The following is a 56,071-nucleotide window of genomic DNA, read 5'->3' on the forward strand; positions in this document are numbered from 1 at the left end:
CCTTCACCCCCGTCCCACGGCCGCCGGGCAACGCTCCGGGAAACTTCCGGAGCCTCCCCATGGAACTTACCCAGGACATGTCCATTCTGCTGCGTGTGGCCGCCGCCATGGTCTTTGGCGGCGTGCTGGGCGTTGAACGTGAGATGGGCAAGCACGCTGCCGGCCTGCGCACGCACATGCTGATTGCCGGTGCCGCTGCGCTGATCGTCGGCCTCGGTGATTCGGTGGCCGAACACTTCCAGCAGGAACGCTACCGCGATCTGCTGCAGGTCGACCCGGTGCGATTGATCGAAGCGGTGGTGGCCTGCGTGGGCTTCGTTGCCGCCGGCACCATCCTGCGCGGCAATCGCGAAGACCAGGTCAGCGGGCTCACCACCGCCAGTTCGCTGGTGATGGCCGCGGCCATCGGTATTGCCGTGGGCATCGGCAAGTACGTGATCGCGCTCGGTGTCAGCGTACTGTGCGTGCTGGTGCTGGCGTTGATACGGCGGGTGGAAAAGAAGTTGTAATCGCTAAATGGTACGACCAATAATTCCGCATAGCCCTATGGTCTAATAGGCTTTCGGCAGGATTGGAGGTTCAATTCGCGCCTGTTGTCCGATTGTTGGTCAATGTGGTACGACCAATATATGACGGGCACGACGCCCCCACCCGGTGGGGAACCCCCTGTTCCTGTCGAGAGCCCTATGCAGCCCTGGCAACACGTGTACGACCCCGCCGGCAACCTGTGGTTGTCGAGCCTGATCGCGCTGCTGCCGATCGCCTTCTTCTTCATCGCCCTGGCCGTGCTGCGCATGAAGGGCTGGATCGCCGGCACCATCACCGTGGCCATCGCCCTTGCCGTGGCGCTGCTGTTCTATCGCATGCCGGTGGCGCAGGCGCTGGGCGCGGCCGGCTTCGGCTTCGTCTATGGCCTGTGGCCGATCGCCTGGATCATCATCGGCGCGGTGTTCCTGTACAAGGTTTCGGTCAAGACCGGCCAGTTCGACATCATCCGTGCCTCGATCCTGTCGGTCACCGAGGACCAGCGATTGCAGATGCTGATGGTCGGCTTTGCCTTCGGTGCCTTCCTGGAAGGTGCAGCCGGGTTCGGTGCGCCGGTGGCGATCACCGCCGCGCTGCTGGTCGGGCTGGGCTTCAAGCCGCTGTATGCGGCCGGCCTGTGCCTGATCGTCAACACCGCGCCGGTGGCGTTCGGCGCGATGGGCATCCCGATCATCGTGGCGGGGCAGGTGACCGGCCTGGATGCCTTCGAGATCGGCCAGATGGCCGGCCGCCAGCTGCCGTTCCTGACTGTCATCGTGCTGTTCTGGATCATGGCGATCATGGACGGCTGGCGCGGCATCAAGGAAACCTGGCCGGCGGTGCTGGTGGCCGGCGGTTCGTTCGCCATCGCCCAGTACCTGACCTCCAACTTCATCGGCCCGGAACTGCCGGACATCACCGCCTCGCTGGCGTCGCTGGTCTGCCTGACCCTGTTCCTGCGCCGCTGGAAGCCGGTACGGATCTTCCGCTTCGATACCGAAACCAGTGCTGAGGCGGCCGCACAGGCAATGGAGGCGCCGCGCCACAGCGTCGGCCAGATTGCCAAGGCGTGGTCGCCGTTCCTGATCCTCACTGCGATGGTCACCGTGTGGAGCATCAAACCGTTCAAGTCGCTGTTCGCAGCCGGTGGCCCGCTTGAAGGCTGGGTACTGAAGATTCCGGTGCCGGGCCTGGACCAGATGGTGCAGAAGATGCCGCCGATCGTCGATGCGCCGCTGAGCTATGAGGCGGTGTACAAGTTCGACTGGTTCTCGGCCACGGGTACCTCGATCATCCTTGCCGCAATCATTGCGATCATCGCCCTGCGCATGCCGGCGCGCTCGGCGCTGCAGACCTTCGCTGAAACCGTGCGCGAACTGCGCATGCCGATCTTTTCGATCGGCATGGTGCTGGCGTTCGCCTTCATCGCCAACTATTCGGGGCTGTCGGCAACGCTGGCGCTGGCACTGGCGCACACCGGCAAGGCGTTCCCGTTCTTCTCGCCGTTCCTGGGCTGGCTGGGCGTGTTCCTGACCGGTTCGGATACCTCGTCCAATGCACTGTTCTCGGCGCTGCAGGCGACCACCGCCCAGCAGATCGGCGTGTCCGACGTGCTGCTGGTAGCGGCCAACACCACCGGCGGCGTCACCGGCAAGATGATCTCGCCGCAGTCCATTGCCATTGCCTGCGCGGCGGTGGGCCTGGCCGGCAAGGAGTCGGACCTGTTCCGCTTCACCGTCAAGCACAGCCTGATCTTCACCACGATGGTCGGCCTGATCACCTTGGCCCAGGCCTACTGGTTGACCTGGATGATTCCCTGAGCCATGCAGTACAGGCCGACCAACAGCGGCGTGCTTCGGGCCACAATGGCGCCATGAGCACACAACGGGTTTCGGACAAGGTGGCCGCGCAGCTGCGTGCGCTGGTGCAGGAACAGCAGTTGCAGCCGGGCGACAGGCTGCCGGCCGAGCGCACGCTGGCCGTTCAGCTGGGGGTCTCGCGCACCGCGCTGCGCGAGGCCATCGCGCAGTTGTCCAGCCATGGTCTGCTGACCGCGCGGGTAGGCGGTGGCACTTACGTGAGCGAGCCCGCCGCACGTGCGCGGCAGGCGCTGGATGAACCGCTGGTGCCGTACCTGCCGCTGTTCCAGGGGGACCCGGAATACCGCTTCGATGTGCTGGAAATCCGCCACGCGCTGGAAGGCGCCACGGCCTGGCACGCCGCGCTGCGCGCCACCGACGAGGACCGCGCGCGCATCGCCCAGGCGTTCCAGACCATGATGGATGCACATGGCAAGGACGACCCCGCCGGTGAGGCGCAGGCCGATGCGGCCTTCCACCTGTCCATCGCCGAGGCCTCGCACAACCTGGTATTGCTGCAGGTGATGCGCGGCCTGTTCGAACTGCTGCAGACCAATATCTCGCAGAGTCGCGAAAAGCTCTACACCTCGGCCAGGACCTTCTCGCCGCTGTCCGACCAGCATCGCGAAATGATGGATGCGGTGCTGGCCGGCGACCCCGAACGTGCGCGCGCCGCTGCGCATGCCCACCTCGAGTTCGTGCACACCACGCTGCGCACCCTCGATGACAACGAAGCCCGGCGTGCGCGGGCTTCGCGTCTACCTTCCCCACACGGTTGACCCCATGATCATCTCCGCCTCCACCGATTACCGTGCCGCAGCCGAACGCCGGCTGCCGCCGTTCCTGTTCCACTACATCGATGGTGGCGCGTATGCCGAGCACACGCTGAAGCGCAACGTATCCGATCTGTCCGACATCGCGCTGCGCCAGCGCGTCCTGCGCAACATGTCCGGCCTGAGCCTGGAAACCGAGCTGTTCGGCGAGAAGCTGGCGATGCCGGTGGCACTGGCACCGGTCGGCCTGACCGGCATGTATGCCCGTCGCGGCGAAGTGCAGGCCGCGCGTGCAGCCGACAGCCGCGGCATTCCGTTCACGCTTTCCACGGTGTCGGTGTGCCCGATCGAAGAAGTCGCCCCGGCGATCCAGCGCCCGATGTGGTTCCAGCTGTACGTGCTGCGCGATCGCGGTTTCATGCGCAATGCGCTGGAGCGCGCGCAGGCGGCCGGTGTAACCACCCTGGTATTCACTGTCGACATGCCGGTGCCGGGCGCGCGCTATCGCGACGCACACTCGGGCATGAGTGGTCCGAACGCTGCAATGCGCCGCATCGGCCAGGCCATCACCCATCCGCGCTGGGCGTGGGACGTGGGCTTGCGCGGACGCCCGCATGACCTCGGCAACATCTCCACCTACCGTGGCAACCCAACGGGCCTGGAGGACTACATCGGCTGGCTGGGCAGCAACTTCGATCCGTCCATTTCGTGGAAGGACCTGGAGTGGATCCGTGAGTTCTGGAAAGGCCCGATGGTGATCAAGGGCATCCTCGACCCGGACGATGCGCGTGATGCGGTCGCGTTCGGCGCCGATGGCATCGTGGTCTCCAACCATGGCGGCCGCCAGCTCGACGGCGTGCTGTCCACCGCACGGGCGTTGCCGGCCATCGCCGACGCCGTGCAGGGTGACCTGAAGATCCTCGCCGATTCCGGCATCCGCACCGGCCTGGACGTGGTGCGCATGCTGGCGCTGGGCGCCGACGCCGTGCTGCTGGGCCGCGCGTTCGTCTACGCTCTTGCCGCGCAGGGCGAGGCCGGCGTGGCCAACCTGCTGGACCTGATCGCCAAGGAAATGCGCGTGGCAATGACCCTGACCGGCGCGCATCGCATTGCCGATATCGGCCGTGATTCGCTGGTGCGCCTGCCATGAGTGATCGCGATACGGTGCTGGAACAGTTGCGTGCCGCGGTGGGGGACCGCCACGTACTGACCGGCGACAAGGCCACCCGTCGCTTCCGTCGCGGCTATCGCTTCGGTGACGGCCCGGTACTGGCGGTGGTGCGCCCGGGCACGCTGCTGCAACTGTGGAACGTGCTGCAGGCCGCGGTGCAGGGCGGGGCCGCGATCATCCTGCAGGCGGCCAATACCGGCCTGACCGGCGGTTCCACCCCGGACGGCGACGACTACGGCCGGCCGATCGTGCTGGTCAGCACCCTGCGCCTGACCGGCATCCAGCTGTTGAATGAAGGCCGCCAGGTGCTGTGCCTGCCCGGCGCGACGCTGGACCGGCTGGAGCAGACGCTGGCGCCACTGGGCCGCGAGCCGCACTCGGTGATCGGCTCGTCGTGCATCGGCGCCTCGGTGCTGGGCGGCATCTGCAACAACTCCGGTGGCGCGCTGGTGCGCCGCGGCCCGGCCTATACCGAACTGGCGCTGTATGCGCAGGTCGACGCGCGGGGTGAACTGCAACTGGTCAACCATCTGGGCATCGCGCTGGGCGACACGCCCGAGCAGATCCTGCAACGCCTGCAGAGCGGTGACTACAGCGCCGCCGATGTCAGCGACGGTGATGGCCGTGCCGCCTCCGATCCGCGTTATGCCGAGGAAGTGCGCAAGGTCGATGCCGATACCCCGGCACGCTTCAACGCCGACCCCAGCCGCCATTTCGAGGCGGCCGGATCTGCCGGCAAGCTGGCGGTGTTCGCCGTGCGCCTGGATACCTTCGAGAAGGAGGCCGCCGAGGTCTTCTATATCGGCAGCAACCGCACCGACAGCCTGACCGCGATCCGCCGCCAGCTGCTGACCGGCTTCGAGCGCCTGCCCATCGCCGGCGAGTACATCCACCGTGATGCGTATGACATCGGCGAGCGCTACGGCAAGGACAGTTTCCTGCTGATCGACAAGCTCGGTACCGCGCGCGTTCCGGCCGCATTCGCACTGAAGAGCCGGGTTGATGGCTGGTTCGAACGGCTGGGCCTGCGCGGTGTCACCGACCGCATGATGCAACTGCTGACCGGACTGCTGCCTTCGCACCTGCCCAAGCGCATGGGCGAGTTCCGCCAGCGTTACGAGCATCACCTGCTGCTGAAGGTGTCCGCACAGGATGCGGCTGCCACCGAGGCCTGGCTGCGCGGCTTCTTCAACGACCACGAAGGCGGCTACTTCCATTGCACGGCGGACGAAGGACGCAAGGCCTTCCTGCATCGTTTCGCGGTGGCCGGTGCGGCGGTGCGCTACCGCGAAGTGCATCGCGATCAGGTGCAGGACATCGTCGCGCTGGACATTGCGCTGCGCCGCGATGACGCCGACTGGTTCGAGCAGCTGCCGGCCGATATCGATGGGCGCCTGCTGCACAAGCTGTACTACGGCCATTTCCTGTGCCATGTGTTCCACCAGGACTACATCGCGCGCAAGGGTGAAGATCCGATGGCCATCGAGCATGCGATGTGGGCGTTGCTGGACCAGCGCGGCGCGGAATACCCGGCCGAGCACAACGTCGGCCACCTGTATCCGGCCAAGCCGGCGCTGGCCGGCTTCTACCGCACGCTGGACCCGAGCAATACCTTCAACCCGGGCATCGGCCAGACGTCGAAGGCGAGGGGCTGGGGCAGCTGCGACTGCGACGGGCATTGAGCCGCAACGTGGCGCCTGCGCTACCATCGGTCTCTCGCAAGGACGTGCCGGTGCGCACAGGATGATCATGGTTTCCACGCGCATGGCTTACGCGCTGCTGTCTGTACTGCTGCTGGCATCGTCGTTGCCTGCAGCGGCGGACGTTGCGCCCGTTCAACGGGACGCGGCAGGCAACCGGCTGGAGACGCTGCTGCTGCAGGGCGGGCAGGGACCGGACGGCCCGGAGCGCTACTGCACTGCTGATGGCCAGTGGTGCGTGCAGGCGCTGCCTTCAGCGGGCGAAGACCAGCCGGCCTCGCTGGAAGTTGCCGAGCGCGCGGATGCTGAAGGCGAGCCGCAGATGCGCTACGTGCCCATCGACGTGGTTGACGATGGCGACCTGCGGGTCTGGCCCTTCATCGTGCGCCTGGCGCCCGGCGCCGGGGCAGTCCAGGCCGTGGCCGATCCACAACAGGCCGCATTGCAGAACGTGCTCGTCGGCGGTCTGGTGGAGGCCCGTGCGATGTATTCCGGCGGCGGTGCCAGCGCATCGACCCTGCACCTGGCGCGCATCCGTCATCTTGACGATGGCATCCAGGTGGACGCCGACGTGCTGTCCGTTGCGTGGTCGGCCAACAAGATGATCCGGGCCTGTTTCAGCGAGCGCGATTTTGATCAGCGCGCCGGCGCCTGCCATGACGAGTACAGCTTCGATGCGGAACTTGCGCTGGCAGCCGAAGCGCAGGACATGCCCGTACTGCGCTACCAGACCGGGGCCACCAACTATCCGGCCGGGGTATCACCGCAGCGGGATTCGCTGGCCAAAGGGCGGTTGACGAAGAAGGACCTGCGCACCGAACAGGATGCGCAATGCAGCTACACGCGCACCTTCCGCTTCACGTCAGGGGCGTACCAGCCGGACCAGCCGCTGCCGGAGTGCTCGGCCTACACCGAGCCCTGAGCCATGGAGCCGGACGCATACCCGGCTCTGCGCAACGGCCGTGACGCGCTTACTCGCAGCGGGTGGCGGTGATGATGTTGTCCTTGTCCACGAACACGCGCAGGCGGTCCTGGCGGATGTCCTTGGTGGTGATGGTGGCCGGGCCGATGGGGTTGACCATGCCGGCGCCGCTTTCGCTGGACAGGCGGCGGATGTTCGGCTCGTTGGCCGGCTGGCCGATGGCCCAGCCCAGCTGGCTGGCATCGCAGCGGCCACTGCCCTTGACCTCCGGGCCGGGACTGCTGACACAGGCCGACAGCAACAAGGCCGAGGCGGGCAGCAACAGAGTCAGGCGGATGGTCATGCGGGCGCTCCTGCGCAGGGGATTGGCGGCACGATAGCACTGACCGCGCGAAACCCGGCAGCGTTCGGGTCATTGCCCGCGCGGCCGCCGCACTGCATAGTGGCCGGCGTTGCCGGCAACGTGCCGGCGGGCAGGCCGGGCCACTCCGGTGCAGGTGTTGGGTCCGGTATGAGGTCAGGCAGTTTCCGTGGCAGGCAGAACGCAGTGAAGGCGACGGCAGTGCTGTCGTTGCTCTGCATGGCAGTGGCAGCCATGGCTGCCGAACCGACGCCAGCGCCGGCGGCCGAAGCGCCGGTATTTGGTGGCTGGCGCAACCTGCAGACCGAAGCCGGTTACCAGCCGGCGCAGCGCAACCTGGCGTTCGCGATGCTGCCGCAGGCCGCAACCCGTGGTGATCGCTTCGCCATCCTCGACCGTGAAGGCAAGCGCACGGTGTGCTGCCTGCAGGTGGCCAGCGAGTCGCTGGGTGTTGCCGCGCTGCGCGAGCAGTACCACCTGCCGCAGGCCGGGGTGACCGATCTGAGCAACGGCCGCAGCCCGGCGCGCCCGTATCTGCCGCATGTCTATGCGATGCAGCGGGTGGATGAACTGGCCGATTATGGTTTCGCCGATGTTGCCGGTGCCTACAGCGACCTGGGCGGGCTGCTGCTGCCCGACGCTGCCGCGCTGGCTGCCGACGGCACCGAGGTGCGCGTGGGCGAGGGCCATTATCGCCTGCAGTTCCACCGCCAGCCGCTGGCCGATGATGACGGCGCACTGGACCGGTACACCCTGCAGGTGCTGCCTGCCGGCGACCCGGTCGTGGTTGAAGTGCCGTTCGGCACCTACTGATTGCCACATCCCACTGGCTAGAATGGCGCGCGGCGCTGCCTGCGCGCCTGATCCTGCGAGTTGTTGCCGTGCGATTTCTGTTGCTGCCCCTGCTGTTGCTGGCCGGTTGTGCCAGCGTGCCCCCTGCGCCGCCACCGGCCCACTCGGATGCGCTGTGGCGCCTGATCGAACGTGATTGCCAGGGCGCACAGTCGCCACGGGGCGATTGCCTGCAGGTGCGCCCGGCCGTTGATCACCGCGATGTGCTGGTCAAAGACGCGCACGGCCGCTATCAGTTCCTGCTGATGCCACTGGACAAGGTCAGTGGCATCGAAAGTCCCGCGTTGTACCGGCGCGGGGCACCCAATTACTTTGCTGCCGCCTGGCAGGCCCGCGCTCGTACCGAGCAGGCACTTGGCCAGCGGTTGCCGCGCAGCGTCGCCAGCCTGGCATTGAACTCGCCGCATGGACGTTCGCAGCACCAGCTGCACATCCACGTCGATTGCCTGCGCGCCGACGTGCTGCGGGCGCTGGAAGACAATCGCGCGGCCCTCGGCACGCAGTGGGCACCGCTGCCAGTACGGCTGCGCGGCCATCAATACCAGGCGCGGTTGCTGCCGGGCGAGGCGTTGACTGCCAATCCCCTCAACCTGCTGGCCTATGGCCTGAGCGGTGTGGACAGGGTTGGCCAATGGAGCCTGCTGGTGGCGGGACACGAGGACGTGCACGGCGCGCCGGGTTTCATCCTGCTGGCCACGCAGCTGGATCCCGGCAGCGACAACGATGCCAGCGCCGAGGAGCTGCAGGACCATGCCTGCAGCGTGTTGACCGGCGCGGATGCTTCGCTGGAGCGGGTGCGCTAGTTCTCTGCTGACTGCCGTTGCAGCCAGGCAGGGGCTGTCAGGGCGTAGAGCTGGCGGTCCTGCCAGCCTTCGACATCCAGGTGGTGGTCGCGCAGCAGGCCTTCGCGCTCGAAGCCGATCGCCTGCAGGGTAGCGACCAGCGCGCTGCCTGCATCGGGCGGCAGCAGCACGAACAGGCGACGGATCCCCACCTGTTCGAACAGGAACGTGCACAGCGCCTGCAACGAAGCGTGCAGCTGCCGCCGCTGGGGACAGCCTGCGGCATGCAGCCAACGCAGTTCAACGCTGCGTGCATGCGCGCAATGCAGGCGCAGGTTCAACTGGTCCAGCAACTCACCCGCTGCGTCGAAGCTGCCCAGCAGCAGCTGATCGTTGTCGTGTTGCAGCTGCGAACGCTGCACACCGCAGAGGAAATGGGCTTCGGCATCGAAATGGTCAGGCAGGTTGCTGCTGCGTTCGACCTGTCGATAGTGGTGACGCCAGGCGGAAAGGTCTGAACGCTGCAACGGCCGCAGCACCACAGGCCCGTGCTGGAGCAGCAGGAGGTGGCGGCGCAGCACCGGTCGCAGCGGTGGCAAGGAAGTAGGGAAATACCGGTTCATGGGGTGGGACGATGCCGCAGGCCGGCGAGGGGGAACAATGAAAGAAGTTGCAAATGCGGCGCGGTCGCTGGCTGCGGTCTGATTCGGTTCAGGCATAACGCCATCAAGCCTGGTCATTTCCGTTGCAACCATCCGTTCAGGACACTTTCGTTACGGGATCGTTATGCGCACACCGTCGCCAGCGCCCCGGACCACCCGCCCAACTCCCCCAGGAAGCCCATGTCCGCCTCTTCCCTGGCGCTGCGCCCGCGTCCGCTGGTGCTTGCCTTGTCGTCCCTGATGCTGGCCTCGTTGCCCGCCTTCGCGCAGGAAAGCGCACCCACCTCATTGCAGGAAGTGAAGGTCACCGGCTCGCGCATCCCGCGTGCCAGTGTCGAGGGACCGTCGCCGGTCACGGTGATCAGCCGCGAGCAGATCGATGCGCAGGGCTATCGCAATGCATTCGATGCGTTGAGCGCGCTCACCGAGAACACCGGCAACGTGCAGGGCGAGGACTTCGGCAATACCTTCACCCCGGCGGCGAACACCATCAACCTGCGTGGCCTGGGCCCGAACCGCACGCTGGTGCTGGTCAACGGCCGCCGCCAGGCCGACTATCCGCTGGCCTACGAAGGCTCGGTGAACGTGGTCAACCTGGCCAACATCCCCAGTGCGCTGATCGAGCGCATCGAGGTGCTGGCTGCAGGGGCGTCTGCGGTGTATGGCTCCGATGCCATCGCCGGCGTGGTCAACATCATCCTCAAGGACCGCTTCGACGGCGTGGACGTCAACGTGCGTGCCGGCGGCACCCAGCAGGGCGGTGGTGACAACCAGCGCGTGCAGGTGGTGGGAGGCAGCTCGGGCGACCGCTGGGAAGGCCTGTTCGGCTTCGAACTGGACGTGCGCAAGGCGATCCACGCGCGCCAGCGCGATTTCATGGATTCGCTGGACGATGACCCCACCGGCAAGGCGCCGCAGCCGACGGCCGTCGCCTATCGTCGCAATGCAGCCACCGGTCGCAACATCGATCCGGGCACCGCCGGCTGCGATGCGGCTTCGTCCATCTACGGTGGCAGCGTGCTGCGCGCCAACAACCCGCGCCAGGGCTGGTACTGCGGCAGCAACGAAGCCGCTGCCAGTTACTGGACCGTGCAGACCGAGAAGCGCAACCTCAACGGTTACGGCCTGCTGACCTTCCACGTCAACGACACCACCGACCTGTTTGCGGATGTCGCGCTGGGCAGCGCACGGATCAACAACAATACCCGTGCGCCCACCTGGACCTCGTCACGCAACTACTTCTACAACCAGAACACGGGCAACCTGGAGAGCTGGTACCGCCGCTTCGCGCCGGAGGAAATCGGCGGCCTGCCGCGCAATGCCAACCGCTTCCTGGAAAGCTCGTGGTCGTTCAACGTCGGTGCGCGGGGCCAGATCGGCGACAGCGGCTGGGACTACGAGGCCGTCTACAGCCGCTCACGCTACGAGAACCGCACGCGCCGCCCGGTGCTGCTGGCCGGCATCAACGAGTACCTGCTGGGCCCGCAGCTGGGCGTGCGCAACGGCGTGGAGGTCTATGCACCAGACCCTGCGCGCCTGTTCCAGCCATTGACGCCCGACGAGTACGGCCGCCTGTCCGACTACCAGGAAAGCCGCAATGCCGCGTGGCTGCAGACCTTCAGCGCGACGGTCAACGGCCGCCTGTTCGCGTTGCCCGGTGGCGATGCCGCATTGGCCGCGGTGGTCGAAGCGGGCAGCCAGGGCTACCGTAATCGCCCGGACCCGCGCCTGGGCACCGGCGAATTCTGGAACACCAGCGCCGGCATCGGTGCCGGTGGCGAACGTGACCGCTACGCGGCCGGTGTTGAACTGCAGCTGCCGTTGCTGCAGTCGCTGACCACCACCCTGGCAGGTCGCTACGACCAGTACCGCGCCGGCGGCGAGCATATCGGCAAGGCGACCTGGAGCTTCGGTGTCGAATTCCGTCCGATCGAAAGCCTGCTGATCCGCGGCACCGCGGCCACCAGCTTCCGTGCGCCGGACATGAACTATGTGTTCGCCACCGAGACCCGTGGCTACAACCCCGGCATGACCGACTACTGGCGCTGCCGCACCGCCGGCCAGTCCTATGACAACTGCGACTACAACGGCCTGTCGATCGACTACAGCAACCGCGCCAACCCGCAGCTGCAGCCCGAGTCGGCCAAGTCGTATGGCTTCGGCGTGGTCTGGTCGCCACTGTCCGGGCTGGATTTCAGCGCCGACTACTACGACATCCGCATCGACAACGAAGTGACCAGCCTCGACACCAGCCGCATCCTGCGTGATGAGGCCGATTGCCGGCTGGGCCGCACCCTCGGCGGCGAAACGCGCGACATCAGCTCGTCGCTGTGCCAGGACGCGCTGTCGCGGGTGATCCGCAACCCCTCCACTGCCACCGTGCAGCCGGACCAGGTGACCCGCGTACTGATCAACCCGATCAATGCGGCATCAGAGTCGGTGCGCGGCATCGACCTGAAGGGCAACTGGCGCTTCGATGCGGGCCGCTATGGCCGCTTCACCACGCGCTTGGCCTACACCCTGGTGCTGGAGCATGAGTACAAGCAGTTCGCCGATGACGAAGTGCGCGACATCCGCAATTCGCTGGATGACTACCAGTGGCGCAGCAAGGCCAATGGCAGCATCACCTGGAACCAGGGCGACTGGACCACGACGCTGTATGGCAACCGTTTCGGCTCGCTGCCCAAGACCGATGGCAGTGGCCGCATCGCACCGTACATGACCTACAACGCCAGCGTGTTCCGCCAGTTCGGCGAAAACCTGTCGGTGGGCGTGATCGTCAACAACCTGCGCGACAGCCGCCCGCCGGCAGACAAGAACGGTGGCGGTTGGCCGTTCTATCCGGTCGGCAACTACGACCCGTATGGCCGTCAGTTCTGGGTGCAGCTGGATTACCGGTTCCGTTAAGCGATGCAAAACGAAAGGCCCGGCATTGCCGGGCCTTTCTTTGTGTGGCACTTCGCTTCCAGCGCCATGCAATGGCATGCTCACCCGATCAGCAGGGAGGAAACAACGCATGGACGTTCGTCATCTGATGGTTGTGGTGCTCGCAGTCGCGGGCTGCAGCAGCAAAGAAGAAGCACCGGCAGCCGCTGCCCAGGATGCCACGATGGCGCCTGCCGACCGGGTTGAGGCAGCAACACGGATACGCGCTGCTGCAACATCCCTGCACACCGCTCCCGCTTCGCCCGGGTCTGCAGTCATTGCTGCGGCGGCCAAGCCAGCGGAAGGAACGTTCCTCACCGGCGAGCGCAGCCTGTTGAGTGAGGGGGCGATGTCCGTTGAACGATTCCATGCGGTGGTCGGTTCCAACAGAGCATTCGCACAGGCGGTCAGCCAATTCGAGCAGGATGCCGCACGCCAACCGGAAGCACAGGATCTGACCGGGCTGTACAGGTCAGCGGTGACTGCGGCGCTGGACGGGAATACGGACGTGGTCTCGTTCGCATGCGGCTATAGCTTGTGCCTCGGCGAGATCCGCAGCCGGACCGAAGACGGTTTCAGCGCCTGGGCGCGCTCCTTCGGGAAGGGCAACACGCCTCCCGTCTATGCATTCGCAACGGCCGAGTACACCCTGGGCCGGAACCTGCATTCGGGACGCTTCGTGTTCTCCACCGATCCGGCTGCCAACGGCATCACCACCCAGTAGGTCGAGACATGCCGGGCGGATGAAACGTTACGGCAGCGCCTGCACCAGGTACGACTCGATGACGTAGCTGAAAGGCTGCTGCTGGCGGTCGCGCAGCAGTGCGCGCACTTCCAGGATCACACCATGGTCGCCATCGCCGCGCGGCGGCCAGAACGTCTGGTCGGTCACGGTCTGGCGCTGGAAGCCGAGCGGACCGACCACGCGGCCGAACGGCTCGTCGGTCGTGTCCAGGACCTGGTTCATGGCCGGGCTGAGATGGTCGGGCAGGTACCAGTTGTCGGCCTCGGACAGCACGCGGCTGCCGCAGGCCAGCTGCACGCGCCGGTAACGCAGGGGCGTGGAGGCAGTGGCGCCCAGGGCCTGCAGCACGTCGGCCGGCGCGGTCTTGTCCTGGCCGTGCACACGCACGGCACGAACCCGGGCCTGCTCGGCCAAGCCGTGCTCGGCGCACCAGCTTTCCAGGGTGGCGGTGGCGCTCTGGCCGGTCAGCACGCGCTGGTGCAGTACCTCCACCAGCGCGGCGGAGGCAATCCGCTGCTGGCCCGGCGGCGCCTGCAGGGGCGCGCTGGCGTTGGCATCGGTGGCGGACAGGCTGGCGATCGGGGCAGCGGCCAGCAGGGACGCGGCCTGCCAGCGGCGAAGACGATCGTGGCGGTCGGACGGGCCCATGCGGCATCACAGCGGAAACAGGCGCCCATGTTACCCGTTCAGGCGTGTATCCGGCGTCCCTGCGGCGCACGGTCGCGGACGGGATTCATCGTGCCGGTGAATGCATGGCATGCAGATATTTCGTTGGCCGATGGACGCGGCGGCGGGCAGGATGGCGCCAGTGTTGGCTTTCCGGGAGAACCTGATGACCCTGCAGTTCGTCCATGGTGGCGTCGATCGCGACGGTGCCCCGCTGCATTTCCACATCCGTGATGGCCGGTTTGTCGGCATCAATGGCGACGATGCAGCAGCACAGGGAGCCGAAAGCGTCGATCTGACCGGTTTTACCGTGCTGACTGGACTGGTCGACGGCCATATCCACCTGGACAAGAGTTTCGTCGGCGACCGCTGGCATCCGCATCAGCCGGTGAACAGCCTGCGCGAGCGTCTGGCGGTGGAAAAAGCCGCGATTGCTACCGCCGCACCCATGGCCGATCGTGCCGAGGCCCTGATCCGCCAGTGCAGCGGATTCGGTACGGTGGCGATGCGGTGCCACGTTGACATCGATGGCAGCACCGGCCTGCGTCACTTGGAGGCGGTGCGTGAAGCGGCGCTGCGTTGTGCCGACATCATGCGCATCCAGTTGGTGGCGTTCCCACAGGCGGGCGTGATGTCGTGCCCGGGTACGGCGGCCATTCTGGAACAGGCGATTGCTGCCGGGGTGGAGGTGCTTGGAGGCATCGACCCGAGCACGCTGGACGGGGATGCCGAAGGCCAGCTTGCGTTGTTGTTCGGGCTGGCCGAGCGCTATGGCGTGCGTCTGGACATCCATCTGCACGAGCCGGGCGAGACCGGGCTGGCGCAGCTGCTGCGGATCGCCGCGCGCACACGCGCGGCGGGCCTGCAGGGCAGGGTGGCGGTCAGTCACGCCTATGCGCTGGGCGAGGTGCCGTTGGCGCGGGCGCTGCAGGTGGGTGAGGCCTTGGCTGCCGCAGGCGTAGCGATCATGAGCAATGCGCCGGGCGACCATCCGTTCCCGCCGCTGCGTGCTCTGCACGACGCCGGTGTGCGCGTGTTTGCCGGCAACGACAACATCCGCGACTGCTGGTGGCCCTATGGCAATGGCGACCTGCTGCAGCGGGCGATGCTGCTGGGCTATCGGTCGGGCTTCTACACCGATGCGGACCTGATGCTGGCGCTGGACATGGTCACCACCCATGCGGCGGAGGTGATCGGGTTGCCGCAGTACGGCATTGCAGAAGGTCGTCCGGCTACCTTCGTGGCGGTGCGTGCCGACCATGGCCCGGCGGCGGTGGCCGCAGTGCCGGCCGAGCGACGCGTGGTGGTCGACGGTCGTTGGCTGTAGCGGCCGGGCCGTGCCCGGTAGCACCTGGTAGTGCCGGCCGCTGGCCGGCAACTTCAACAGCAACAGCCGAAGCAACAGCCGAAGCAACAGCGGCATTCCGAGGTAGGGCGGTGCGGTGTCGGATTGTGGGGACGCCGCAAGTACGTCCCTGTAGGCTCAGCCGCGCCATCCATGGCGCGGATGCCCCGCAATCCGACACCGCCCCGCCTTCGACAGGTTCCCGCTGACCAGTAGATCCACGCCATGCGTGGATGAATCTCCATTGGAAATCGAATATCTCGAAAAGCATCCACGCGTGGCGTGGATCTACTGGTCGACCAAGGTCGACACCTGCCAAGAGCAGGCCATGCCACCCCGCCATCCCAAAGGAAACCAGCTGTTGCTGTTGCCGTTGCCGTTGAGGTTGCCGGCCAGCGGCCGGCACTACCAATGCGGTGCAGGGCGCAGCCCTGCCGACTATTCCGGCTCGCGCTGCACCTGTCGCCACAACTCGCTGGCCAGCGCACGCACCGCATCATCGGCATCGGCGCGATGCAGCAGGCCGATCTCGTAGTTGTCGACAAGGGGCAGGTCGCGCTGCCCATCGATGATGCGGTGTTCGCGGTTGACCGCGCGCCGTGGCAGCAGGCTGATGCCGATGCCGTCGGCCACCGCGCCCTGGATGCCGCTCAGCGAGGAACTGGTGAACGCGATGCGCCAGCGCAGGCCCAGCGCCTCGACGGCCTGGATCATCTCGTCGCGGTACAGCCCGCGCGGCGGGAAGGTGACCAGTGGCAGCGGGTCCTGCTGCAGGCTGCTGCTGCGCAGGCTGTCGATCCAATGCATCGGTTCGCGCCGGCAGTGCACGGCCTGGCGGGTGTTGCGACGCTGCTTGACCAGCACCAGGTCCAGCTCGCCATGGTCGAAGCCATGGGCCAGATCACGGCTGAGGCCGCTGCTGATTTCCAGCTTGACCTGCGGGTGGCGGCGACTGAAGGCGGCCAGCATACGCGTGGTCTGCGGGTTCACGAAGTCCTCCGGCACGCCGATGCGCACCGCAGTCTCCACGGTGGCGCCGGCCAAGGCCTGGGCCAGTTCCTCGTTCAGATCCAGCATGCGCCGGGCATAGCCCAGCAGGGTGTGCCCGGCGTCGGTGGGATGCACGTCGCGGTGGCCGCGTTCAAGCAGGCGGTGGCCGGCAAGCTCCTCCAGGCGGCGGATCTTCTGGCTGACCGTGGACTGGGTTGAATGCAGGCGGGTAGCCGCGGTGGTGAAGCTGCCACAGTCGGCGACCATCACCAGGGCCCGCAGCAGGTCCAGTTCGAACACTGTTCTATTCGATTTGGCACTGTCTTGCATTTGAACATTTCACTTCTGGATACCCGTGCCGACTTCTACCATGCAGGGCAGGGGCCGGCAATGGCCGGCGCCATTGCGCATAAGGAGAGTCACGATGCACCACCCTCGCTCCCGGCAGCGCCGTTCGCCATTGGCCCGCATGCTGCTGCTGTGCCTGCTGGCCATGGTCATCCCGGCGTGTACGGCGACTTCCCGAAGCGACGCCGATGCGCAGCTGCGCGATGCCGCCAGCCGCGGTGATGCCCGCGCCGTGCGCGAGGCACTGGATGCGGGTGCTGATCTGGAGGCGCGTGACGGCCAGGGCCGCACGGCCCTGCTGCTGGCCACCCACGGCAACAGCGTGGACGCGGCGCGGGAACTGATCGAGGCCGGTGCCGACGTCAATGCCAAGGACGCGATGCAGGACAGCGCGTACCTGTATGCCGGCGCGCGCGGCCTGGATGAGATCCTGGCGCTGACGCTCGCCCACGGTGCAGACCTGCGCAGCACCAACCGCTATGGCGGTACCGCGCTGATTCCTGCGGCCGAACGCGGCCACGTCGCCACCGTGCGTACGCTGCTGCGCGCCGGCGTGGCCGTGGATCATGTCAACCGCCTGCACTGGACTGCACTGCTGGAGGCGATCCTGCTTGGCGATGGCGGCCCGCGCCACGTGCAGATCGTACAGCTGCTGCTGGACGCTGGCGCCAACCCCGAGCTTGCCGATGGCGACGGCGTAACGCCGCTGGCGCATGCCAAGCAACGCGGCTACACCAACATCGAAACCCTGCTGCGCCAGCATGGCGCGACGCGCTGACACCCGCCCCTTCCACCCGCACGCTGCCGTGCCCACCAGGATGCCGTCCATGTTCCGTTCCCATCCGTTGTCCCTTGCCGTCCTTCTTGCCGTTGCACCGCTGTCGGCGTCTGCCGCCGAGCGCGCCGATCTGCTGATCCGCAACGCCACGGTGGTCGATGTCGAGCACGCACGCAGCGTGCCCGGGCAGAGCGTGGTCATCCGTGGCGAGGACATCGTCGCGGTCGGTCCCGATGCGCAGCTACGCAGCCAGTGGAGCGCCAGCCGGCAGATCGACGCCAAGGGCAAGTACCTGATTCCAGGCCTGTGGGACATGCACGTGCACTTCGGTGGTGGTCCGGCGCTGGTGGAAGAGAACAAGGCGCTGCTGCCGCTGTACATCGCTCATGGCATCACCACGATCCGCGATTGCTCCGGTGATCTTCCGCAGCAGGTACTGCAGTGGCGCGGCGACATCGCCAACGGCACGCTGTTCGGTCCGCGCCTGCTGACCTCCGGTGCGAAAATCGAAGGCATCAAGCCGGTCTGGAAGGGCACCATCGAAGTGGGCAGCAAGGCCGACGCGGACAAGGCGATCGAGCGCCTGCAGCACGACAAGGTCGACTTCGTGAAGATCACCGACAGCACGCTGACGCCGGAGCTGTTCCTGTACTCGGCCAGCGCGGCGCGCAAGGCGGGTCTCAAGGCCTCGGGCCACATTCCGATGGCGTTGACGGTGGAGCAGGCCGTGGATGCGGGCCTGGCCTCGATCGAGCATCTGGACTATGCCTTCAAGGCTGGCAGCAAGGACGAGGCGCAGATCGCGGCCGATTTCGGCGCCGGGCGCATCGATCGCGCCGAAGCCAACCGCCGGCTCGACGCCAGCTTCGATCGCGAAACCGCGCTGCATGCCTACCGTGATTTCGCCAAGCGTGGCGTATTCGTGACGCCGACCCTCAACGGTGGCCGCATCCTCGACTTCCTCGACCAGGACGACCACGCCAACGACCCGTATCTGGCCTATATCGGCCCGGGCCTGCGCGCGACCTACACCTGGCGCATCGAGCGCGCGGCCAAGGCCACCCCGGCGCAGATCGAGGCGCGCCATGCGCAGTACCACCAGGTGGCTGCGGTGCTGCCGCTGCTGCAGGAAGCGGGAGTGACGATCATTGCCGGTACCGATGCCGGCTTCCTCAATTCGTTCAACTACCCCGGCATCGGCCTGCACCAGGAACTGCAGCTGTTCGTGAAGGAAGGCCTGAGCGCACCGCAGGCGCTGTCGGCCGCCACCCGTTCGGGCCCCGCCTGGTTCGGCCAGATGCAGCGCTATGGCGGCGTCGCTACGGGCAAGGCGGCCGATCTGGTGTTGCTGACCGCCAACCCGTTGCAGGACATCGCTGCCACCGAAAAGATCGACAGCGTGATCCTGCGCGGTGATGTGTACGATCGCGCGGCGCTGGACAAGATGCTGGCCGACACCAAGGCAAAGGTCGCTGCATGGGATGCCGTGGCGAAGCAGGACCACGCTTCGCAGTGATGCGGCCGGTAGCGCCTAGCGCGGTGCCGGCCGCATGCCATGCAGCTGCGGCAGCGTGGTTTTCATCGCATCGATGAAGGCGCGCAGGCGCAGCGGTTGCTGTCGCGCGGCGGGGAACACCAGATGCACCGGCAGCGGTGGTGCCTGCCAGTCCGCTAAAAGCTGCACCAACCGACCTTCGGCCAGATCCTCGGCCACCAGCCAGGCCGACACCACTGCGGCTCCCAATCCCGCACGTGCGGCCTGCTGCACCACGAACAGGTTGTCACTCAGCAGGCGCGGCGTGATCGACAGCGTGTGCGCACGGCCCTGCGCATCGTGCAGCAGCAGACGTTCGCGGTAGTAGGTGACCAACGAGATCCACGGCAACGCCTGCGCCTGTTCGGGGGTGGTGATCGACTCCGCATCGGCCAGCGACGGTGCGGCCACGACAATGCGAGGTACTTCGGCCAGCGGCAGGGCAACCACGCGCGGTTCATCGACCGCGCCGACCCGCACCGCGCAGTCGATGCCTTCGGCGATGAAGTCCGGGCGGCGGTCCTCGAGGATCCACTCCAGGCTCAGTTGTGGATGCTGGGCCAGGAAGTCGAGCATGGTGGGCAGCAGCTGTGCCTGGCCGAACGCATGCGGCACCATCACCCGCAGGCGGCCGCTGAGCCTCTGTGTCTGCCCGTGCAGCTCGGCCTGCAGCGCTTCCCATTCGTCCACCACCCGCTGCGCATGGCGTTGGCAGCGCTGGCCGTCCTCGGTCAGCAGCAGGCCGTGGGTAGAGCGCTGCAGCAGGCGCAGGCCCAGTTGCCGTTCCAGGGCTTGAAGCCGACGGCTGACGGTGGGCTGGGTGGTGCCCAGCTGCACGGCGGCGGCCGAAAGGCTGCCGCTGTCGACGATGCGCAGGAAGGTACGCAGCAGGTCCAGGCGGTCGCCGCCCGATGCGGGATCGTTCATGCGTATGGCGTATGTAAAGTATGTTGTTTAGCCTACTACAGACGCCTCGCGAATGTAGGCACGCTAGGCTCCAATTCTCTCCCTGGTGCCTTCCATGCCCGCTCCCTCGCTCTCAACTGTCGTCTCTGCGCCACGCGCTGCGCCCGCCCCATCACTGGTGCTGGCCATGGCCGCCGGCGCGGGCTTTTCGGTGGCCTCGCTCTATTACAGCCAGCCGATGCTGGGCCTGATCGCGCAGGATCTGGCTGCGGGCGAGCGTGCCGTAGGCCTGGTGCCGACCCTGACCCAGCTGGGCTATGCGCTGGGCATCCTGCTGCTGGCTCCGTTGGGCGACCGCTTCGACCGGCGCAACCTGATCCTGCTGAAGTCGGTGCTGCTGGCGTTGGCCCTGGGGGCGGCCGCCTTGGCCGGCCAGTTGCCGGGGCTTCTTGTTGCCAGCCTGCTGGTGGGGCTGATGGCCACGCTGGCACAGGACATCGTGCCGGCCGCCGCGGTGCTGGCACCGGATGCGCAGCGCGGGCAGGTGGTGGGCAGGGTGATGACCGGCCTGCTGCTGGGCATCCTGCTGTCGCGCGTGGTCAGCGGCGTGGTGGCCGAAGCCTGGGGCTGGCGCGTGCAGTTCGGCCTCGCTGCGCTTTCGGTGCTGGCGATGGGGGCGGTGATGGCACGCGCACTGCCGCACTTCGCTGCGACCAGTACGCTGCGTTATCCGGCGCTGCTGGGTTCGTTGCTGGCGCTCTGGCGTGAGCAGCCGCAGCTGCGCCGCGCCGTGGCCAGCCAGTCGCTGCTGGCGGTGGGCTTCAGTGCGTTCTGGTCGACGCTGGCGCTGATGCTGCACGCACGGCTGGGCCTGGGCAGTGCCGCCGCGGGTGCGTTCGGCATTGCCGGTGCTGCGGGTGCATTGGCGGCACCGGTTGCCGGTCGTTTTGCAGATCGGTTGGGCAGCCCTGCAGTCGCGCGGTTGGCGATTGCCGTCGCCTTGGTTGGCTTTGCGCTGTTGCTGGTCGATGCGTGGCTGCCGGCCGTGGCGCTGCTGCCGTTGCTGGTGGTCAGCGCGCTGCTGTTCGACTTCGGTTTCCAGTCGGCGCTGGTCGCGCACCAGACCCTGGTCTACGGCCTGGTGCCGCCGGCGCGCAGTCGCCTCAATGCACTGCTGTTCACCGGCATGTTCATCGGCATGGCTGGCGGCGGTGCGTTGGGCAGCCTGGCGCTGGCGCAGTGGGGTTGGCACGGCGTGGCGTGGCTGGCGACGATCTGCGCCGGTGGCAGCCTGCTGATCCGTCTGCGTTGAGGGTGGTTCGGCAGGGCTGCGCCCTGCACCTGCTGTAGTGCCGGCCGCTGGCCGGCAACCTCAGCAACGGCAACGGCAACGGCAACGGCAACGGCAGAAGCTGGATTCCGTCGGGGGGCGGGGCGGTGTCGGATGGCGGGGACGCCGCAAGTACGTCCTTGTAGGCTTGGCAGCCGCATCCATGCGGCTGACACCCCGCAATCCGACACCGCCCCACCTTCGACAGTTTTCCGGTGTCTGATGGATCCATCCCATGCTGGATGAATCTCCATCAAAATCCAATATTTCGACAATTGAACGTAGAGCATCCACGCATGGCGTGGATCTACGTGTCGACCAAGGTCGACACCCACCAAGAGCAGACCATGACATTCCGACAGATCGCGGGAAATTGTCGGAGGCGGGGAGGGGACAGATGGCGGGGGCGTGAGCGCCATGGATGGCGCGACCGAGCTTACATGGACGTACTTGCAGCGTCCCCCGCCATCTGTCCCCTCCCCGCCATCCCAAGGAATGCAGGCTTTTGCTGTTGTTGTTGCTGTTGCTGTTGCTTCGGCTGTTGCTGTTGCTTCGGCCTCTGCGGGTGCAGGGCGCAGCCCTGCCGAAGACCCTTCACTCCTGACCGGTGTCATCCAGGCTGATGATTCCGCGACGCAGTGCCTGGGTTACTGCGTGCGTCCGGTCGCCAACGCCCAGTTTTTCCATCAGGCTCTTCATGTGTGCCTTCACCGTCTGCTCGGAAATCTGCATGCGTTCGCCGATGCGCTTGTTCGACAGGCCGCCGGCCACGTGGCGCAGTACTTCGGTTTCGCGTGGCGACAGCCGGTCTTCCACCACGTGCGCGGCGATGCTGGCCGCCACTTCCGCCGGTATCGGTGCGCGGCGGCCACTGGCCACGGTGCGGATGGTGGCCACCAGTTCGTGGCGCAGCATGTCCTTCAGCAGGTAGGCGCTGGCACCGGCCTGCAGCGCGCGCACGGCGCGCACGTCGCCGCGGTAGGTTGTCAGCACGATGATGCGTGCGCGGGGATCGATCGCACGGATCCGCACGATTGCTTCCACGCCGTCCATGCGTGGCATCTGCAGGTCCATCAGCACCACATCCGGGCGCAGCTGCTGGTAGCGGGCAAGGGCTTCCTCGCCGTCGGCTGCTTCGCCGAGCAGGCGCAGGTCGGCATGTGCGCCGAGCAGTGCGGCCAGGCCATCGCGCAACAGCGGATGGTCATCAACCACCAGCACGCCGATGGGAGGAAGGGATTCAGTCATGGGAGGTTCTGCTCCAGGGCCAACGCCAGCGCGATGGATGTCGGTGATACAAGCGACGCGCCGGCACGGACAGTGCGACTTCGGTACCCAGGCCGGGGCGTGTCCACAACTGCAGCTCCGCACCCAGCCGTTGTGCGCGCTCGCGCATGCCCTGCATGCCCCAGTGTCCGCCGCCGGCATTGTCATTGGCGATGCCGACGCCATCGTCGCGCACATGCAGCAGGAAGCAGCGCGTGCCGTAGGACAGTTCCACTTCGATGGCACTGGCCTGCGCATGCCGCAGCGCGTTGCGGATGGCCTCGCGCCCGATCAGGAACACTTCCTCGGCGGCTTCGGCCTGCAGCGGCGGCGGGGTGCCTTCCATGGTCAAGCGCAGTGGATTGGTGCCTTGGCCTGCATATTCGGCATGCACGTCGGCCAGTGCAGAGGCGAGATCGCGGCCGGCAAACGGTGCGTCGCGCAGCGCGTTGACCCGTTCCCGGCCTTCGGCCAGATTGCGCTCGGCCAGCAGCATCGCCGATTCCAGCTGGGTGCGTACCGGCTCTGGTGTCTGTGCCGACTGGCTGATGGCGTGCAGGCGCAGGATGAGTCCCTGGCTGCCCTGCAGCAGGGTGTCGTGCAGATCGCGCGCAATGCGCTCGCGCTCGCCGTTGCGTTCCTGCAGGCGGGCGCGGAACAATGCCGCCAGCTGCCGGCTGCGGACCCGCACGGCCAGCGCCAGCGCAGCCATCACCACGCAGACGCACAACAGTTTGAACCAGGCGGTCTGCAGGAACGTCGGTGCGATGTGGAAGCTGCGGCTGGCTGGCGTGCTGCTCCAGATGCCATCTTCGTTGGCTGCTTCCACCTCGAAGCGGTAATGGCCCGGTGCGAGGTTGGTGTAATAGGCGCGCGTGCTCGCGCCGGCCTCCTGCCAAGCGTCGTCCACGCCGGACAGTCGGTAGCGGTAGCGGTTGCGCTCCGGCCGCGCCAGCGACAGCGCGACATAGTCGATCTGCAGCTGGGTAGTGCCGGCCGGCAGGCGCAGTCCCTCCTGCAACGGGGCCTGGGTACTGCCATACAGCACGTCACCGATGCGCACGCCAGGCGCCATGGTGTTGATGTGCGACTGCCGCGTGTCCAGCCACGCCAGGCCTTGATTGGTGGCAAGCCACAGCAGGCCATCAGCCGCCAGTACCGCAGTGGGGATGGGGCCGCTCTGCAGGGCGATGCCCGGCATGCCGTCAACCGCGTCGAACAGGCGGGGAGCTATCGCCTGGTCGTTGCGCAGCGCGCTGCGCAGGGTGGCAACCTGCAGCCGCACCAGGCCGCGGCTGCCGTTGAGCCAGAGCAGCCCGTTCGCATCGGCGACCATGCCGGTGATGCCTTCCAGCACGCCGGCCATGTCGGTGCGCACCGGCAGGAAGCGGCCGTTGCCGGAACGCGCGGCCAGGCCGGCCTCGCCGGCGACCAGCAGCAGATCCTTGTGCTGCAGCAACGCGGTTACCGGGCCTACCGACAGTCCTTCGGCGGCGCCGAAGGTGTTGACCGTGCCGCCGTGCAGGCGGCGCAGGGTGCCATCGGCGTAGCCCAGCAGCAGCGCACCGTCATCGGTACGCGCCAGCGACGAACAGGCCTGCTCGGGAAGCCGGGTTTCGCGACGCCAGCGGTTGTCCGTGTAGTGCAGCACCGCGCGCTCGCCGGCGCAGGCCCAGGCCTGGTCCGCATCGGCAAACAGCAGGGCGTGCAGTGGCTGCCCGGTGAATGGTGCCGGCAGCGGTATGAGGGTGGTGTGGCCGCTGACGGTGCGCGCCAGATTGATCCAGTCGAACTGCCATACCGGAGTGGGTGCCTGCCGTGCCGCGGCCTGCAGCTGCGCAGCGCTGCCGCCCAGCAGCGGACGACGCAGGTCGAACAGCTTCAGGTCTTCGCCATAGCCATACACCCGGCCATCACTGGCGCGTACCAATGACCGGTACGGATCGGTAGGGCCCACGGACAAGGTCTGCACGCTGTGCGCACGGAAGCGGTTGAGGCCGAGGTTGGTGCCTACCCAGATGTTGCCTTCGCGATCGGCAAGGACCGGCACTGCCGACGTCGCGGTAAGGCCCTGCGCGGCATCGAAGCGCTCCATGCGCACAGCCTGTTGGCCGTCGAAGGTGACCCGGGCCACGCCACCGTGCGGGCTGAGCGTGGCCCACAGGGCCCCGTCGGCCGTGAACTGCAGGCGCGAGGCGACCAGCCCGGGCAGCCGCCGTGCTTCACGTTCCTCTGCGGGCAACAGGCCATGCGCGTTGGCCAGCGGCGACGTGCCGCGCACGCGGTCGGCCAGCCAGATTTCGCCGCGCGGGCTCTCAACCAGCGAGGCCATCTGCGAGACCGCGATGCCGGTGGCTTCGAAGCGGGCCGCGCCAGGAGGGCGACGCCATATCTGCAGGTCCGCCAGCACCCAGAACGTGCCGTGGCGGTCCTGCAGCACCCATTGCACGCGTCTCTGCGGCAGGCCGAAGGAAGCCGGCGGCTGCTGCCAGCGACGTCCATCGAACCAGCGCAGGCCGCCATTGACGGCAGCCCACAGGCGGCCGTTGCGGTCATGCGCGAAGCGGGGGACCACACCCACCGGCACGCCCTGCGGGCGGCCGAAGCTGCGCAGGCGTTCCTGCGTGAACTGGCTGATGCCTGCCTGGAAGTAGCCGATCCACAGGCCACCATCGCCGCCATCGAGGCCGAGGGTGACCATGTTGGTGGAGGGAAAACGGGTGCCCGCCGGTGCGGCCTGCCGCTCGAAACGCCGGCCGTCGAAGCGGTACAGGCCCGAACCCGTCGCCAGCCACAACATGCCCTGGCGGTCCTGGACGATATCCCAGATATCCCCCGGGGCGCCCTGGCCGACGCGCCAGGCGGTGTGCTGATAGCCGGGCATGCCATCGCTCACTGCGGGTTGCTGCACGGCGAAGACGGGCAGGGCAGTCAACAACAGCAGGCACGACAGCAGCGCCGGCAGGCGACGCAGGAAGGGGAAGGGGCGGCCACGCATGCGGTCATTCTGGCAGGTGCGGGGCAGGCCGGGGTGACCCGTTCGGGGTAGGCGTACCGCTTCGGTGTCCGCTATCACGCCGTGATGGATGACGGAGCCCGGCGATGCAGCGCTTGTATGTGATGTTCCCTGATCGCGGCCCCGGACTGGGATTGCTGTGGCTGCGCCTGTGCGTGGCAGGAGGGCTGTTGGCGGGTGGAAGTCCGGCCGGTGTGCCGGGACTGATGTGCCTGGCGGCGATCGGCCTGCTGCTGCCTGGGCTGCTGACCCCGCTGGCGGTGCTGCTGGCGGTGCCGGGGTTGTACGGGCAGGGCGCGGCGCTGCCCTGGCTGCTGCTGCCGTTGGCCCTGCTCATGCTGGGGCCGGGCGCGTATTCGCTGGATGCGCGGTTGTTCGGCCGCCGCCTGCTGCAGCGCCGGCCTCCCCCGAATGGGTGAGCGCCGGCCTCGACCGACGGGGGTAGGGCGATTGCAGCCGGCGGCACACCATGGGTGCTCCCGTCGCGGCGCTCCTTCATGGCTACCGTCCAGCCTCCTGCCCTGTCCGCAACCACGTTGGCACCGCACCAGTCGGCTGCCCTGCAGCGTGCGCTGCGCTACATCGACGAGCACCTGTCGCAGCCGCTGCGGGTGACCGAGCTGGCTGCCGTTGCCTGCGTAAGCCGGTTCCATCTGGTGCGGTTGTTCCGCATGGGTACCGGCGCCAGTCCGCTGCGCTACGTGCGCCGTCGGCGCATCGAACGCGCCACGCAGCTGCTGCCGACGGCCGCGCAGTCGATGACCTGCCTGGCCCAGCATCTTGGCTTCTTCGACCAGAGCCACTTCGTCCGCAGCTTCCGCGCCGAGACCGGCTGCAGTCCCGGCCAGTACCTGGCCGATGGCGCGGCACGTTCCCAGCCCCCTGTTGTTTCCTCCACCGGAGTCCACCCATGAGCCTCGCCACCGCCACCCCCGCCAAAGCACTGCTGTCACCGGCCGACCACGCCCTGATACTGATCGACTACCAGTCGCAGATGGCATTTGCCACCCACACCATCGACATCTCCGCGCTGCGCAACAACGTGTCGTTGATCAGCAAGGGCGCCAAGGGTTTCAAGGTGCCGGTGGTGCTGACCACGGTGGCCGAGAAGTCGTTCTCCGGCCCGATGTTCCCGGAGCTGCCGGCGATCTTCCCCGGCCAGGCGGTGTTCGATCGCACGTCGATGAACACCTGGGAAGACCAGCCGGTGATCGATGAGGTGAACCGCATCGGCAAGCGTCGGCTGGTGCTCGCCGGCTTGTGGACCAGTGTGTGCATCGTCGGCCCGGCGCTGTCGGCGCTGGAGCAGGGATTTGAGGTCTACGTGATCACCGATGCCTGCGGCGATGTGAGCGAAGAGGCGCACGAACGTGCGATCGCCCGCATGGTGCAGGCCGGTGCCGTGCCGATCACCAGCGTGCAGTACCTGCTGGAACTGCAGCGCGACTGGGCGCGTGCTGAAACCTACGACCTGACCACCGGCATCGCCCGTGACCATGCGGGTGGCTATGGCGTCGGCATCCAGTACGCCAAGACCATGTTCGGCGCGCAGGAAGGCGGGCACTGAGCGTGCGCGATGGCCATGGCCTCGACCTGGCCTTGTTGATCCTGCGGGTGGCGGCGGGAGGATTCCTGCTGCCGCATGCGCTGGGCAAGTTGTTCGGCTGGTTCAACGGACCGGGTCTGGCAGGTTTTGCCGGCGAACTGCGTGGCTTCGGTCTGCCGTCGTCGGCGCCGCTGCCACTGCTGCTGGCGCTGCTGCAGGTGGTGGCCGGTAGCGCTGTGATGCTGGGCTGGCAGGCCCGGATCGCCGCGCTTGTCGCCGCCGCCTTCATCGCCTTCACCGCCCTGCTGGCGCTGCGCAACGGGTGGTTCTGGATGCGCGGCGGTGCCGAGTATCCGTTGTTGTGGACGCTGGCACTGCTGGCCATCGCCCTGGCCGGGCCCGGTGCATGGGCGGTGGATGGCCTGCTTCTTTCTGGAGACATCGCGTGAACAACGAACCTCTCGATCCTGGCCGCCGCAATGTGGTGCTGGCCACCGGTGCCGCGCTGGCGCTGGGCCTGGCTGGCGGTACCGCCGCGGCCATCCAATCCCCTTCCAAGGAGCGTCGCATGAGCACACTGGTCATCCGCAACGCACGCATCACCACGCTTGATCCGCAACAGCCGCATGCGCAGGCACTGGCCGTGCAGAACGGCCGCATCGTTGCCGTGGGAAGCGACGAGGACATCATGCGCGGTTGGGGCGGCGAAGCCACGATCGTCGACGCGCAGGGGCGGCGCATCGTGCCCGGCCTCAATGACAGCCACACCCACCTGATCCGCGGTGGCCTGAACTACAACCTGGAACTGCGCTGGGATGGCCTGCGTTCACTGGCCGATGCGATGGCCATGCTGAAGGCGCAGGTTGACCGCACGCCCGCGCCGCAGTGGGTGCGCGTGGTCGGTGGATTCACCGCGACCCAGTTCACCGAAAAGCGCCTGCCGAGCCTGCAGGAGCTGAACGACATCGCTCCGGATACGCCGGTGTTCCTGCTGCACCTGTACGACCGCGCGCTGCTCAATCGCGCCGCGCTGCGTGCCTGTGGCTATACCAAGGAAACGCCGGACCCGCCCGGCGGGCAGATCGTGCGCGATTCGCTGGGCAACCCGACCGGCCTGCTGCTGGCCAAGCCGAATGCATTGATCCTGTATGCGACCCTGGCCAAGGGGCCGAAGCTGCCGGTCGAATACCAGGCCAATTCAACCCGCCATTTCATGCGCGAGCTGAACCGCCTGGGCATCACCTCGGTGATCGACGCCGGAGGCGGTTTCCAGAACTACCCCGAGGACTACCAGGTCATCGAGCAGCTGCATCGCGATGATCAGCTGACCGTGCGCATCGCCTACAACCTGTTCACCCAGAACAAGGGCAGCGAGGTCAGCGATTTCCGCGGCTGGAGCGAGATGCTGCAACCGCGCCAGGGCGATGACCTGCTGCGCCACAATGGTGCCGGCGAGATGCTGGTGTTCTCCGCAGCCGACTTTGAACTGTTCAACGAGCCGCGCCCGGAACTGCCACCGGAACTTGAGCCGGAGCTGCACGATGTGGTGAAGCTGCTGGTGGAGAAGCGCTGGCCGTTCCGCATCCATGCGACCTACGACGAAAGCATCAGCCGCATCCTCGACGTCTACGAGCAGGTCAACCGTCAGGTGCCGTTCGATGGCCTGCACTGGTTCATCGACCACGCCGAGACCATCACCCCGCGCAACATCGAGCGTATCCGCGCACTGAACGGCGGCATCGCCGTGCAGCACCGCATGGCCTACCAGGGCGAGGCATTCGTGCAGCGCTATGGCGTGCAGGCGGCGCGGCACACGCCACCGGTGAAGCGGATGCTGGCCGAGGGCGTGCCGGTCGGCGCCGGCACCGATGCTACCCGCGTGGCCAGCTACAACCCGTGGGTGGCGCTGTCGTGGCTGGTGACGGGACGCACCGTCGGCGGCCTGGCCCTGTACGGTGATGAGAACCTGCTGGAGCGCGAGCAGGCCCTGCGCCTGTGGACACAGGGCAGCGCCTGGTTCTCCGGCGACGAAGCGGTGAAGGGCACGCTGAAGGTGGGCCAGCTGGCCGACTTCATCCTGCTGTCGTCCGACTTCTTCCGCGTCGATGAGCAGCAGATCGCCGACATCACCAGCCTGCTGACCGTGGTGGGTGGCCGCATCGTGCATGGCGACGGCGACTACGCCGGGTTGGCGCCGCAGCTGCCTCCGGCGATGCCGGACTGGTCGCCGGTGAACCGCTTCGGTGGTTACCACGTCGGTGGCGGGGCGACCGGGTTGGCTGCGGCGCACCGTCATCACCATGGTGTGGCCTGCAGCACCCACGGTGCGCATGGCCACGCGGTTCGTCATCCAACGCCAACCGACGACCTGACCGCGTTCTGGGGCGCGATGGGGTGTTCGTGCTTCGCGTTCTGACCCTGGCATCGCTGGTGTTGCCGTCGTTGGCGCTGGCCTGCGACGGTGGTGCCTGTACCACGGTTGGCGACGGCCAGTTGCAGTGGGATGCATCGCTGCGCCTGCGTGGCATGTACTACGCCCCGACCCGGTTTGGCGTCGGTGCTGGCGACGATGGCTACGGCCTGCTGCGTGCGCTGGCTTCTGCCTCCTTCGCGCAGGGTGGTTGGCAGGCGAAGCTGCAGCTGGGTACGCATGCCGAGCGCGGCAAGGCCGGTGGCCCAGGTCGTACCGATCGCGGCGCGCTGGACGTGCAGCAGGCGTACTGGCGCTGGTCCGGCGCTGGCATGCAGGTGCAGCTGGGCCGGCAGGAAGCGGGCTATGGCAGCTCGCGCCTGTTGTCGGTGCGCGACGGGCCGAACATCCGCCTGGCCTTCGATGGTGCGCGGGTGGGGTGGCAGGGCAGGCTGGGCGCACTGGACCTGATGGCGCTGCGCCCGGTCGAGAACCGCCCGGGTGCTTTCGATGACCGCGGTGAGGGCGGTGCACACCTGCTCGGTGCGTATGCGACCACGGCCAAGGGCGCTGGCATCAGCCAGTGGGACCTTTACCTGCTCGACTATCGTCGCGAGGGCGCGCGCTTCGCCGCGGGCAGCGGCACCGAGCGGCGGCAGACCCTGGGCGCGCGCTGGTTCGGCCAGTCGGGTGCGCTGGACTGGAATACCGAACTGGTGGCGCAGGGCGGTGAACTGCGGGCGGTGACCGGCGATCTGGACATCCGCGCCTGGACCCTCGCCACCGATACCGGTTGGCGCTGGAGTGCGCTGCCGCTGCAACCGCGGCTTGGCCTGAAGGCCGACATTGCCAGCGGCGACGCAGACCCGGGTGATGGTCGGCTGGGTACGTTCAATGCGTTGTTTCCCAAGTCCGCCTATTTCAGCGAAGCCAGCCTGTTGGCACCGGCCAACCTGATGGATCTGCAACCGACACTGGCACTGCGCCTGCATGAGGCGGTGACCACCGAGCTGGGTGTGCAGCTGGCGTGGAAGCATCGGCGCGCCGATGCGGTCTATACCACGCCGGCACCGTTGGCAGCGTTGCCCGGCAGTGCCGGAGGCGCACGCCGCATCGGTACCCAGTACAAATCCGAAACCCGCTGGCAGGTCAATGACCACTGGCAATGGCAGCTGCAGCTGGCCTGGGTCGACGCAGGTCCTGCACTGACGCAGGCCGGCGGCCGGGACACGCTGTTCGCCTCAATCGTTGGAGCTTGGCAATGGTGAACGCATCGGCGTCACAACACTCCCCGCAGGTCGATGGCGCATGGTCGCCGTTGAAGATCCGCATGTTCCGCTCGATCTGGCTGGCGATCCTGGCCAGCAACATCGGTACCTGGGTCAACGACGTGGCTGCGGCCTGGGTGATGGCCGAACGCACCGGTTCGGCGCTGATGGTCGCGCTGGTGCAGTCGGCCACCACCGTGCCGATCGTGCTGTTGGCGCTGGCGGCCGGGACCCTGGCCGACATCGTCGACCGCCGCAAGTACCTGCTGTTCACCCAGGGCTGGATGCTGCTGGTGGCGGCAGCGACCGCCGTGCTCACGGCATTGGACCTGCTGACGCCGCAGCTGCTGGTGCTGCTGACCTTCTGCATGGGCTGCGGTGCGGCGATGGCGATGCCGGCACAGGCCGCGATCGTCTCCGAGCTGGTTCCGCAGCCGATGCTGGCCTCGGCCGTGGCACTCAACTCCATCGGCATCAACATCGCCCGTTCCATCGGGCCGGCCATCGGCGGGGTGATCGTGGCCCAGCTGGGTGCGGTGTGGGCCTTCGGGTTCAACGCCATCACCTTTGCCGCCATGCTGTTCGTGGTGTGGGGCTGGAAGCGTGATCCGAAGGCGTCCAGCCTGCCGCCCGAAGGGTTCGGCGCTGGCCTGAAGGCGGGCCTGCGCTATGCCAGCCGTGCCGGCCGCCTGCAGGCGGTACTGATCAAATCGGCCGGCTTCTTCTTCTTTGCCGCGGCGATGAACGCGATGCTGCCGGTGGTGGTGCGCGGGCAGATGCAGGGCGGAGCGGGGCAGTACGGCGTGCTGCTGGGTTGCATCGGTATCGGTGCGGTGGGCGGTGCGCTGCTGCTGCCGAAGCTGCGGGCCAGGCTTGACCGCGACCTGCTGGTGCTGCTGGCCACCTTGTCGCTGGCAGCAAGCCTGGCCGGCCTGGCGCTGACCCGCAGCTGGTACGTGTTGCCGCTGGTGATGCTGGTCAATGGCTTTGCCTGGATCACCGTACTGTCCTCGTTGCAGATCGCAGCGCAGACGGCGGTGCCGGCCTGGGTGAGGGCGCGTGCGCTTGCCCTGTACATCATGGTGTTCTCGGCCGGCATGGCGGCCGGTGGCCTGAGTTGGGGCGCACTGGCGCAGCGCACATCGCCCGAGCTGGCACTGCTGGTGGCTGCTGCAGGTGCGGTCATCGGCGGCCTGCTGGTGTGGCGGGTACGCATTGCAGGCGCCGAAGATCTGAACCTGAGCCCGGCCGGGCACTGGCCAGCTCCGGAACTGTCGGTGCCGGTGTCGAATGATCGCGGACCGGTGCTGGTGACCATCGAATATCGCATCGATGCCGCCGACCGCGCCGCGTTCCAGGCGCAGATGCGCACGCTGGGAACGATCCGTCGGCGCGATGGTGCCGTGGTCTGGGGCGTGGTCGAAGATGTGGCAACCCCGGGCATCCATCTGGAGTATTTCGTCGCAGCGTCGTGGTTGGAGCACCTGCGCCAGCATGAACGCATCACCGCCGACGACAAGGCGATCCAGGAGGCGCTGCGCGCGCTGCATCGCGGCGAGCGCGCGCCGGTGGTGCGTCACTTCGTTGGCGGCCATGATCCATTGCCGGCGGCGGCGCCGCATCACCACAGCGATATCTGATGGTCCCGTGATGGAGCAGGCCGCTGGCCGGCTCCAGGGCAGGAGCGGCGGCGCACGGGCGCCGCCGCGATACGTCATCTGCGTGCGAATGCCAGCAGGTCGGCGTTGAACTGATCGGCATGGGTCAGGGTGAGGCCGTGCGGTGCACCGGCGTACACCTTCAGTTCTGCGTTGCGGATGATCTGCGAGGACAGCTTGGCCGAAGCATCGAAGGGCACGATCTGGTCGTCATCGCCATGCACCACCAGAGCCGGTACGTCGATCTTCTTCAGGTCGTCGGTGTAGTCCACCTCCGAGAATTCGTGGATGCAGTCGTACTGGCCTTTCACGCCGCCCAGCATGCCCTGCAGCCAGAACGAATCACGCATGCCTTCGGTGACGCTGTTGCCATCACGATTGGCGCCGAAGAACGGCGTGGCCAGATCCTTGAAGAACTGCGAACGATCGCCACCGGTGCCCTTGCGGATGCCGTCGAACACTTCCAGCGGGGTGCCGGCCGGATTGCCTTCGGTCTTCAGCATCAGCGGCGGCACCGCGCCGACCAGCACCACCTTGGCCACGCGCTTGCTGCCATGGCGGCCGATGTAGTGCGCCACTTCGCCACCGCCGGTGGAATGGCCGACCAGGATCGCGTCCTTCACGTCCAGCGCATCCAGAACGGCAGCCAGGTCATCGGCGTAGGTGTCCATGTTGTTGCCGTCCCAGGTCTGGCTGGAGCGGCCGTGGCTGCGGCGATCATGCGCGATCACGCGGTAGCCGTTCTGGCCCATGAACAGCATCTGCGGGTCCCAGGCATCGGACGACAGTGGCCAGCCATGGGCGAATACGACAGGTTGGCCGGTGCCCCAGTCCTTGTAGAAGATGCGGGCGCCATCATTGACGGTCACGAAATTGCTCATTGCAGGTTCCTTGGCGAAAGGGAGGGAAGACGCCTGCGGGTTGGCCGGCGCCTGCGGCAGTACAGCGCACGATGGGCGATGTGCATTGCACGGCTGTGCCGGATTGGCGTGGTCGTCGCGCTGACGCGACTCGCTCTGGCGGCAGGCCGGTGCTGATGGCAACCATGGCCATCGGACGCGTGAGGGCCAGTCATGAAGATGCCGGGATGGGGAGTGCTGCCTGCACTGCTGTTGGCTGCTGTAGCGATGGCACAGACCAACGTGTACAAGTGCACCGGAGGTGAGCATCCGGTTTACCAGCAGACGCCCTGCCAGGGGCGCGCTGAGTGGCGCTGGGAAGTGCCCGGTGCCGAGTCGAAGGCACGCGGGCCCACACCTGCAGTCGTGCAGCCTGCCCGCAGCGGTAGCAGGCGGACGTCACGGCGCGGGCGCGCACAGGGCGCGCTGATATCGATCACGGCTGACCCACGTGGCTGCGAGCGGGCGCGCCAGCGGCAGGTGGCAACGCTGGCCAAGCCGCGCAGGCTCGACTACCTGCAGCGCAGGCAGCTGGATGACGCGGTACGCGAGGCCTGTCGTTGAGCACAACGAAAAACGGCACCCGAAGGTGCCGTTCTCGTCTACAGGCCCGGAAGACCTCAGCGGCCGTCGCTGGCGGCGGCCGGTGCCGTCGCCGCATCCGGCTTGGGCAGGCTCAGCTCCGGGTTGCCCTGTTCGGCCTGCAGGATCTGGATCCGTCGCTGCAGCGCATCGAGCTGGCTGTTGGTGCTCTGCACGTCGGTGCTCAGGCTGACCGCCTGCTGCTGTGCCTGCTGCAGCGCTGCGCTGACCTGCGCCGACTGCGCCTGCTGCTGTTCCATTTCCTGCTGCAGGGTGCGCAGGCGCTCTTCGTTGTAGGCCACCAGGCGCTCGGTGTAGCGCTTGCCGGCTTCCAGCCGGGTGGTGTCGATGTAGACCTGCGCCAGCTGTTCGGACTGCTGCGCGAAGGTGCGGTAGACACGCTCGGCGTTGTCGACGGCATCGGTCTTGATCACCCGCCAGAAGTTCTTCTCCTGGAACAGGGCCACGTAGTACGTCAGGGTATTGGCGTTGAACAGCAGGCTGGCGCCGTAGTTGCCGTTGTAGGTGGTACGCAGCTCGGTGAGCTGCTGCGCATCCATCAACTGCTTGAGTTCGTCGACGGTGTTGCGTACCACCGGTGCGGCCTTGGCCGGCTCCACCGTGGCAGTGCGATCGCCACGTGCGGCCAGCGCCGACGGCGCCACCACCATCATGGCCACGGCCAGCAGTGCTGCGCCGCGCCGATACCGGGCGAAGACGGTGCCCCCTGAAGTTTCTCGCATGTCTAGACCATCCACGGATGTAGTGTGGGTTGAGTTGAATGTGGTTCCCCGCCGCGAGTCTAGCATGGGCGCGGACGCCGCCAACCGGTGCCCGCGCGGGTCAGAAGACCAGCTGCGCCGAGCTGCACTGGATCGACTGCATGCTGACATCGGTGCGGCCCAGTTCCAGCCCGAGCAGGCTGGCCAGGGTGTTGGTCAGCAGGGTGCCGACGCTGTTGAGTACGGGCTTGAGCGCCGCCAGCACCGGGTTCAGCAGCGCACACAGCAGGCCACTGCAGGTGACGTTGTTGCCGGGGGTGGTCACGCCGCCGCCGTTCTGCCCATCCAGGAATCCGGCCGGGGCGGTCTGGATGTAGGACGCCAGGTTGGTGCGCACGCAGCCGTTGTAGTCGATCAGGTTGCCCAGCAGGCTGTCGCAGCGGTTGATCAGCAGGCCGCCGACCAGCGAGCCCAGCAGGCCGTCGAGCAGGCCCAGGCCCTGGCCGGTCACGGTGGCGCGGTAACCGGCCCAGACCGATCCATCTTCCCAGCAGGTGCTCAGGCCAATCAGGCAGGGCTTGGGTACACCCTTGGTAACGGTCCAGTTGCCCAGCGGTGCGAGGTTGCGTGACGGATCGCCATCGCGCAGCAATGGAATCACCTGGTCCACGTTGTAACGCCCGCCGCTGGGGAAGGCCGCCTGCAGGTAACGGTCGGCCAATGCCTTGGCCGTGTCATTGGCGCTCATGCCCTGCTTGGGTGAACTGAGCATGCCTGACAGCACCCGCAGCAGTTCGTTGACCAGGTCTGACACGGCGGTGCCGACGGCCAACGGGTTGATCCGGGTCGAGCCGGTCTGGCCTGCGGCCAGGGTCAGGCTCTGCGTGCTGGTCAGTGCCGGCAGGGTGACCTTGTCGTTGATCAGGGGCTGCCCCAGAAGCTTCAACAGCTGCTCGTTCTGCAGGGTCGCGTCACAGACGTTGCTCTTGGAGAAGCGATCGGCCGCGTTGACCTTGCCGACGCAGGCGCGCAGCACCGAGGAATCGACCTGGATGGTGGCCGTGGGGGGGGACGCACCGCACTGGATGCTGGTCAGCGTCCCCATCGCATTGGCCACATCCACGTGCAGTGGCAGATGCAGGCGGGTGCCGAGCAGGTTCAGCAGCGGGCCGATCGCGAACAGGCGATCACTGTCGACGTCCACCATCAGCCGCACCTGCGCGTTGTACGCGCGTGCGCCCACACCGCCGATGGCGATCGACGGCGGCTCCACCACGCCGGCCTTGACGTCGATGCCCAGCAGGTTCAAGCCCTGCACCTGCACACCATTGCCATCGTTGGCGATCGAGATCGCGGCGGTGACAAGATCCAGCACGTTGACCCTCGATTCCAGTGCGCTGCCGATGGTGCCGTCCGGTGAGATCACCTGCGCGAACAGGCCGCCGCCGCCGTTCTGGCTGCCCAGCAGAATGTTCAGCTGGTTGATGTCCAGCCGCGTGCCGACCAGGTTGGACAGCGCCTGCAGCTGTACGCCGACGGCGGTCTCGCGGCCCACCACCGTGGCAGTGGCATTGACCAGCTGTGCCAGTGATATGCGGTTGACCGACAGCAGCCGGTTGAAGTCGGCCACGCTGAGGTCGGCGGTGACCGGGATGCCCAGTGCCGCCAGCAGCCCCGACGGGGTGACGGTGGCCTGTGCCAGGCCGTCGTAGGACAGAATTGTTGCGTTGGTGACGTCCAGGCCGACCAGCCGAAGGGTCGCCATCAAGGGGGAGTTGCCATTGGTGCGCAGCAGCTGCGAACCCACTGCAAACACGGCGGTGGGTTCCGAACGCTTGGCCACCGCCTGCACGCGCAACGTGGGCAGCCCGCTGTTCTGGCCGAAGAACGGCAGCACGCCGCGTTCGGCAATGACCCGCACCGCGTTGCGTGGATTGCCTGCGTCCACGCTTGGGCTGAAGTGGTCAGCCGTTCCGCGGGTGGCATTCCAGTTGCCACATTGGATCTGCACCTGCCCAGGGAAGGTGTTCTGTGCGAGCGCGTTCTGCCGGGCCGCGCTGTTGTCGGCGTTGTCGGGCCGGCACAGGTCCAGCCGTTGTGCGCCTGCCAGCGCAGCCAGATCGACCACCTTCTGCGCATCGCGCTTGGCCCAGAACAGGAAGCCGATCTCGATCAGGCCGAGCATGGCCAGCAGCGCGATCATCACCAGCATCATGGTGACCGACATACCGCCGCGCGGGCGACTGAAGCTGATGTGGCGTGCTCGGTTCATGGCGGGCCTCAGCGTCCGGATCGGGAGGATCCTGCGGACTTGGCGACGTCGGTTTCGAAGAATTGCGGAATGTCGTACTGGAAGCTCTTCAGGTAACGCGCGTAGCTGGATGTGGCCTGGTCGCCGAGGATCGGCAGGCGGGCACCGGCCACCTCGCCGGACGCTTGCAGGCGGAACAGGCTGCGAGTGGTGTCACCGATCTGCGAGGTGTTGGGCTGTAACTGCGTGCCGCCGAAATCAGGCCTGGTTTCAGGGGCTGCGGGGGCTGCGATGGGCGCTGCGGCTGGTGGCGGCGATACGTCCACGGTAGCCAACGGCTCGCTGTGCAGGGGAGCGGCTGCCGGCGCGGGCGCGGCACCACCCAGCATCTGCCCGGTCAACGGTTGCTGCGGCGTCTGCGCCTGCACAACCGCAGCGAAAGACAAGCCGGCAAGCACCGGCAGCATGCAGCGGATCAGCGGCGTCGAGGTCATGGCGTGTTCCCGGTGGGATGGTCGGTGGAGCCGAAGCGTTCCAGCATCGAGGGCGGCAGTCGTGGTGGGTCGCGTTCGTCGCGACCATCGCGGCGCGGTTCGGCGGCCAAGCGTGGGCCTGCGTTGGCGGAGTTGGCAGCTACCGAAGCAACTGGTTGTGCCGCTGCCGCCGCTGCAGCCGTGGCAGCGGCCTGGCGTTGCTGCAGCCGCGCGCGGATCTGCTGCGCCTGCTGTTCCACGCTGCGGCGGGTCTCCTCGCTGAAGCTGGCCTGCTGGGCCAGCCGTTCGACGGTGGCAGTGTCGCCACGCAATAGCGCCCACAGGGCAAGATTGGCGGTGGCCTTGGCATTGCCTGGCGACAGTTCCAGCGCCTTGGCCAGTGGCTCGCGTGCCTGTTCGAAGCGGCCGGCACGAAGCCGTGCATAGCCCAGGTCGCCGAGGTAATCGGTGTTCAGCGGGCTCAACTGGGTGGCACGTGCCAGCGCCTGTTCGCCGCCCTGGTCGTCGTCGCGGAGGGCAGCGATCAGGCCCATGCCGTGTGCAGCGGCGGCGGCCTGCGGGCCATTGCCGAGTTCGCGGTACAGCGCCAGCGCCGCATCGATCTGGCCGGTCTGGCGCAGTGCGTCGGCCTGCAGCAGGCGCAGTGCCGGGGTATCGCCGTAGCGCTGGCGGAACGCATCCACGTGCGCCAGCGAAGCGTACCAGGCGCCCTGCTGCTGCATCCGCTGGATCAGTTCCAGGTAGGCGTTGCGGCTGTCCTGCGGGGCCGGCGTCGGCTCGGCCAGGCTCGGCGCACGCAGGTACTTCGGCGTGGTGGAGCTGCAGCCGGCAACGGCGGCAACCAGGGCAAGCAACAGGCAGGCAGGGCGCAGGACAGGCATGAAGGTCATCCCATTTTCGACAAGGTAGTGGCCAGCGCGACCAGCGCCGGTCCGGCCAGCACCAGCATCAGTGCCGGCAGCAGGGTCAGCATCATCACCACGGTCATCTTCACCGAGAGCTTGCCGACCTTTTCCTTCAGCGCGTTGCGGCGCTGCTCGCGCAGGCGGACGCTGAACTGGCGCAGCGGTTCCTGCACGGCACCGCCGTGGGCGTGCACCTGCAGGATCAACTGCACAAGGCTGGACAGATCGTCATCGCCGTACACATCGCTCAGCCGGCGCAGCGACTGCGCGCGCGTGCGCCCATGGGTGTAGGACACATTCGCTTCCTGGATTTCCCCACCCAGCACCGGCAGTGCGTCGCGCAGCTTGTCGCCCAGTGTCTGCAGGCTCTGATCCATGCTGTAGCCCACGCCCTGCAGCAGGCGCAGCAGGTCGATCAACAGCGGCAGCTCATTGTTCACCGCGCGTCGCCGCCGCTTGACCCACGCACTGAGCGCGAACTTCGGCAGCAGCAGGCCAGCAGCCAGCGCGCCGATCACCACCATGATCCTCGACAACCCCGTGGCGTCACTCAGCGTCAGCGCAATACCCAGTACCAGGACCGCCAGCAGCAGCCGCAGGCCGAGGTAGATGGCGGTGCCGCGGCGGGTGTTCCAGCCGGCCAGGTCCAGCAGCAGGCGATCCTCACCGGCCAGCAGCGCCGCTTCCAGGCGTCCGCCGCTCAGTCCGCGGCCGAACTGCTCCAGCCAGCCGAGTGAGTCCTTGCGTGCGTCAGCCGCTGTGTCGTCGCTTTCGCGCGGACGCAGCGCTGTCTTCAACGTGGCCTCGCTGCGGTCCTCGCGATGGCTGCGCACCCAGCTGCCAAGCCCCAGCAGGGCGACGCCGGCGGCCAACACCAGCAGGGCAGCCACGAACCAGATGCTGGCGCTCATTGGATGCCTCCTGCGTGGACGGGGATGTTCATAGTGATTTGGCCAGGCGGTACAGCAGGAAGGCGCCGGTCAACTCCAGCGCCAGCGCGATCAGCAGGATCTTGTGGCCCAGTGGGTCGTGCAGCACCGGCTGGAAGAATTCGGGACTGGAGATCGCCATCAGCACCGCGCTGGCCGGCGGCAGAAGGCCCAGTACCCATGCCGACATGCGGGTTTCAGAAGTGGTTGCGGCCAGTTCCTGCTGCGCCTGTTCCAGGTCACGCATGAAGTCGCCCATGCGCTGCAGGATCTGGTCGGCACGGCCACCGATGCGCACGCTCACGCCCATCACCACCGCCAGCACCTTCAGCACGTCCATGCGGTAGGGCTGTGCGGCCAGGTTGAGCGCACGGTCAAGGTCCATGCCGCCACGTGCATAGCGCACCGTGGCGTCGAGCAGGCCGCGCAGCGGCGCGTTGGTCTGCATCGACGCGACCTGGAAGGCAGCCTGCAGGCTGTTGCCGAGCGCGGTAAGGCGCACCAGGTTGTCGAGGAAGTCCGGCAGCTGGTGCAGCAGCTGCGCCTGCAGCTTGCCGATACGGCGCATCAGCCACAGCCAGCAGCCCAGCAGGTACAGCAGCAGGGTCAGCGGGAACATCCAGAAGGTGCCCAGGCGCAACACCGCGAACGCGGACAGGGCGATGCCCGGCAGCAGCATCAGCAGCGGCAGCTTCCAGCCCGGTGCCAGGCCGGCACGCTGCAGCAGCCCGTTCCAGGGCAGGGCGCGGCGACCCGGCGCAGGCAGCGCCGCCTGCCGTGCTGCATCGGCCGGCGCGGCGGCAGCGCCGGTGCCGCGCGCCAGCTGCTGCTCGGCATGCTGCAGCGAGGCCTGGCGCTGTTCGCGGCTGCTGGCCGTCCCCCACAGCCACACCGCCAGCGCCAGCAGCACCGACACGATGCTCAGCACACCCAGCAGCAGGCCGGTACCCATGCTCAGAAGTCTCCGTACAGGGATTCGCGCAGCAACTGCCGGAACGGCTCCAGCTTGTGCGAATGTGGCTGGAAGCCGAGGCCGATCCAACGGTCGATTTCCTTGCCGCTGCCATCGATCTGCACTTCGTGGCGGAACATCTCCTGGGTGGTGATCAGGTTGTCGCTGACGCCAGTGATTTCAGTGATGGATACCAGCACCCGGCGGCCGCTGCCCAGGCGCGAGATCTGCACGATGAAGTCGATGGCACTGGCGATCTGCCGGCGCAGGCTGTCTTCGCTGCCCTGGAAACCGGCGAAGCCGGCCAGCATCTCGATGCGGTACAGGCAGTCGCGCGGTGAATTGGCGTGGATGGTGGCCATCGATCCGTCATGGCCGGTGTTCATCGCCTGCAGCATCTCCAGCACCTCGGCGCCACGCACCTCGCCGACCACGATGCGGTCCGGGCGCATGCGCAGGCTGTTGCGCACCAGGTCGCGGATGCTGACCGCGCCCTGGCCTTCGGCGCCACCGATGCGGCTCTCCAGGCGCACCACATGCGGGTGGTTGAGCGAGAGCTCGGCGGTGTCTTCCACGGTGATGACGCGTTCGTTGGCCGGCACATAGCTGGCCAGCGCATTGAGCAGCGAGGTCTTGCCCGAGCTGGTGCCACCTGACACCAGGATGTTGCAGCGGCCCAGCACCATCGCCTTCAGCAGTGCCTGCATCGGCGCATCGAAGGTGCCCTTGGCCAGCAGTTCGTCGGGCGTGAACGGATCCTTGCGGAACTTGCGGATGGACACCATCGGCCCGTCCACCGCCAGTGGCGAGATGATCGCGTTGAGGCGGCCACCATTGGGCAGGCGTGCATCGACCATCGGATTGGAATCATCCAGGCGGCGGCCGAGCGGGGCGATGATGCGGCGCAGGATGCGCAGCAGGTGGGTGTCATCGGTGAAGCGCTGAGGTGCGCGTTTGAGCTGCCCGCCCTGGGAGACATGCACATCCTTGAAGCCATTGATCAGGATGTCTTCGATGGTGGGGTCATGCAGCAGGTCATCGAGCGGGCCGAAACCGGTCAGCTCCTTGACCAGACCTTCGGCCACCACCTGCATTTCTTCTTCGTTGATGGGGATGCGCCATTCCTGGATGAAACTGACCGTCTGCACTTCCACCCAGCGGGCGATGGTGTCGGGGGCCCAGGAATCGATGTCGATGCGCTCGTCTTCGATGCTGTTGAGCAGATGCTCGTGCGCGGCCGACAGCACCTTCTGGTACTGCTCGGTCTGTGCGAACGGCAGGCTGCCCGGTGCATGCTCCGGCACCGTGCTGCGGGCGACAACGTGCGGGAACGGGGTCACTTTGTCTTCCATTGCGATCCACCCAGGGCAAGGGCAAGTCTTTCCCGCAGGCCGTGCGCCTGGACCGGGCAGGCAGCCGGATCCAGACGTTGCACCAGCGGGGCGAGGGCACGCAGGTACGGGTCGCGCGGCGCATCCTGCAGCAGCAGATGGCCATGGCTGGCGGAGGCGCGTACCCGCGACCGCTCGGGCAGGGTGGCCAGCAGCGGCAGCTCGAAGCGGCGCGCGATCTGTTCGGGGCTCATGCCACTGTTGTCGTCGTGGCGGTTGATCACCAGCTGCAGTCGCTTCTCGCGGTCGCGCTGGCCGGAAAGGTGCTTCAGGGCGTGGTCCAGCGACACCAGGGTGGCGATCGATGCGTCGGCCACCAGCCAGATTTCATCGGCCTGGTCCAGCAGCAGCGGCGGCAGCTGCCGCAGCGGGCAGCCGCCGGCATCGCACAGTACGCTGGAAAACACGCCGCGCAGTCGTTGCAGCAGCGCACCAGGATCGGACGGGGGCAGCGCGTCGCTGCCGCTGGCACGGTCGAGCAGGACCAGTCCGCTGGTGTGCCGGGCCATCGCCGTGCGGGCCAGGGTGGCATCGATGCGGCTGGCATTGCGCAGCGCATCTTCGTAGTGGAAGCGGCTGTCCAGGTTGAGGTACAGGGCGAGGTCGCCGGCCGGCTGCGCCAGCTCCATCAGCAGCCCGTCCTGCACGGCGGCATCGCCCTGGGCCAGGGTGCGGGTCTGCTGTGCGAGCACCGACAGGTGTGCGGCCAACGTGCTGGTGCCGACGCCGGCGCGCACGCCCAGCAGCACGATCAGGCGCGCCTTGTGCGCCTGCTGTGCGCTTGCGGCGGGGCGCGGTGACAAAGCGCGACGCAGGGCGGCTTCGATGCCGGTGTTGTCACTGTCCAGGTCCAGTACATCGCGCAGGCCGGCGCGCAGCGCCATCACCACGCCTTCCACCTGGCCGGCGCTGGTGGCGCCCACGGCCACCAGGGTCAATTCGGGTTGGGTCTGCTGCAGCTGCTGCGCCAGTACCGTCGATGCCGAGGCATGCTCCGGGCGGAAGTCCAGCAGCACCAGGTTCTGCGGGCCACGCTGCAGGTCCTGGGCCGAGGTCGGCTCGCTGCTGTCCTGCCAGTGCAGTGCCGTGGCCGGCGGCAGCTTGGCAGCCAGGCGCGGCAGCAGTTCACGGTCGATCCCGTACAGGACCAGGTTCATCGGTGGTCCTTGCGGGTGCAGCGGCAGGGCAGTGGCGTAGGGCATGGGCGTAGTACCGGAGACGTCATGCAGGTCAGCGCGAGAAACCGGGAACCGGATCGCGGCTGATCGGGCCAAGCAGCCACGCGCCCCATTCGGGCATGTTCGGCTTGGCTTCGCGATCGCCGGGCAGCGGCAGTTCGGTATTGCGGGCAATCGGCTGTACCAACCGCGGGGTGACGATGATCACCAGTTCCTTGTCCTGGCGCTTGTAGTCGAAGTTGCGGAAGAACGTACCGATGATCGGCAGGTCGCCGAGCAGCGGAATCTTGTTGACCGTCGAGGCCACGGTGGAGCTGACCAGGCCGCCGATGACGAAACTCTCACCATCGCCTAGCTCGACGGTGGTGTCGGCGCGGCGGGTGGTGATCGAAGGGATCTGCACGCCGTTGAGCGCGATCGCATTGGTGTAGTCCAGGTCGCTGGCTTCCGGGGCAACCTTCAACGCAATGCGGTTCGGTGAGAGCACCGTGGGAGTAACGGTGAGGCCGATGCCGAAGGGCTTGTAGGTGACCGTGGTCGTGCCGAGCCCCTGCGGCTCCAGGATCGGCAGTTCGCCACCGGCCAGGAAGCTGGCGCTCTGCCCGGACAGCGCGACGAGAGTGGGCTCGGCCAGCACGCGCGCCATGCCGTTGGCCTGCAGCAGGTCGACATCGGCGTTCCACAGGCCCTTGGTCGAACCGAACACCAGCCTGAACGCCGAGGAGATCGGTGACTCGCTTTCGTTGCTCGACTCACCTTCCTTCATGCCAGGCAGGATGCCGGTGTTGCCTGGCAGCTGCCCGCCCGGCCGCGCGAATCCATAGGCGAAACCACCGTTGCGGTTCTGGAAGTTGATGCCGATCTGCTTCAGCGCGGTCTTGTTGAACTCGACCACCTTCACCTCGACCTGCACCACGCCGCCGCTGCTGATGGTGGAGGCATCGGCCAGGCTGCCGTCCTTGCCGAGCGCCATCACCGCGGTCTTCTGCTCCTGCATGTGCGCCAGCACGCTGTCGCTGCTTCCCTGCAGCAGCCCCTGCTGGTCCTGCTGGGTGAACACCAGTCCGCTGGAGCCGGCATCGGCGGCGCCCTGCACGGCACTCTGCACCCGCACCTGCACGCGCTGCGGTTCGCTCTGCTTGCGATGCCAGAGCAGCAGGGTGGTGGTGCCGGGGGCCTTGCCTACCAGCAGCGCCTGGCGTGCGCCGCGCAGCATCACGATGTCAGCTACGCCGGGGTCGGCGATGGCAACCCGTTCCAGGTCGGCCGGCAGCGTCCATGGCCGCTGTTCGCGGGTCTGCAGCAGCAGATCGTCGGCAGCCACGCTCGCACCCGGTGCCAGCAGCACCAGCAGCAGGGCCAGCCAGCGCTGGCGGACAGTGGGGCGTAGGCGGTGGCGACGTTCAGTCATGTGCGCTCTCGGCAAGGGTCAAAGGGAGCCGCGGGGGGCAGCAGTGTCGCCGCGGATGATTTCGATGCCCGCCGGTCGCGGCGTCGAGCGACGCTGCACCGGTGCACGCGCCGGCGTTTCGTGGACGCTGCGCTGCACGCTGCTGCCGCGGCCAGCCAGCGCATCGCCATCCAGGCCGGCGTAGGCGTTGTTCTCCGGTCGCTGCAGGGCCTGCTGCTGCTCGTTGTCCAGGCCGCGCACCGGGTCCAGCACGCCGCGCGCCTGTGGGAACAGCGCCACATCCGGCAGGCCGGTATCGGCGGGATTGCGCAGGGCGAGGAACAGCTTGCCCTGCTGTGCGCCGAGCAGCAGGCGGTTGGCGTCGGCCACCGGCACCGCCAGCACCGCGGTGCGCGCCGGCTGCGTGGCATCGCTACCGTTTGCGTTGCTGGGGGCGCTGCTGGAACCGCTGGTGATATCGGCTGCACGTGAGTCGTTGCCTGCCGTGGCCGGGGCCTGGCCCTGGCTGCTCGTCGGGGCTGCCGCGATGTCCTGCTGTCCGTAGCTGAGCACGCGCAGGCGTGACAGCAGCAACCGCGTCTGTGCGATGTCCTGCTGGCCGTTGTAGCTGGTAGCGGCGCTGCGCAGGTTGAGGAAGACATCGACGAAATCACCGGGCAGGATGCGGTTGCCTGCCGCGACCAGCTCATCGACCGGCACCGCCAATGCCCGTTCACCCGGCCGCAGCTGCAGCGAGAAGCCCTGTGCCAGCAGGCTGGCACCAATCGCGCTGCCTTCGCTGATGTCCTGCACCGGCACCTTGCCGACCACCGCTGCCAGGTCGGCAACGGCCCCCGGCACTTCTGCGGTGCGTTGTGTCAGCCGCACGCCATTGGCGCTGATCGGCTCGCCGGCGGGTAGCCGCGCGGTGGCTTCAACGACACTGAAGGTCTGCGCATCGGCCTTCACGATCGTGCTCGGGTTGTCCGCCGAGGCCGCAGGCTTGCGCCCGATCACGAAGGCGACCACGGCCAGCAGCACGGCGAGCGCGATCAGCGCGATGGCGGCGATGCGGGTCAACTTGAGCATGAAAATCGTCTCCTGTACCGATCGTCAGTTACTGCCGAGGTCCAGCTGGGCGACCGCGACGCTGCGGATGGGGGCCTGCATCACCCAGCCATAGAGCGTTGCGGTGCCGGGCAGGAAGGGATGGGACGCATAGTCGTAGCTCACCGTCACGGTCATGCATTGCACCGTCGCCAGGCCGGCGCAGGGCGCCTGCGGCGAGACCACGATGGCGCCGGTGCCGCCGCCGCTGCAGTCCGGGTTCTGCCCGGAAAACTGCAACAGCCATTGCATGGAGCGGCGGGCCGCCAGGCAGGCGGCGGTGCGCCGCTCGCCGGCGTTGCCAAAGCGCAGCGAAGCACGCGCGCCCTCGGCCGAGGCCGTCGCCAGCGTCTGCTGCGCGGCCATGATCAGCACGCCGGAAAAGGTGAGCAGCAGCAGCGGCACCAGGCCGAGCAGCAGCATCAACGCGAATTCGATGCTGGCCACGCCGCGTTGGCGTTGGCGCGCGAACGCTTTCATGCGACGCCTCCATAGGTGGTTGCCAACACCCAGCCAATCGCCGCGAAGGCCAGGTAGGCTGCGTAGGGAATGCCCTGTCGCCCCTCGCGCGCGGCATGCAGTTCGCGCAGGGCAGCGTGGCCATTCAAGTGCGTGCTGGCGCGGTTTACCTGCATCTGCAGGCGCAGCGGCAGGTGACCGGCCAACTGCCGACCGGCCAGCACCAGCACGGCGTGGGCGCCTGCGGCCAGGCTGGCCAGCACCCAGACCGGCAGCAATGCCTTCCAGCCCAGCAGCAGGCCGAGCACGGCGAAGAACTTCACATCGCCGGCGCCCATCCAGCGCACCGCATAGAACGGCAGCAATGCCAGCAGGCCAACGACTGCGCCCAGCAGGTGTGGCGCCCAGGCCGTGCGCGTTGCATTGAACTGGCCGGCGATGATCAGGGGCACGGCGATCGCGCACGCGGCCAGCAGCCAGGTGTTGGGCACGCGGCGGGCGTACAGATCGCTGATCGCAATCCGCAGGCACACTCCCATGGCCAGCAATCCCAGCAGTGTCATCGCACACCCTCGTTGTCCGTCACTGGACAGTTGCAGAACCCTTCATCGGCCACCGCGGCCGCCATCGAAGCGACCGCAGGTGCTGCACCCTGCGCGCTGGCTAGGTGGTGGTGGCGTCGGTGGCAATGGCCTGCAGGCGGGTGAACAACGTGGTGAAGAACGCGGTGATCTGGGTTCTGCCCACCACGATCAGGATGCCGGCGATCACGGCGGCCAGCAGCCCGTATTCGAGCGCGGTCACGCCATCTTCTTCTTTCAGGAACTTGCGGATCGATGCGTTCATGACGGTTGTCTCCCTCTACCTGTCAGTTGCTGCAGGACACCTGCATGGCCGGTGGCCCGGCTCCGCCGGGACCGTCCGTAGGCCCCCGCCATCCTGGCGGAGGAGGCACGGCGGGCAATCCCGCTGTGCTCAAGCAGGGTGATCATTCCCGGGCAGGGCAGCGGCCGCGCAACCACGACCACCCAGCTCCAGGCCGGTGGTCGAAACGGTATCTCGTACGTGCATGGTCATGCTGTCCCCCTGGGTGTGGCCGCTGTCTGCGTGCCCGATCACCGTGTATTCGACTTTGCCTGAATGGCGGTTCCCTGCAACCGGAACCTATATGCAAATTCGGCAGATTCGCTGGATGCCTGAATATTGCGGCGCGGATCTGTGACGTAAATCCGTTCCTGCGCAAAACGATTCATGGTCGTGCAGATAATGTGATGCCCATCCGCGCGCCTGCGAAAACCATGCCATCGGCGCGCACATTTTCTTCACGCAGCTGATAATTCCGCAGCGTCGAAACACCCTGTTTACGACTGCCGATTATCGGGCATACTCGCATTCAAGGTTTTGCATTTTCAGGGAGGGACGCGCGTGCGTCGCAGCGTCCCTCTCGGCAACGGACGATGCTCTTGGAAACGGCGTGCGCCCTGTCAGGCAGTGGGGGCGGGGTCGTGCGGCAGGCCAAACGGGGGACGACACTGTCATGGTCGATGGTGGGGTGGAAGACAACGACGACGGCGATCTCAGGTCAATCGACCTGGCCACGCTGAGCGGCGTGCTCCGCGTGTGCGATGTGGAACTGTTGCTGCTGGATGGCAATGGTCCGCGCGCGGCATTTGCTTCGCGCGTTCACGAGGAAGCCCTGTTCTGCAGCATCACCTGTGGCTTCCACTGCCGCGGCCGTTTCATGCTGCCGCCGGACTGGGCAATGCTCGGCTACCTGCACACCACCGATGATGCATTGAGCTGGTGCCATGGCGTGCCGCTGACGCCGGGCATGGCCTTGACCGTGATGCCCGAAGGCATCAGTGAATTCACTCTCAGCCCTGGTACCCAGATGACGCTGATGCTGGTGCCGGTCGCGCGCGTGCAGCGCAAGTTGACCGAGCTGAGCCTGCGCAGCACGCCACCGGCGGGGCAGGCGCTTTCACTGTTCAACCTTGGCGATGATGCGATGCCGCTGGTACGCCATTACCGGCAACTGCACGCGCAGCTGGGGCAGGGTGGTGGGCTGCAGCCGGAAGAAACCGAGCGCCTGCTGCACGAGCATGTCCAGGCGCTGCTCGGTGCCGGCCCAGCCGATCGGCCCAGTTGCAGCCGCGCCCGCCGCACGCATTACCTGATCGCGCAGCGGGCGGAGAACTTCATGCGCCTCAATCTTCGCCGCAATATCTACATGAATGAAATCTGTGACGCCGCCGGCGTCAGCGAGCGTGGCCTGCGCTATGCGTTCGAGGATCTGTTCGGCACCTCGCCCAATCGCTACCTGTCGATGCTGCGGCTGTGCGCGGCCTGCCGCAGCCTGTCGATGGCCGATTCCAACCGGCGCTCGGTCAAGGCCATCGCCCTCAGTTGCGGGCTGTGGGATCTTTCCCGCTTTGCCGACAACTACCGGAAAGTGTTCGGCGAACTGCCGCGTGACACGTTGATGCGCGCGCCGGCACAGCTCGGCCAGCCAGCCTGAGGGGTATCGGCCGGGCTGCCGCCCGGCACCCGCAGAGGCCAAAGCCAAAGCCAAAGCCAAAGCCAAAGCCAAAGCCAAAGCCAAAGCAACAGCCGGCTCTGGGTTTTCCGCGGGTTGGCGGGGCGGTGTGGGCTTGCAGGACACGCCGTAAACCCGTCCATGGGGGCTCGATGGCGCCATCCATGGCGCCAACGGTCCTGCAAGCCCACACCGCCCCACCCCTGACAGTTTCCCGAGGGCGGTGGGATTGGGCGTCATGCATTCACCCTGAGCGTAGTGAAACTTCGATTTTCAGTGATTATTTCGATCTAAATCGAAATTGATGATCCGACTTTCCCTCGCCCGGGCCTGGCCCGGCGCTACATCTAAAGCGCGCGGGAAACTGTCGAAGGCGGGGTGGGTCCAGTTGCGGGGGTGTCCGCGGCATGGATGCCGCGGCCAAGCCCCCAAGGATGGGTTTACGGCGTCCCCCGCAACCGGACCCACCCCGCCATCCCGCAGGAAACCCGCTTTTGCTTTCGGCTGTTGCCGTTGCCGTTGCCTCTGCGGGTGCCGGGCGGCAGCCCGGCCAGCCCTCCCTGCCGGATTTGCATATGTGGCTGCCGAATCCGGCCGTGGATTTGCCGGAATGCGCGATTGCCCTGCCGGAATGAAGTGCTCAGCCCTCGCTGAAAGGCGCGAAATGTCAGTCACCTGCCTAACGGCAAGTCCACTGACATTCAAGTTGTCCGCCTACGGGGGAAATGCTCATGAACCGCATCTACCGGCGTGTATGGAACCGCCAGCTCAATGCTCTGGTTGTGGCCTCGGAACTGGCCACCGGCGATAGCGGTGGTACCGCACCGCGCGACCGTCGTGCCAGCCTTCTGGTGCCCAGCACCCTGGCCATGGCACTGCTGTGCGTGCTGGCCAGCGGACCTGCGGCGGCGACAGAGGCCAATCAATCGCTGCGCGACCTGCAGGCGCTGGCGGCCAAGTACACCCAGCCGATGCCGGTGAAGGTGGACGCCGAAGTGGCGCTGGCCGCGGCTGCACGACAGGCACAGGCGAACCCGGCGATCAGTGCCAACGCACGCGTCGGCCTGCAGCTGAGCACAACGTCATTGCCGGTCGTGCGCGACGTGCTGCCGGCCACCGTGCAGGTCAAGCTGGCGGCCGGCGCCGCGCCGCGCCAGGTGCCTGCACCGGTGCTGGGCGCCGACGTGCGCGCCAACATCGGTGTTGGCGCTGCAGCCGCTACCCGTGTCGATGCCGCGCTTGCGGCGAACGTCGCACCGGCCGCACAGGCGCCGTTGGGTCTGGCCGCCAACGCGGCAGCAAAGGCCGATGTCGGCATCGCCGGCAAGCCGGTTGCCAGCATTGACGCCGGCACCCGGGTTGCCGCGGCAGCGGGTGCAACGCCGTCCGGCTTGAAGGCGGCCGTGGATGGCAAGGTCGATTCGCAGCTGGTCGTGGCCGGCAATCACATCGAAGGCCAAGGCCAGATCGGTGCCACCGCAGCGGTCACACTGCCGGCCAAGGAAGAGCTGCCGGGTGACACCGATGACCGCGCGATCACCGCAGCGTTCGATACCGGCGTGGCAGGCAAGGTACGGGTGCAGGGCAAGGACGGCGAGGAAATCGTCGCCGATCGCAATCTCAAGCTGGCCGGCACCGCAACCGTCGCCGCGCAGAACAGCGCGCTTGGCCTGGGCGGCCTGCTCAACGGCGTCGGCACTGCGCTCAACGGCGTTGGCAGCGCGGTCGGCAGCCTGCTCAATGGTGACCTCAACGGCACCGTCGGCAACCTGACCGGCGCCGTCGGTGGCCTGGTCGGCAATACCCTGGGCAGCCTCGGCCTGACCTCGCCGTCGGCCATTCCGCCGACCAGCCCGAAGGCGCCCGCCGCTGCCGACCCGAACGCGGGCCTGGTGATCGGTACCGGTGGCCTGGTGGGCGGTGTCACCGAACTGCTCGGCCCGACCACCGCCAGCCTGTTCGGCGGCACCGGTTACCTGTCCAACGGCAACCTCAAGCTCAGCACCGCCAACGTCATGCAGACCTATTCCACGGTCAACGTGCTCGGCCTGCCGGTGGTCAATGCAACGCCGGTCGGCACCACGCTCAACGGACTGGGTGGCGCGGTCACCGGTGGCAGCTCGCACCTGACCCTGATCGGTGGCGTCACCTCCGACAGCTACATCTACAACATCAACAACGGCAATCCCGGTGGCCTGCTCGGCCTGCTGCTGCCGACGGACTCGCCGGCCTGGGCGGCCAAGTGCCTGGACATCGCGCTGGCGGACATCTCCTGCTGGGCGGTCAACGCAGCGCAGGACTACCAGGTGCTGATGGGCGATGGCGCCTATGCCAACGGCTCCAAGGAAGTGGTGATCGGTGCCAACGCCCGCCATGAGCTGCCGAAGGTCGATGCCAACGTTGCCTTCCCCGGCGCGGGCGCCAATGATCCGAGCGATCCGACCGGTGTTCCCACCGCCGACTATGCAGCACGCATGGGGCACTCGGTGGTGGTCGGCGACAGTGCCAGCGGCACTGCCAACGGGCAGACCCTGCTCGGCGCAGAGAGCACCTCCAACCAGGCCAACTCGGTGGCGCTGGGCTATCGCTCGGCCGCACTGCGCGGCGCGCAGGCCAGCTACAGCGCTTACGGCCTGACCACCGCACAGGTGTCGGCGGGCGAAGTGTCGGTGGGCACCGCAGGCGGTGGCGAGCGGCAGATCACCAACCTGGCGGCCGGCAGCGCCAACACCGATGCCGTCAACGTGGCCCAGCTGAAGGGTGCGATCAGCCAGATCGATGCGGTCGGCGCGGCGGCGGTCACCTATGACCTGGATGGTGCAGGCGACCCCGACTATCGCCGTGTCACCCTCGGCAATGGCACCGGCACCACCACCATCGGCAACCTGGCCGCCGGCGCGGTCAACGCCACCAGCAGCGAGGCGGTCAATGGTGCGCAGCTGTTCGCCAGCAACGACACGATGGCAAAGTTCTTCGGCGGACGCGCAGCGTTCGATCCGCTCACCAGCACGTTCACCGCACCGCTGTTCGAGATCAGCACCATCTCCACCGGTGGCGCCGTGGCCCCGGGGCTGTATGACAACGTCACCGACGCCTTCGATGCGGTGGATGGTTCGCTGGTCAACCTCAACACCCAGATCAACGACATCCGCAACACCGGCACCCGGTACCTGCGGGTGAATTCGACCGGTGCCGACGCCGTGGCCAGCGGCGCCGAAGCGATCGCCGTCGGTGCCGGTGCCAGCGCAACCGCCGCCAACAGCATCGCGGTCGGTGCCGGCAGCCTGGCCGACCGTGCCAACAGCGTGTCGATCGGTGCCGCGGGCGCCGAACGCCAGGTCACCAACGTCGCCGCCGGCACCGCCAGCACCGATGCGGTCAACCTGGGTCAGTTGCAGGCCTCCGAAGAGGGCGCACTGCGCTACGACCTCAACGGCGACGGCAGCGTCAACTACGCAAGTGCGACGCTCGGCCAGTCCGGCACCGCCACCACGCTGCGCAACCTCGGCCCGGGCCAGATCAGCGCGGCCAGCAGCGAAGCAATCAATGGTGCGCAGTTGTTCGCGGCCAACCAGACGGTGGCCACCCACCTCGGCGGCGGCGCTGCAGTGGATGCCAATGGCGTGGTCACCGCGCCGACCTACACGCTCAACAACGTCGCCGCCAATGGCACGGTCAGCCAGGGCAGCTACAACGACGTCGGCACGGCCTTCGATGCGGTCAGCAATTCGCTGGCAAATGTGGCCGAGCAGACCGATGACCTGGATGCGCGCGCCGTGAAGTACGACGTGGACGGGAGTGGCAATGTGGTCGATACCGTGACCCTCAGCGGTACCGGCGGTGCACCGGTGAAAGTCACCAACGTGGCCGCCGGCAGCATCCTGGCGGGGAGCAGCGATGCCATCACCGGCGACCAGCTGTTCAGCACGCACCAGACGGTGGCCAGCTACTTCGGTGGCAGCACCGTGTACAACGGCAGCACCGGGCTGTGGACCGCGCCGACCTTCAACATCTCCACCATCGCCACCGATGGCACCATCACCGGCAACGACTACAGCAACGTCACCGCTGCGTTCTCTGCAGTGGATGGCTCGCTGCGGGTGCTCAACCAGCGCATCAGCAGCGGCGGCGGCAGCCCGTACCTGGCGGTCAACTCCACGGCTGCCGCAGCCACGGCCACCGGTGCCGAAGCACTGGCGGTCGGCCCGCAGGCCAGCGCAGCCGGTGCGGGCAGCGTAGCGGTCGGCAACGGTGCCAATGCCAGCGCGGGCAACAGTGTTGCGCTGGGTGCCGGTTCGGTGGCCAGCGTCGGTGCGCAGACCGGCTATACCGGTGCCTATGGTCAGGCCGGCGCCAGCAACTCGTCCGGTGAGGTGGCGGTGGGCAGCAGTGGCAGCGAGCGCAAGATCACCCACGTGGCCGATGGCTCCGACGACCACGATGCGACCAACGTCGGCCAGCTGAAGAACGGCGTGAACTACGCCATCGACCAGTCCAAGGCCTACACCGACCAGAAGATCCAGAACATCACCAACGTTGCCGGCAGCTTCCGCGCCAACAACAGCAACAACCTGGCCGATCCGGCCGCCACCGGCGCCAACTCCGCCGCGGGCGGTGCCGGCTCCACTGCGGCCGGGGCCAACTCGACCGCATTGGGCAACGGCTCGCAGGCGCAGGCAGACAACTCGGTGGCGCTGGGTGCGGGCTCGGTCGCCAACCGCGCCAATACGGTGTCGGTGGGTGCAGCCGGTGCCGAACGCCAGGTGGTCAACGTGGCCGATGGTTCGCAGGCGACCGATGCGGTCAACGTGCGCCAGCTGCAGGCTTCGCAGCAGGGCACGATCCGCTATGACACCACCACCAACGGCACCACCAACTACAACAGCGTGACCCTGGGCAGCACCAGCAGCGGCCCGACCACGGTGCGCAACGTCGCTGCCGGCACCGCCGGTACCGACGCGGTCAACGTCGACCAGCTGAAGTCGGGCATGGCGCAGACCCTGGACTGGTCCAAGGCCTACACCGATGAGCGCATGGGCGGCTTCGAACGCGACCTGCGCAAGACCGACAACCGCGCCTCGGCCGGCATCGCCTCGGCGATGGCAACCGCATCGCTGCCGCAGCCCAGCGAGGCTGGCCGCAACATGGCCTCGATCGCCGCCGGCAGCTACAACGGCGAATCCGGCGTGGCCCTGGGCATCTCCGGTGTCTCCGAGGGCGGTCGCTGGATCTACAAGTTCAGTGGTTCCACCAACAGCCGCGGCGAGGCCGGTGTGGCCGTCGGTGCCGGCATCCAGTGGTGATCGCCTGCGCCGGGTCGCATTCGCGGCCCGGCGCAGCGGGCAACGTCTACAGGGGGAATGACATGAAACCGCATCGCATCGCTCGCAGTGGCCGCGTCGCCGCCACGCTGGGCCTGATCCTGGCCGCGGGGCTGCTGGTTGCCTGCCGCAGCCACGCACCGGCCGCCGACGGCCCCGCCGACAGCACCGCCGTCACCTTCCCGGAGGCCAGCAAGGCATCGCTGAAGGAAGGCATCTATCCGGATATCGCCGACCTGCGCCGGTTCGCACCGGGCATGAGCAAGCGCCAGCTGTACACGTTGCTCGGCACCCCGCACTTCAACGAAGGCATGTGGGGCGTGCGCGAGTGGAACTACCTGTTCAACTTCCGCACCGCACAGGGCGCGGAGTACTTCACCTGCCAGTTCCAGGTGCGCTTCGACAACAAGGGCATCGCCCAGGGCGGCTACTGGAAGCCTGAATCGTGCGCAGCGGTCCTCGACCCGCCGCGTCCGCCGCCACCGCCGGCGCCGGCGCCCTTGCCGGAGCAGCCGCTGCGGCTGGCTGCCGATGCACTGTTCGGCTTCGACAGTGCCGTACTCAGTGCCAGCGGCCAGCAGGCCGTGCAGGGTGTACTGGCGCAGGTGCGTGAGGCCAGCCAGGTGCAGTCGATCCAGGTGGTCGGCTACACCGACCGCATCGGCAGCGCTGCCTACAACCAGACGCTGTCGCAGCGACGTGCCGAGGCGGTGCGCATGGCGCTGGTACAGGGCGGCGTATCCGCGGCGAGCATCAGCGCTGAAGGGCGGGGTGCGGCCGAACCGCTGGTGCAGTGCGACCAGCGCAACCGGCGCGAACTGATCGCCTGCCTGGCGCCCAATCGCCGGGTGCAGATCGCGGGCGTGGCCCGATCGCACTGAATCCCCGCGCCGGGGCGTGCCCCGGCATCCCGAGTCCCCCCTGTTCTGCCGGCAGGACGTGGAAACGTCTCCCCCGTTTTCCACGCCTGCCGGTGGGCAGGTTTCTTCCCTGGTGCACCTGATGAATGCCCAATTCCTGCCCTTGTCCATGAAGACGGAAGCCACTCTCAGCGTGTACGGCCAGCTCGGCAACCATGCGGTCGTGCGCATTCCCGGGCGCCGGCTGCCGGGCCTCATCCTGCAGGCCGACACCGTTGCCGGCTTCCTCACCCAGCTGCAGGAAGCACAGGCGTGCCTGCGCAGCGGCCGCGCGCAGCGTGCCGACGCCGAGCTGGACATGCTGGTCGACATGCTCGAGCAGTGGTATGCGCTCATCGAATCGCGGCTGGCCGATGCCGGCGAGGCCTTGTAGAGAAGCAGGGGACGGAGGGGATCAAGTCGTTTCCCGCACAACCGGGGCATGAACGACTTGATCCCCTCCGTCCCCTTTTCTGTTGCTATGCGCGGGCGCGGATCATCCAGCAGGCGGTTTCCACCCGCACACGGTCACCGTCGATGAACGGTGCGAACGCGGTCAGCGCCTGCTGCAGCAGCGCTTCGGCGCGTGCGGCCGGCAACGCACGCAGGGCCAGACCCACAGGTCCGAGCTGGCCGACGTAGCTGGCCAGCGCATCACGGCTGAGGAAACAGGTCAGGTCCAGCGGCGCGATGTCCACGTCCTGCCATCCGGCACGCTGCAGCAGCCGGCGCACCCGTTCGCCATCGGCGAAAGCGAACTGCCCCGGTGCACCCGGTACCCGCGCCGGCAGCACCAGCTGGTCTGCAAGGGCGCGCTCGGCGGTGGTCATGAACGGATTTTCCTGGGCGCTGCGCCAGGCGATGCAGCGCAGGCCCGCGCCCGTTCGGGCGGCACGGTGCAGGTTGGCGAAGGCGGCCTGCGTGTCCTCGAAGAACATCACCCCGAAGCGCGACTGGATCCAATCGTAGCGCGCCGTTGCGAAGGGATGGCGCTGGGCATCGGCAACGATGAAGTCGACCCCGCGCCCGATCGCGGCGGCGCGCTGGCGGGCCAGGTCAAGCATCGGTGCGGAGATGTCCACGCCCGTGCAATGGGCGTCAGGGCGTGCTGCGGCGGCGCTCAGCGTACTGGCGCCGGTGCCGCAGCCCACGTCCAGCAGTTCCGTGACGGTAACCGGCAGCTCGTCGCGCAGGGCATCGGCCATCGGTTGGAACAGGCCGTCCAGCAGGGTCTGCTGCGCGACCCAGTTCTCGCCGGCGGCGCCGTTCCAGAGCGTGTTCTGATCGAGCGGGAGTGAATCGTCCATGGGCTTGCCTTGCGCGGGGAGTGCGACCATGGTGGCGCTTGAAGCCCACTTGAGGTCAAGCACGATGCAGGAACTGGATATCGGTGAGGTGGTCCGCCGCAGTGGCGTGCCGGCCTCGACGCTGCGCTACTACGAGCAGCTCGGCCTGTTGCAGGTGCTGGGGCGTCGCGGCCTGCGCCGGCAGTACCACGAGCAGGTGCTGGAACGGCTGGCACTGATCGGCCTGGGGCAATCGGCAGGCCTGTCGCTGCAGCAGATCGGCGCAGCGATGCCGCAGGGGGCAGGGCTTGCACTGGATCGCACGGCATTGCTGGCCCGGGCCGATGCGCTGCAGCAGCAGATCCGCAGATTGCAGCGGGCGCAGGATCGGCTGCGGCGGGCTGCCGCCTGTCCACACGCCGAGGATGCTCG

At 67.4% G+C, this 56,071-nt stretch carries 49 protein-coding genes (1 of these 49 only partly in view); 27 read left to right on the forward strand and 22 right to left on the reverse strand.

Going from position 1 to position 56,071, the window contains the following annotated elements; all coding sequences use genetic code 11:
• Positions 1-59: 59 nt before the first annotated feature.
• The 6 genes from ABIA73_RS00285 (at position 60) to ABIA73_RS00310 (ending at position 6,950) form a co-directional block, all read left to right on the forward strand.
• Complete coding sequence (locus tag ABIA73_RS00285; protein WP_032975262.1) at positions 60-509, forward strand: MgtC/SapB family protein; 450 nt, start codon at positions 60-62, stop codon at positions 507-509.
• 177 nt (positions 510-686) lie between these two features.
• On the forward strand, positions 687-2,345 hold the full coding sequence (lldP, locus tag ABIA73_RS00290; protein WP_025878506.1) for an L-lactate permease: 1,659 nt from the start codon (positions 687-689) through the stop codon (positions 2,343-2,345).
• A gap of 53 nt (positions 2,346-2,398) precedes the next feature.
• Entirely contained in the window at positions 2,399-3,163 is a 765-nt protein-coding gene (lldR, locus tag ABIA73_RS00295) for a transcriptional regulator LldR (protein ID WP_032975263.1), read from the forward strand.
• A gap of 4 nt (positions 3,164-3,167) precedes the next feature.
• Positions 3,168-4,307 carry an FMN-dependent L-lactate dehydrogenase LldD gene (gene lldD, locus ABIA73_RS00300; protein WP_354275221.1) on the forward strand — a complete coding sequence of 380 codons (1,140 nt, stop codon included), beginning with the start codon at positions 3,168-3,170 and terminating at the stop codon, positions 4,305-4,307.
• A complete protein-coding gene (gene dld / locus ABIA73_RS00305; RefSeq protein ID WP_354275222.1) occupies positions 4,304-6,010 on the forward strand; it encodes a D-lactate dehydrogenase in 1,707 nt (568 codons plus the stop codon). The genes lldD and dld overlap by 4 nt, the downstream gene beginning before the upstream one ends.
• Before the next feature lie 82 nt (positions 6,011-6,092).
• A complete protein-coding gene (locus tag ABIA73_RS00310) occupies positions 6,093-6,950 on the forward strand; it encodes a hypothetical protein (RefSeq protein ID WP_059064436.1) in 858 nt (285 codons plus the stop codon).
• 49 nt (positions 6,951-6,999) lie between these two features.
• Here ABIA73_RS00310 and ABIA73_RS00315 read toward each other — a convergent pair whose 3' ends face one another.
• On the reverse strand, positions 7,000-7,293 hold the full coding sequence (locus tag ABIA73_RS00315; RefSeq protein ID WP_354275223.1) for a hypothetical protein: 294 nt from the start codon (positions 7,291-7,293) through the stop codon (positions 7,000-7,002).
• Between the two features lie 168 nt (positions 7,294-7,461).
• On the opposite strand from ABIA73_RS00315, the gene ABIA73_RS00320 reads away from it, so the two are divergent.
• Together ABIA73_RS00320 and ABIA73_RS00325 are read left to right on the forward strand one after the other, a co-directional pair.
• On the forward strand, positions 7,462-8,124 hold the full coding sequence (locus ABIA73_RS00320; protein ID WP_032975267.1) for a hypothetical protein: 663 nt from the start codon (positions 7,462-7,464) through the stop codon (positions 8,122-8,124).
• Positions 8,125-8,192: 68 nt separating this feature from the next.
• Entirely contained in the window at positions 8,193-8,966 is a 774-nt protein-coding gene (locus ABIA73_RS00325) for a CDP-diacylglycerol diphosphatase (RefSeq protein ID WP_223495375.1), read from the forward strand.
• Here ABIA73_RS00325 and ABIA73_RS00330 read toward each other — a convergent pair.
• Positions 8,963-9,472, reverse strand: a complete 510-nt coding sequence (locus ABIA73_RS00330) for a GNAT family N-acetyltransferase (RefSeq protein WP_317850540.1) — start codon at positions 9,470-9,472, stop codon at positions 8,963-8,965. The genes ABIA73_RS00325 and ABIA73_RS00330 overlap by 4 nt on opposite strands.
• Before the next feature lie 315 nt (positions 9,473-9,787).
• On the opposite strand from ABIA73_RS00330, the gene ABIA73_RS00335 reads away from it, so the two are divergent.
• Together ABIA73_RS00335 and ABIA73_RS00340 are read left to right on the forward strand one after the other, a co-directional pair.
• Positions 9,788-12,514 carry a TonB-dependent receptor plug domain-containing protein gene (locus ABIA73_RS00335; RefSeq protein ID WP_218787663.1) on the forward strand — a complete coding sequence of 909 codons (2,727 nt, stop codon included), beginning with the start codon at positions 9,788-9,790 and terminating at the stop codon, positions 12,512-12,514.
• A 109-nt stretch (positions 12,515-12,623) separates the two neighbouring features.
• Positions 12,624-13,256, forward strand: a complete 633-nt coding sequence (locus ABIA73_RS00340) for a hypothetical protein (protein WP_033831364.1) — start codon at positions 12,624-12,626, stop codon at positions 13,254-13,256.
• A gap of 27 nt (positions 13,257-13,283) precedes the next feature.
• Here the strand turns inward: ABIA73_RS00340 and ABIA73_RS00345 are convergent, their stop codons facing one another.
• The gene (locus ABIA73_RS00345; protein ID WP_354275224.1) at positions 13,284-13,925 is read right to left on the reverse strand and encodes a hypothetical protein; all 642 of its coding nucleotides are present in this window, start codon (positions 13,923-13,925) and stop codon (positions 13,284-13,286) included.
• 184 nt (positions 13,926-14,109) lie between these two features.
• Here ABIA73_RS00345 and ABIA73_RS00350 point away from each other — a divergent pair, with 184 nt between their 5' ends.
• Positions 14,110-15,270 carry an amidohydrolase family protein gene (locus tag ABIA73_RS00350; protein ID WP_354275396.1) on the forward strand — a complete coding sequence of 387 codons (1,161 nt, stop codon included), beginning with the start codon at positions 14,110-14,112 and terminating at the stop codon, positions 15,268-15,270.
• Positions 15,271-15,726: 456 nt separating this feature from the next.
• Here ABIA73_RS00350 and ABIA73_RS00355 read toward each other — a convergent pair whose 3' ends face one another.
• Positions 15,727-16,608 (reverse strand): LysR substrate-binding domain-containing protein, encoded by an 882-nt coding sequence (locus ABIA73_RS00355; protein ID WP_032975274.1) that lies wholly within the window; start codon positions 16,606-16,608, stop codon positions 15,727-15,729.
• A gap of 94 nt (positions 16,609-16,702) precedes the next feature.
• On the opposite strand from ABIA73_RS00355, the gene ABIA73_RS00360 reads away from it, so the two are divergent.
• Entirely contained in the window at positions 16,703-17,404 is a 702-nt protein-coding gene (locus ABIA73_RS00360; RefSeq protein ID WP_309909996.1) for an ankyrin repeat domain-containing protein, read from the forward strand.
• 49 nt (positions 17,405-17,453) lie between these two features.
• Positions 17,454-18,920, forward strand: a complete 1,467-nt coding sequence (locus ABIA73_RS00365) for an amidohydrolase family protein (RefSeq protein ID WP_354275225.1) — start codon at positions 17,454-17,456, stop codon at positions 18,918-18,920.
• A gap of 15 nt (positions 18,921-18,935) precedes the next feature.
• Here the strand turns inward: ABIA73_RS00365 and ABIA73_RS00370 are convergent, their stop codons facing one another.
• Positions 18,936-19,865, reverse strand: coding sequence for a LysR family transcriptional regulator (locus tag ABIA73_RS00370; RefSeq protein ID WP_354275226.1), 930 nt, complete (start codon positions 19,863-19,865; stop codon positions 18,936-18,938).
• Between the two features lie 94 nt (positions 19,866-19,959).
• Here ABIA73_RS00370 and ABIA73_RS00375 point away from each other — a divergent pair, with 94 nt between their 5' ends.
• Positions 19,960-21,156 (forward strand): MFS transporter, encoded by a 1,197-nt coding sequence (locus tag ABIA73_RS00375; RefSeq protein WP_134832713.1) that lies wholly within the window; start codon positions 19,960-19,962, stop codon positions 21,154-21,156.
• Between the two features lie 612 nt (positions 21,157-21,768).
• Here the strand turns inward: ABIA73_RS00375 and ABIA73_RS00380 are convergent.
• A complete protein-coding gene (locus ABIA73_RS00380) occupies positions 21,769-22,422 on the reverse strand; it encodes a response regulator (RefSeq protein WP_032975280.1) in 654 nt (217 codons plus the stop codon).
• The gene (locus ABIA73_RS00385; protein ID WP_354275227.1) at positions 22,415-25,438 is read right to left on the reverse strand and encodes a sensor histidine kinase; all 3,024 of its coding nucleotides are present in this window, start codon (positions 25,436-25,438) and stop codon (positions 22,415-22,417) included. Before ABIA73_RS00385 ends, ABIA73_RS00380 begins: the two co-directional genes overlap by 8 nt.
• A 104-nt stretch (positions 25,439-25,542) precedes the next feature.
• Here ABIA73_RS00385 and ABIA73_RS00390 point away from each other — a divergent pair, with 104 nt between their 5' ends.
• From ABIA73_RS00390 to ABIA73_RS00420, 7 genes are all read left to right on the forward strand, one after another.
• Positions 25,543-25,875, forward strand: a complete 333-nt coding sequence (locus ABIA73_RS00390) for a hypothetical protein (protein ID WP_032975282.1) — start codon at positions 25,543-25,545, stop codon at positions 25,873-25,875.
• Between the two features lie 78 nt (positions 25,876-25,953).
• Complete coding sequence (locus ABIA73_RS00395) at positions 25,954-26,370, forward strand: helix-turn-helix domain-containing protein (protein ID WP_025878527.1); 417 nt, start codon at positions 25,954-25,956, stop codon at positions 26,368-26,370.
• Positions 26,367-27,023: a hydrolase gene (locus tag ABIA73_RS00400; RefSeq protein ID WP_033831352.1), complete on the forward strand. Its 657-nt coding sequence runs from the start codon at positions 26,367-26,369 to the stop codon at positions 27,021-27,023. Before ABIA73_RS00395 ends, ABIA73_RS00400 begins: the two co-directional genes overlap by 4 nt.
• Positions 27,024-27,025: 2 nt before the next feature.
• A complete protein-coding gene (locus ABIA73_RS00405) occupies positions 27,026-27,451 on the forward strand; it encodes a DoxX family protein (protein ID WP_025878529.1) in 426 nt (141 codons plus the stop codon).
• Positions 27,452-27,570: 119 nt separating this feature from the next.
• Positions 27,571-29,418, forward strand: a complete 1,848-nt coding sequence (locus ABIA73_RS00410; RefSeq protein ID WP_354275397.1) for an amidohydrolase — start codon at positions 27,571-27,573, stop codon at positions 29,416-29,418.
• Positions 29,397-30,680: an alginate export family protein gene (locus tag ABIA73_RS00415; RefSeq protein ID WP_354275228.1), complete on the forward strand. Its 1,284-nt coding sequence runs from the start codon at positions 29,397-29,399 to the stop codon at positions 30,678-30,680. Before ABIA73_RS00410 ends, ABIA73_RS00415 begins: the two co-directional genes overlap by 22 nt.
• Positions 30,674-32,320 carry an MFS transporter gene (locus tag ABIA73_RS00420; protein WP_059064418.1) on the forward strand — a complete coding sequence of 549 codons (1,647 nt, stop codon included), beginning with the start codon at positions 30,674-30,676 and terminating at the stop codon, positions 32,318-32,320. The genes ABIA73_RS00415 and ABIA73_RS00420 overlap by 7 nt, the downstream gene beginning before the upstream one ends.
• A 74-nt stretch (positions 32,321-32,394) precedes the next feature.
• On the opposite strand, the gene ABIA73_RS00425 is transcribed toward ABIA73_RS00420, so the two are convergent.
• Positions 32,395-33,219, reverse strand: coding sequence for an alpha/beta fold hydrolase (locus tag ABIA73_RS00425; RefSeq protein ID WP_025878533.1), 825 nt, complete (start codon positions 33,217-33,219; stop codon positions 32,395-32,397).
• A gap of 192 nt (positions 33,220-33,411) precedes the next feature.
• Here ABIA73_RS00425 and ABIA73_RS00430 point away from each other — a divergent pair, with 192 nt between their 5' ends.
• The gene (locus tag ABIA73_RS00430) at positions 33,412-33,801 is read left to right on the forward strand and encodes a hypothetical protein (protein ID WP_025878534.1); all 390 of its coding nucleotides are present in this window, start codon (positions 33,412-33,414) and stop codon (positions 33,799-33,801) included.
• 56 nt (positions 33,802-33,857) lie between these two features.
• On the opposite strand, the gene ABIA73_RS00435 is transcribed toward ABIA73_RS00430, so the two are convergent.
• The 13 genes from ABIA73_RS00435 to ABIA73_RS00495 all read right to left on the reverse strand — a co-directional run bounded on the left by ABIA73_RS00435 (position 33,858) and on the right by ABIA73_RS00495 (position 46,443).
• The gene (locus ABIA73_RS00435; RefSeq protein WP_025878535.1) at positions 33,858-34,562 is read right to left on the reverse strand and encodes a DUF2968 domain-containing protein; all 705 of its coding nucleotides are present in this window, start codon (positions 34,560-34,562) and stop codon (positions 33,858-33,860) included.
• Between the two features lie 100 nt (positions 34,563-34,662).
• A complete protein-coding gene (locus ABIA73_RS00440; RefSeq protein ID WP_032975288.1) occupies positions 34,663-36,813 on the reverse strand; it encodes a TadG family pilus assembly protein in 2,151 nt (716 codons plus the stop codon).
• Between the two features lie 8 nt (positions 36,814-36,821).
• Positions 36,822-37,286, reverse strand: a complete 465-nt coding sequence (locus ABIA73_RS00445; RefSeq protein WP_099784487.1) for a DUF3613 domain-containing protein — start codon at positions 37,284-37,286, stop codon at positions 36,822-36,824.
• Positions 37,283-38,167 (reverse strand): tetratricopeptide repeat protein, encoded by an 885-nt coding sequence (locus tag ABIA73_RS00450; RefSeq protein ID WP_354275229.1) that lies wholly within the window; start codon positions 38,165-38,167, stop codon positions 37,283-37,285. The genes ABIA73_RS00445 and ABIA73_RS00450 overlap by 4 nt, the downstream gene beginning before the upstream one ends.
• A 5-nt stretch (positions 38,168-38,172) precedes the next feature.
• Positions 38,173-39,102: a type II secretion system F family protein gene (locus ABIA73_RS00455; RefSeq protein WP_033831344.1), complete on the reverse strand. Its 930-nt coding sequence runs from the start codon at positions 39,100-39,102 to the stop codon at positions 38,173-38,175.
• Positions 39,103-39,130: 28 nt separating this feature from the next.
• Positions 39,131-40,072 carry a type II secretion system F family protein gene (locus ABIA73_RS00460; protein ID WP_354275230.1) on the reverse strand — a complete coding sequence of 314 codons (942 nt, stop codon included), beginning with the start codon at positions 40,070-40,072 and terminating at the stop codon, positions 39,131-39,133.
• Positions 40,073-40,074: 2 nt separating this feature from the next.
• Positions 40,075-41,424, reverse strand: a complete 1,350-nt coding sequence (locus ABIA73_RS00465; protein WP_025878541.1) for a TadA family conjugal transfer-associated ATPase — start codon at positions 41,422-41,424, stop codon at positions 40,075-40,077.
• A complete protein-coding gene (locus ABIA73_RS00470) occupies positions 41,409-42,665 on the reverse strand; it encodes a CpaE/TadZ family protein (RefSeq protein WP_033831342.1) in 1,257 nt (418 codons plus the stop codon). Before ABIA73_RS00470 ends, ABIA73_RS00465 begins: the two co-directional genes overlap by 16 nt.
• Positions 42,666-42,693: 28 nt before the next feature.
• A complete protein-coding gene (locus ABIA73_RS00475) occupies positions 42,694-44,052 on the reverse strand; it encodes a type II and III secretion system protein family protein (RefSeq protein ID WP_025878543.1) in 1,359 nt (452 codons plus the stop codon).
• 18 nt (positions 44,053-44,070) lie between these two features.
• Positions 44,071-45,120, reverse strand: coding sequence for a Flp pilus assembly protein CpaB (gene cpaB, locus ABIA73_RS00480; RefSeq protein ID WP_248151507.1), 1,050 nt, complete (start codon positions 45,118-45,120; stop codon positions 44,071-44,073).
• 24 nt (positions 45,121-45,144) lie between these two features.
• Positions 45,145-45,618 (reverse strand): TadE/TadG family type IV pilus assembly protein, encoded by a 474-nt coding sequence (locus ABIA73_RS00485; protein WP_025878545.1) that lies wholly within the window; start codon positions 45,616-45,618, stop codon positions 45,145-45,147.
• Positions 45,615-46,160: an A24 family peptidase gene (locus ABIA73_RS00490; protein ID WP_032975294.1), complete on the reverse strand. Its 546-nt coding sequence runs from the start codon at positions 46,158-46,160 to the stop codon at positions 45,615-45,617. The genes ABIA73_RS00485 and ABIA73_RS00490 overlap by 4 nt, the downstream gene beginning before the upstream one ends.
• Before the next feature lie 100 nt (positions 46,161-46,260).
• Positions 46,261-46,443, reverse strand: a complete 183-nt coding sequence (locus ABIA73_RS00495; protein WP_025878547.1) for a Flp family type IVb pilin — start codon at positions 46,441-46,443, stop codon at positions 46,261-46,263.
• Positions 46,444-47,134: 691 nt separating this feature from the next.
• On the opposite strand from ABIA73_RS00495, the gene ABIA73_RS00500 reads away from it, so the two are divergent.
• The 4 genes from ABIA73_RS00500 to ABIA73_RS00515 all read left to right on the forward strand — a co-directional run bounded on the left by ABIA73_RS00500 (position 47,135) and on the right by ABIA73_RS00515 (position 54,747).
• Positions 47,135-48,115 carry a helix-turn-helix domain-containing protein gene (locus tag ABIA73_RS00500; protein ID WP_354275231.1) on the forward strand — a complete coding sequence of 327 codons (981 nt, stop codon included), beginning with the start codon at positions 47,135-47,137 and terminating at the stop codon, positions 48,113-48,115.
• Positions 48,116-48,864: 749 nt separating this feature from the next.
• On the forward strand, positions 48,865-53,436 hold the full coding sequence (locus ABIA73_RS00505; protein WP_354275232.1) for a YadA-like family protein: 4,572 nt from the start codon (positions 48,865-48,867) through the stop codon (positions 53,434-53,436).
• Positions 53,437-53,498: 62 nt separating this feature from the next.
• A complete protein-coding gene (locus ABIA73_RS00510) occupies positions 53,499-54,335 on the forward strand; it encodes an OmpA family protein (protein WP_025878550.1) in 837 nt (278 codons plus the stop codon).
• A 121-nt stretch (positions 54,336-54,456) separates the two neighbouring features.
• Positions 54,457-54,747 (forward strand): DUF6959 family protein, encoded by a 291-nt coding sequence (locus tag ABIA73_RS00515; RefSeq protein WP_170929478.1) that lies wholly within the window; start codon positions 54,457-54,459, stop codon positions 54,745-54,747.
• 85 nt (positions 54,748-54,832) lie between these two features.
• Here the strand turns inward: ABIA73_RS00515 and ABIA73_RS00520 are convergent, their stop codons facing one another.
• Complete coding sequence (locus tag ABIA73_RS00520; RefSeq protein ID WP_134832703.1) at positions 54,833-55,660, reverse strand: class I SAM-dependent methyltransferase; 828 nt, start codon at positions 55,658-55,660, stop codon at positions 54,833-54,835.
• 64 nt (positions 55,661-55,724) lie between these two features.
• On the opposite strand from ABIA73_RS00520, the gene ABIA73_RS00525 reads away from it, so the two are divergent.
• Positions 55,725-56,071, forward strand: partial view of a MerR family transcriptional regulator gene (locus ABIA73_RS00525; protein WP_025878553.1) — the 5' portion only. The gene runs 58 nt beyond the window's last position; only the first 347 of its 405 coding nucleotides appear in the window; it begins with the start codon at positions 55,725-55,727; the stop codon falls past the right edge of the window.

Source organism: Stenotrophomonas sp. 2694, assembly GCF_040548715.1.
GTDB lineage: Bacteria > Pseudomonadota > Gammaproteobacteria > Xanthomonadales > Xanthomonadaceae > Stenotrophomonas > Stenotrophomonas indicatrix.

What these genes read in the sequence shown, in the direction of transcription:
- ABIA73_RS00320 (WP_032975267.1), top strand. Translation starts at nt 7,462, where the DNA reads ATGAGGTCAGGCAGTTTCCGTGGCAGGCAGAACGCAGTGAAGGCGACG.
- ABIA73_RS00445 (WP_099784487.1), bottom strand. Translation starts at nt 37,286, where the DNA reads ATGACCTCGACGCCGCTGATCCGCTGCATGCTGCCGGTGCTTGCCGGC.
- lldR (WP_032975263.1), top strand. Translation starts at nt 2,399, where the DNA reads ATGAGCACACAACGGGTTTCGGACAAGGTGGCCGCGCAGCTGCGTGCG.
- lldD (WP_354275221.1), top strand. Translation starts at nt 3,168, where the DNA reads ATGATCATCTCCGCCTCCACCGATTACCGTGCCGCAGCCGAACGCCGG.
- ABIA73_RS00285 (WP_032975262.1), top strand. Translation starts at nt 60, where the DNA reads ATGGAACTTACCCAGGACATGTCCATTCTGCTGCGTGTGGCCGCCGCC.
- ABIA73_RS00475 (WP_025878543.1), bottom strand. Translation starts at nt 44,052, where the DNA reads ATGACTGAACGTCGCCACCGCCTACGCCCCACTGTCCGCCAGCGCTGG.
- ABIA73_RS00520 (WP_134832703.1), bottom strand. Translation starts at nt 55,660, where the DNA reads ATGGACGATTCACTCCCGCTCGATCAGAACACGCTCTGGAACGGCGCC.
- ABIA73_RS00455 (WP_033831344.1), bottom strand. Translation starts at nt 39,102, where the DNA reads ATGAGCGCCAGCATCTGGTTCGTGGCTGCCCTGCTGGTGTTGGCCGCC.
- ABIA73_RS00425 (WP_025878533.1), bottom strand. Translation starts at nt 33,219, where the DNA reads ATGAGCAATTTCGTGACCGTCAATGATGGCGCCCGCATCTTCTACAAG.
- ABIA73_RS00430 (WP_025878534.1), top strand. Translation starts at nt 33,412, where the DNA reads ATGAAGATGCCGGGATGGGGAGTGCTGCCTGCACTGCTGTTGGCTGCT.
- ABIA73_RS00370 (WP_354275226.1), bottom strand. Translation starts at nt 19,865, where the DNA reads ATGAACGATCCCGCATCGGGCGGCGACCGCCTGGACCTGCTGCGTACC.
- ABIA73_RS00515 (WP_170929478.1), top strand. Translation starts at nt 54,457, where the DNA reads ATGAATGCCCAATTCCTGCCCTTGTCCATGAAGACGGAAGCCACTCTC.
- dld (WP_354275222.1), top strand. Translation starts at nt 4,304, where the DNA reads ATGAGTGATCGCGATACGGTGCTGGAACAGTTGCGTGCCGCGGTGGGG.
- ABIA73_RS00450 (WP_354275229.1), bottom strand. Translation starts at nt 38,167, where the DNA reads ATGCCTGTCCTGCGCCCTGCCTGCCTGTTGCTTGCCCTGGTTGCCGCC.
- ABIA73_RS00315 (WP_354275223.1), bottom strand. Translation starts at nt 7,293, where the DNA reads ATGACCATCCGCCTGACTCTGTTGCTGCCCGCCTCGGCCTTGTTGCTG.
- ABIA73_RS00495 (WP_025878547.1), bottom strand. Translation starts at nt 46,443, where the DNA reads ATGAACGCATCGATCCGCAAGTTCCTGAAAGAAGAAGATGGCGTGACC.
- ABIA73_RS00400 (WP_033831352.1), top strand. Translation starts at nt 26,367, where the DNA reads ATGAGCCTCGCCACCGCCACCCCCGCCAAAGCACTGCTGTCACCGGCC.
- ABIA73_RS00510 (WP_025878550.1), top strand. Translation starts at nt 53,499, where the DNA reads ATGAAACCGCATCGCATCGCTCGCAGTGGCCGCGTCGCCGCCACGCTG.
- ABIA73_RS00365 (WP_354275225.1), top strand. Translation starts at nt 17,454, where the DNA reads ATGTTCCGTTCCCATCCGTTGTCCCTTGCCGTCCTTCTTGCCGTTGCA.
- ABIA73_RS00505 (WP_354275232.1), top strand. Translation starts at nt 48,865, where the DNA reads ATGAACCGCATCTACCGGCGTGTATGGAACCGCCAGCTCAATGCTCTG.
- ABIA73_RS00335 (WP_218787663.1), top strand. Translation starts at nt 9,788, where the DNA reads ATGTCCGCCTCTTCCCTGGCGCTGCGCCCGCGTCCGCTGGTGCTTGCC.
- ABIA73_RS00345 (WP_354275224.1), bottom strand. Translation starts at nt 13,925, where the DNA reads ATGGGCCCGTCCGACCGCCACGATCGTCTTCGCCGCTGGCAGGCCGCG.
- ABIA73_RS00350 (WP_354275396.1), top strand. Translation starts at nt 14,110, where the DNA reads ATGACCCTGCAGTTCGTCCATGGTGGCGTCGATCGCGACGGTGCCCCG.
- ABIA73_RS00390 (WP_032975282.1), top strand. Translation starts at nt 25,543, where the DNA reads ATGCAGCGCTTGTATGTGATGTTCCCTGATCGCGGCCCCGGACTGGGA.
- ABIA73_RS00375 (WP_134832713.1), top strand. Translation starts at nt 19,960, where the DNA reads ATGCCCGCTCCCTCGCTCTCAACTGTCGTCTCTGCGCCACGCGCTGCG.
- ABIA73_RS00395 (WP_025878527.1), top strand. Translation starts at nt 25,954, where the DNA reads ATGGCTACCGTCCAGCCTCCTGCCCTGTCCGCAACCACGTTGGCACCG.
- lldP (WP_025878506.1), top strand. Translation starts at nt 687, where the DNA reads ATGCAGCCCTGGCAACACGTGTACGACCCCGCCGGCAACCTGTGGTTG.
- ABIA73_RS00460 (WP_354275230.1), bottom strand. Translation starts at nt 40,072, where the DNA reads ATGGGTACCGGCCTGCTGCTGGGTGTGCTGAGCATCGTGTCGGTGCTG.
- ABIA73_RS00470 (WP_033831342.1), bottom strand. Translation starts at nt 42,665, where the DNA reads ATGCCCTACGCCACTGCCCTGCCGCTGCACCCGCAAGGACCACCGATG.
- ABIA73_RS00380 (WP_032975280.1), bottom strand. Translation starts at nt 22,422, where the DNA reads ATGACTGAATCCCTTCCTCCCATCGGCGTGCTGGTGGTTGATGACCAT.
- ABIA73_RS00385 (WP_354275227.1), bottom strand. Translation starts at nt 25,438, where the DNA reads ATGCGTGGCCGCCCCTTCCCCTTCCTGCGTCGCCTGCCGGCGCTGCTG.
- ABIA73_RS00500 (WP_354275231.1), top strand. Translation starts at nt 47,135, where the DNA reads ATGGTCGATGGTGGGGTGGAAGACAACGACGACGGCGATCTCAGGTCA.
- ABIA73_RS00420 (WP_059064418.1), top strand. Translation starts at nt 30,674, where the DNA reads ATGGTGAACGCATCGGCGTCACAACACTCCCCGCAGGTCGATGGCGCA.
- ABIA73_RS00310 (WP_059064436.1), top strand. Translation starts at nt 6,093, where the DNA reads ATGGCTTACGCGCTGCTGTCTGTACTGCTGCTGGCATCGTCGTTGCCT.
- ABIA73_RS00360 (WP_309909996.1), top strand. Translation starts at nt 16,703, where the DNA reads ATGCACCACCCTCGCTCCCGGCAGCGCCGTTCGCCATTGGCCCGCATG.
- ABIA73_RS00340 (WP_033831364.1), top strand. Translation starts at nt 12,624, where the DNA reads ATGGACGTTCGTCATCTGATGGTTGTGGTGCTCGCAGTCGCGGGCTGC.
- ABIA73_RS00355 (WP_032975274.1), bottom strand. Translation starts at nt 16,608, where the DNA reads ATGCAAGACAGTGCCAAATCGAATAGAACAGTGTTCGAACTGGACCTG.
- ABIA73_RS00410 (WP_354275397.1), top strand. Translation starts at nt 27,571, where the DNA reads ATGAGCACACTGGTCATCCGCAACGCACGCATCACCACGCTTGATCCG.
- ABIA73_RS00435 (WP_025878535.1), bottom strand. Translation starts at nt 34,562, where the DNA reads ATGCGAGAAACTTCAGGGGGCACCGTCTTCGCCCGGTATCGGCGCGGC.
- cpaB (WP_248151507.1), bottom strand. Translation starts at nt 45,120, where the DNA reads ATGCTCAAGTTGACCCGCATCGCCGCCATCGCGCTGATCGCGCTCGCC.
- ABIA73_RS00440 (WP_032975288.1), bottom strand. Translation starts at nt 36,813, where the DNA reads ATGAACCGAGCACGCCACATCAGCTTCAGTCGCCCGCGCGGCGGTATG.
- ABIA73_RS00485 (WP_025878545.1), bottom strand. Translation starts at nt 45,618, where the DNA reads ATGAAAGCGTTCGCGCGCCAACGCCAACGCGGCGTGGCCAGCATCGAA.
- ABIA73_RS00490 (WP_032975294.1), bottom strand. Translation starts at nt 46,160, where the DNA reads ATGACACTGCTGGGATTGCTGGCCATGGGAGTGTGCCTGCGGATTGCG.
- ABIA73_RS00465 (WP_025878541.1), bottom strand. Translation starts at nt 41,424, where the DNA reads ATGGAAGACAAAGTGACCCCGTTCCCGCACGTTGTCGCCCGCAGCACG.